Origin of the sequence: Pelotomaculum propionicicum (assembly GCF_004369225.1) — a bacterium.
Classification (GTDB): domain Bacteria; phylum Bacillota; class Desulfotomaculia; order Desulfotomaculales; family Pelotomaculaceae; genus Pelotomaculum_B; species Pelotomaculum_B propionicicum.
In genome coordinates this window covers 57,672-115,342 of the sequence record NZ_QFFZ01000006.1, presented here as the reverse complement: position 1 = coordinate 115,342, position 57,671 = coordinate 57,672, and the positions used below count along the sequence as shown (strand labels likewise).

Sequence of the window (57,671 nt, the reverse complement as noted above, 5' to 3'; positions counted from 1 at the left end):
TACTTTAGGGGGGTTCCTTAAATGTTAGTGTTTGGCATTCCTATCCTTCCGTTATTTGGCCCTTTCTTTCTTATTTTGACTATTTTCGGTATTAGAGTAGCCCTTGCGGCGCCTGGATTTCCCTTCATCTGGCTTAATTAAGAGGATTAACAACAACCCAAAAAATAACCGAAGGATAACGAAGATGTCCTCCAACAGCCACTAATGTTGTGCATTTCAGAGACTTGGTGATCATTGGAACTTAAACTGCTGGAAATATCTATATTATGAGCGGTGGTACGGCGAGATATTCGCTGTATTATTTTTGAAGGAAATCTCCTTTATACTAGTTCTTGCAATATCAGAAAAAGTAAAAATGTTTATTTAATAGAAGATACAGGTAGCAATAATAGTGTTTCTAAATAGTATATAAAGGTATGAAAATATGATAATTTCAGGTGGTAATGTATGGTATATAAAGGATTAATTGAAAATACCGGTGGTTCAACTGTATGTGTAGTTCCGGATCAAATTCAGAACGCCTTCATTGGCATACCATTCAGTATTGATATAGTAGCCTCCGATCCCGATGGCCTGATTACCGGGATTGAAGCTGTAGATTTACCGCTTTGGGCTGCAATTTGTGTAGTAACTGAACTTCCCGCTTCCGATGTCGTCGCTCGTATTACCGGAATTCCGGCTGCAGAGGATGAGGGGATTCAAGACATATCAATAGTGGCTACTAACGGTAGCGGAAACCGGGCAGCCAGCCTCCTTAAGATAAAAGTTGTCGATTATGGCTTTTCGGATGATCCGCCAGGTGTGGCATAAAAAAATATGTTGTGTTTTCCGGTTCCTTAAAAAGAAGGGGCAGTGAGATGAGTTACTGGAGAGATAAAAATGTCTTTGTCACCGGATGCACGGGACTCCTGGGCACCCACTTATGTGAGCTTTTATTAGATAAGGGGGCCAATGTAATAGGTCTGGTAAGGGACTATGTACCAAAATCAAGGCTTTTCACCGAACAGTTAAAACAAAGAATAATTGTAGTTAACGGCAATGTGGAGAATTATATGCTATTGGAAAGAGCAATTAGTGAATATGAAATAGACACCGTCTTTCACCTTGCTGCTCAGACCATAGTCAGTACTGCCACAAAAAACCCCCTGTCCACTTTTGATACAAACATCAGGGGCACCTGGAACCTGTTGGAGGCATGCCGCCGGAATCAAGGTGTGGAGCGTATTATTCTAGCCTCCAGTGATAAGGCTTATGGCGAACATAAACACCTTCCGTATAAAGAAGAAGCCCCGTTGCAAGGCAGGCACCCATATGACGTTTCGAAAAGCTGTGCCGATTTAATTGCACAAATGTACAGTTACACTTACGACCAACCGGTGTGCGTTACCCGTTGCGGCAACTTTTATGGCCCTGGGGACCTGAACTTCAACCGCCTGGTACCCGGTACAATCCGGTCGGCCTTGCAGGGTGAAAGTCCCGTTATTCGCAGTGACGGCACATATATCAGGGACTATTTTTATGTTAAGGATGGAGCGGAGGCGTATCTTTTCCTGGCCCAAAAAATGGACGAAATCCCGATACATGGGGAAGCCTTTAATTTCAGCAATGAGCTCCAGATAACCGTTATTGAACTGGTTAATAAGATTCTAAGTCTGATGGGTTGTTCGCATTTACATCCGGTCATTAAAAATACAGCGTCCAAGGAAATTCGTCACCAGTACCTCAGTACGGAAAAAGCGAAAAAGATACTCGGTTGGCAGCCGCAATACCCGCTGGAGCAGGCGCTAAAAGACACGATTGAATGGTACTGTGAGCAATTTCCCGGGGGTGAAGCGCGGTGAAGTTTTGTCTGCTAAGTATGGAGCCTCATCACCCGGACCATGGCAAATTATATACCGATGAGCAAAACCACACTAATATTTGGGCCGCCATCATGGGTGGAACGGTATATAACGGTCTGCTTTTCGACCGGGGGGATTACGGCCTTGACTATGAATACTTTAACGAGTTTGACCTGGTTATGGTGGCTCTCCGGCAAGAAACGATAGAAGTAGGCCTCAAAGTCAAGCAGAAGTCTAAAACTAAAGTAGTGGTTCTCCTCGATGCTGAAGTTGAGCACTTTACCACTCATATCACCCGTGACTTGCAGGCAAAAATGGTGGCGTTTCTAAATATGGCCGATGCGGTGGCGGTACTACACGAAGAAAGTCTTCCTTTCTTCCAGGCGCTGACCTTCAGGCCTGTGAGTCTTGTCGGCCTACCCTTCCCGCTTAAAAGAGTCCGCCGAATGTGTCCGCCTGTACAGAAAAGGGAAGAAATAGAACTGGGCAGCATTATTCAATCAAGTATGGTGCGTAACCGTGACGGATTGGTAAACCTGGCGGTGCTGTCTGAAGTTGGTATGACAGGTGTGGTGGACATACGTGATCCAGTTGAAACGGAATATATTCAATCTATAAGAAAACACTTACCGATTCAACAGATTAGATTCAGGTACAACAACCTGGGCTGGGATCACTACATTACCCAGGCCAATTATTCCCTTTTGGGCCTGCACCTGGATAACCGGTATTCCTGGGGCAGGTTCCCCATTGATTGCGCCGCGGTCAGGATGCCGTGCGTTGCGCCCCCCTCCTTATATACACAAAAAATCCTGTTTCCCCGACTATGCGTACCCTATTACGACATTGAGGGGGCGGTCGCACTTGTTAAAAAACTGGTGTCCGACGTCAATTTTTACGAGGAAGCCGTTTCCTACGCCCAATCGCAAATTGAACTTTTCAGCTATGAGCAGTGCAAAATGAGACTGCTTAACCTTATTAGCTAGTGAGGTGAGATTATGAAGTTCTGCCTGGTCAGTCAGACACCCCCCAATGACTTAGATTTAAAAGATGTCAACCGGATAACCCAGTGGGCTACGGTAATGGAAGGGGCTCATTACAACGGTCTGGCTTTCGACAGTGGTGAAAACGGTTTGTCCTACGAGTTCTTCAGCGAATTTGACCTGGTGATGGCAGCTGTACGTCTTGAAACAATTGAGATCGGCTTAAAAATAAAAAAGCAGTCAACGGCTCACGTTGTCGTTTTTGTAGATGGCGAGATGGAGCATTTCATCTCGTACCTCCCGGGAGATAAGCAAGTCAAATTTATTGAGCTTTTAAATACGGCAGATGCGGTAGGCGTCACGCACGAATATAGTATTCCAATAATAAAAGCTCTGACCACCAGGCCGGTGGGTCTGGTAGGTGTTCCTTTTCCACTGAAGAGAGTCCGGGAGGAACTCTGCCCCCCGGTTGAAAAAAAACAGGCAATCCACGTGGGGTGCGGTACGGGTAAAAGCTTTAATCGGAACGGCATTGTCAATCTGGCGGCCCTGTCTGAGATCGGTTTGCCGGGAGTAGTAGATGTGTGGGGTCCGGAGGATATAGAGTATGTCCGTCTAATGAAAAAATACATGCCTTTGCCCCCGATTTATTTCAGTCATACACCCCCCTGGGAAGACTATATAACCCAGCTCAATTATTCTATCATGGGCCTGCACCTGGACTTCCGGCAGATCTGGGGGAGGTTTGCGCTTGACTGCGCCGCGGTGAGAATGCCCTGCATTGCTCCAGACAACTTTTATACGCAAAAAAGACTTTTCCCGCGATTGTGTGTAAAAAGTTGTCAGGATATTGACGGAGCGGTCAAAATGGCCAAAGAGCTATTAAAGAATGATAGTTTTTACGAAGAAGTGATGGCTTATGCTGAATCCCAGCTGGACTATTTTGATAACGAGGCGGCGAAAAAAAGGCTGCTCGATTTATATGATAGAATCAGTTCTCACTAAAACAAATTATAGAAGGGGATAAATTATGGAGAAGAAGGAGTTGGGTCACTATTACTACGGCCAGATATCATGGCGCCATCGCCCGGATATAGCTCCAAACACTGCTGAATTTACATTGATAAATGCTTTCAGCCGGAACGCCTTTTCCGGCAGCGCTCAGGATGGGCTTCCAGGCAGGGGAGATATCATTCTCGATACAATAGGGGTTACCAGTCTCGCTTTTGGTGATGGTACCTCCACGGGTATGCTCAAGTATATCATTATAGATTTCAGCGAAAAGGATAACTGGATACTGGGTAGAGCCCTAGATCCGGCAACCGGAAAAAAGACAATTTTACATACTTATCCAGATCCGCTTAACACGGAAACTGAAGGTGCATGGAGAGCGGGAATAAAAAGTATCTATCGATTGGCCTTAAAAGAACACATCAATAACCCGGGCGGCAGTTATCAGCTGGAGACACTGGTGGACTTCACAACATCAAGTGGTTCTCCAGTCGCCGTAGCTCCTGTAATAGTTAATGCTCCTGAAAATTCAATATTTTCCTTTCCTGTGGCTGTCGCACACCCTGACGGCAGTTTACTGACTTTCCGGTTGGCCAATGATGTGGAGGCCAGTGGTACAAACGGAGGGTTTACCCAGCCCGGCCCCCCCTTTGTTTCCAGCCCTTTAAACGTAAACTCCGATACCTTTATGATTACCTGGGATACCACAGATACGGTGCCGGGACAACTCTGGTCCTACCAGGTAGTGGCAGAAAGCGAAAAGTCAAAATCGTGTGTCGATGCCTTAGTCCGGATTATTAAAAAAAGCGGCGAGCCACCCGTATGTGCGGGGCCTGATAAAATCCAGAACGTCTTAATAGGAATGCCCTTTAGCATTGATATCGTAGCCTCCGATCCGGATAGCCTGATTACCGGGATTGAGGCTGTGAATCTCCCTTTGTGGGCTAAATTGAACATAATCACCGAGCTGCCCGCAAGCGATGTCGTTGTGTGTATTACCGGTACGCCAAAGGCAAAAGACGTGGGGTTTCATGTTATTTCGATTGTTGTTACTGACAAAGACGGAAATCAGGCCGCAAGTTGCCTTAAGATAAAAGTGGCAGATTATGGCCTCACGGATGAGCCGCCAGGGGTAGCATAAATAAATGAGTATGTTGATTTGGCTGGCAACTGCATTAACTATTGGAGAGGCGCTCATAGAAAGATTAAATAGTATTGATTCACCGGAGGTGAATTACAGTGAAATTTTGTCTGCTGAGTGCAGAACCCTATCATCCAGACCATGGAAAAATATACACCATCCAGCAAAACAACACCAATATTTGGGCCGCCATCATGGGCGGGACGGTATATAACGGGCCGCTTTTCGACCGGGGGGATTACGGCCTGGATTACGATTATTTTGACGAGTTTGACCTGGTTATGCTGGCCCTCAGGCAAGAAACCATAGAGGTGGGCATTAAAGTCAAACAAAGATCAAAAACAAAGGTGATCGTTTTCCTTGATGCTGAAGTTGATTACTTTACTACCTATACCCCTCTTTCTCTGAAGGCTAAGATGGTGGAGCTGTTAAATATGGCCGATGCCGTGGCAGTACTGCACGATGAAAGCGTTCCTTTTTTCAAAGCGCTAACCACCAGGCCAGTAGGTCTGGTCGGTCTGCCCTTCCCGCTGAAAAGAGTCCGCCAGATGTGTCCGCCTGTCCAGAAACAGGAAGAAATCGAACTGGGCAGCAGCATAAGTTCGTTTCTTATTCACAACCGTAACGCTTTGATCAATCTGGCGGCACTGTCTGAAATTGGGATGCCGGGTGTTGTTAATATATGGGAGCCAATAGAAATGGAATATGTCCGGTCTATAAGAGAATACCTGCCAATTCAGCAGATAAAATTTAGATACAATAACTTGGGCTGGGACCACTATATAACTCAGGCCAATTATTCCCTTTTGGGCCTGCACCTGGATAACCGGTATTCCTGGGGCAGGTTTCCCATTGACTGTGCCGCCGTCAGGATGCCGTGCGTGGCGCCCCCCTCATTATATACACAAAAAATCCTGTTTCCCCGCCTGTGCGTACCCCACCGGGATATAGAGGGAGCGGTCGCGCTGGTGAAAAAATTGGTATCCGATGCTGATTTTTATGAGGAAGTAATATCCTACGCCGAATCGCAAATTGAACTTTTCAGCTATGAGCAGTGCAAAATGAGACTGTTTAACCTTATTAGCTAGCGAGGTGAGATCATGAAGTTTTGCCTGGTCAGTCAGACCCCCCCCAGTGATTTAAAGATAAAAGATGTCAACAGGATCACCCAATGGGCTGCAGTAATGGAGGGAGACCATTACAACGGTATGTCTTTTGAGCATGGCCATAACAGTTTTTCCTATGATTTTTTCAGCGAATATGACCTGGTGATGGTGGCTGTGCGCCATGAAACAATAGAGGTGGGCCTGAAAATAAAAAGGCAATCGTCGGCGCGGGTTGTCGTTTTCTTGGATGGTGAAATTGAATATTTCACCTCTTACATCATGGGAGATAAGCAGGTAAAATTTATTGAGCTTTTAAATACAGCAGATGCGGTAGGCGTCACGCACGAATACGACATTCCCATTATAAAGGCTATGACGACCAGGCCGGTGGGGATGGTCGGTGTCCCTTTTCCACTGAAGAGGGTTAGAGAGGAACTTTGTCCTCAGGTTGAAAAAAAACAGGTAATTCAACTGGGATCCATGTTGCGAAACGGTTTTATCAACCTGGCGGCGCTTTCGGAAATAGGCTTGCCAGGGTCCATAGATATGTATAGCCGTAAAGATGAAGAATACATCCGTCTGATGAGAAAGTATATGCCGATACCGCAAATCTATTTCAACTTCACACCACGTTGGGAAGACTATATAACTCAGTTAAATTACTCCTTCATGGGACTACACCTGGACTTCCGGCAGATCTGGGGGAGATTTGCCCTTGACTGCGCAGCGGTAAAAATACCCTGCATTGCTCCAGACAACTTTTATACGCAAAAAAGACTATTCCCGCGACTGTGCGTAAAAAATTATCAAGATATTGACGGAGCGGTCAAACTAGCCGGTGAGCTTTTAAAGAAAACCAGTTTTTACGAAGAAGTGATGGCTTATGCGGAATCCCAGCTGTACTTTTTTGATAACAAGGCTGCGAAAAAAAGGCTCCTAGATTTATTTAATAAAATTTGATCTTATTAAAAATTTTAATAAAGATGGAGGGCGTGCCATGCAAATAGATCAGATCATCCCTTCCATGCGGCACGGCGATGATATCAGCAATGCCGTTTTGGTTTTGCAAAAAATTATCAAAGATCTTGGTTGTGAGTCAGACATTTTTACACAAACAGGGCAGCAGGAAACAGGAACAAAGGACTTATCTTCTCTGGACGGCGAAAGAGATAACATCATATACCATATGTTTATAGGGTCACGGGCAGCCAAAACCCTGGCCGGTATCAAAGCAAAAAGAAAAGTACTTTTTTACCACGGGATTATGCCGCCGGAGTATTTCGAAAACCACCCGTCTCAGATCTACATGCTGGGAGGACGTGAGGAATTAAAAAAACTGAAAAATCAGTTTGAATTTGCTTTCACCACCACCAAGTACCTTGAAGGGGAATTATATAAAGAGGGCTATGGAGAGACTTGTGTGTTACCCCTGCCGGTAGACCTGGAGGAGTATGACCAGGAGCCTGATTTGCAGTTAATGAAAGCCTATGATGACGACTATACAAATATACTTTTTGTCGGCCAGATTACCCCAAATAAAAAACTGGAAGACACTATTTCGGTATTTAATTATTACCATAAAAGACTTAATCCGAAGTCCCGCCTGTTCCTGGTAGGAAGCTTCTCGTCTCATGCCGGGTACTGTCAGAAGCTGTTGGCTTTGATTAAAGAGCTTGAGATAAAGAATGTGTTTCTGACCGGCCGTACCTCCTTTAAAAAGCTCTTAGCCTACTACAGGCTGTCAAGGGTTTTCTTATGCATGAGTGAATATGAGGGGTTTTCTACTCCGTTAATTGAAGCTATGTACCTTAAAGTACCGATTGTCGCTTTTAACCGGGCATCTGTGCCGGAAATTCTTGGAGAGTCCGGCTGTCTGATAAATGATAAAGATGTACGGGAAACAGCCCGACTGTTAGACCGGATAGTTAACGACCATACTAAGCGAAAAGAAATGATCAGACTCCAGTCAAAACGAGTAACCGCTTTTCTGCCTGAAAAGGTTTTCCCCTTGTATCGCAAGGTATTTATGCTAGCTTTCAGTTAAGGCTTTAACTCAGAACAGAAAGGGGCAACCATCGGTGAAACCTAAAGTCGTTATTTTATGTGGCGGAAAAGGAACCCGTCTTAGGGAAGAGACGGAGAATAAACCCAAACCTCTGTTATCTATAGGTAAACACCCAATTCTATGGCATATTATGAAACATTATTCATTCTATGGTTTTAATGATTTTATTCTATGTCTTGGTTATAAAGGACACCTTATCAAAGAGTATTTTATAAATTATAAAAATCGCGGGGATATTCAACTAAACTTAAAAAATGGTTTTCATACCATACTGGAAGACGGAGATCCGGTAGAGAACTGGAATATCATTTTTGCCGACACGGGTATGGAGACCAATACCGGTGGGCGTATTAAAAAGATTGAGAAATATATTAATGAGGAATATTTCTTTTTGACATACGGAGATGGAGTTTCAGATGTCAACCTAAAGAAGCTGGAAGAATATTTCAAGCTAAAGCAAAAGATTGGTGTTATAACAGGAATCAGGCCGCGTTCTAAATACGGGAAAATAACTATCGACCCCGATTGTATGGTGACCGGGTTTCAAGAAAAGCCTTTACTGAATGATTATATCAACGGTGGCTTTTGTGTATTTCATAGAAAAATATTGAATTATATGGATGATAATTGTGTTCTTGAGCAAGAAGTTTTTGAACATTTGGTTAATGAAAAAGAACTGGCCATGTATAAACATGAAGGCTTCTGGAAATGCATGGATACTTATAAAGATTATAAAGAACTGAATGAAATCTGGAAAAACTGTGATTTTTCGTGGAAATATATTAGTCAACAGGAATATTCTAATGATAAAAACAATCAAATTGACTAATATTTTGTATTGTTATCATTAGGAGGATCAAGATGACATATAAAGCGGGGGATATTTTAATAATTGAGGGTGGATTTGTTCTTGTGGCCTCGTCTAGTGCAGGGGGATATTATGTTTGGCCAATGGTAAAGTCAGATGGCCCAGATAATAGAATGTCTTATGTTCTGGAGGCAGAAGATCTCTTTGTTGAAAAAAGCGTAAATATTCCTTTGGGTATAGATTTAAATTGCCGGCTTAAAATCATAGAGGAGGATATCAAGGGCAAGGCGGGAGAAATTAACCTGCCGTGTCTTGAGAAGCTCTGGAGAAGCGATATTTCCAGTCGGGCTGAGCAGTTTTATAACTTGTTTCACACACCGCCGCCCTTTGAGCCGGGCAAAACATGGGTATCCTGTGCCGGCAAAGTTTACGATGAGAAAGAAATAATAAGTTTAATAAACGCGTCACTCGATTTTTGGCTTACTACTGGCAGATACGCTTCATTCTTTGAAGAAAAATTGGCGAACTTTCTCGGTGCGCGCTACTGTCTGCTAACCAATTCCGGTTCCTCGGCTAATCTTTTAGCGATTTCCAGCCTTACTTCAGCGAAGCTGGGTGAGCGGCGGCTCAGGCCAGGCGACGAAGTGATAACTGTTGCGGCCGGGTTCCCGACCACAGTCGCCCCCATTCTGCAAAACCGTCTGACACCTGTCTTTGTGGATGTTGACCCGGAGACGTACAATGTAGCTGTTGAACAGTTGGAGTCGGCAGTAAGCACTAAAACCAGGGCCATCATCCTGGCCCATACCCTGGGTAATCCATTCAACCTTGATGCAATAACAAAGATAGTAAAGAGATATGGCCTCTGGCTTATTGAGGACAACTGCGATGCTCTTGGCTCGACTTACAGAGGAAGATATACCGGTACCTTCGGGGATCTGGCCACCCTCAGCTTCTATCCAGCGCATCACATTACCATGGGTGAGGGAGGGGCAGTGCTGACCAGCGACCCGCTGTTAAAGAGAATTACCGAGTCTTTCAGGGACTGGGGCAGAGACTGCTGGTGTCCGCCAGGCAAGGACAATACCTGCCGGCGGAGGTTTGCCTGGCGGCTGGGGGAACTTCCCAGCGGTTACGATCATAAATATACCTACTCTCACTTAGGGTACAACTTGAAAATAACTGATATGCAGGCGGCGGTTGGGGTAGCGCAACTGAATAAATTAGCTGATTTTGCCTGCATGCGCAGAAAAAACTTTCAACAACTCTATGCCGGGCTGCAAAAGCATAAAGATGTTTTTATCCTGCCTAAATCCACTGAAAATGCCGACCCGTGCTGGTTCGGCTTTCCGCTGACTGTCCGTGACGGCGCCCCCTTTACGCGGCAGCAGCTAATACAACACCTGGAAGATCACCGCATTCGCACCAGGTTGCTCTTCGCGGGCAATATTCTGAAACAGCCTGCTTTCCAGGATGTTCATTACAGGGTAGCGGGGGAACTAAAAAACACCGACCTGATTATGGAGCGGACATTTTGGATAGGTCTTTATCCAGGGTTGGGCCAAAAAGAGATTGATTATGTGTTGGATGCATTTGACTGGTTTATGCGAATGAAATTGGCTCGTTGTTCAAATAACAATCGGTAAAAAAAATATTGACAAATAGAGAAACCGGCCGGCTGGTACGGATTTTCACTGCTGGACAGGGATTGTACGTATAAGTGATAAATATGGAAAGAAGGTGGAGCAATGGGGGTTACCATAGGAGAGCATTCGGTAGCAACGCCATTTCATTTTATGATCTTCAGCCCTGACGATGTTATACAGGTGGGTAAGTATTGCGGTTTGTCAATTGGTGCAAAAATATTGGGTGGTGGTGAACATTTCTTAAACAATGTAGCCGCTTTTCCAGTATTCTCAATTCAGAACTTTATAGAAAACGCCAAGGGTATATTTACAAACGGGCCGGCTGCTATTGAAAATTTATTAGCTGGATTGATGGAAAACTACAAGACTGAAGTATATACAAAAGGATCAACCATTATTGGCAACGATGTTTTGATTATGTACAATGCTTTAATATTATCAGGTGTGAGAATTGGAGATGGAGCCATTGTCGGAGCTGGAGCGGTAGTCACTAAAGATGTACCTCCTTATGCCATTGTAGCGGGAAATCCAGCTAGGATTATAAAGTACAGGTTTTCGGAAGAACAAATAAAAGCCTTACTCAGAATCCGATGGTGGGACTGGAGTGATGAAGAGATTAAAGAATTCAAAGAGTATTTCTCCGGGGATATTGAAACCTTTATTTTAAAAGCCTTCGAAAAGATGGAAGAAGAGGGTAGGCTTTAAGCGAAGGATGCAGTAAAACATGAATACTAGGAATGAAAAAACAAAAGTGAAGAAGAATCCTGATATATTGCCAGCAGCCGTTTCGGACTGGATCAATTATGCCGCTCGCCACGGTACTTCAAACTGTCAAATTCATGCCGTTCTGGAATTTCAGGGACATCTGGACGCTGCCAAGCTGGCTGAAGCGGTAAGAATGTCTGTTGATATTGAGCCAATTCTTGGCTGCCGTTTTGTTGAAGAGCAGATTCGCCCCTATTGGCAGCGCCTTGTGGATATAGACGATATCAAGTTGTGTTCGCTGGAAGAAACCCGGGATAACGAAAAAACACTGCGCAGGTTTATGTCGCAATCTTTTGACGAGAAACACGACACACAGGTTCTGGTAAAAATAATTCGCTCCGGTGAAAATGACACCATATGCGTTAAAATGGATCACGCTTGTTGCGACGGAGGCGGGATTAAAGAATACTTAAAACTATTATCCGCAATCTACACCAATCTTGCTAATGGCGTTAGGTTTGAAGCGAAACCAAGTAGTCCTGGGAAGAGGGACCAAAGTTGTCTTTTCAGGGATATGGGAATATTCAACCTCAAAAGGGCCTGGAACCCACAACTGGCTGAACAGAAGCCGACATGGGCCTTTCCATATCTTTTGTGTCAACCTGCTGAACCTCAGTTTTCTATTCGCAAGCTCTTCAGCCGGCATGTACACGCTATTTCCACTTACGCGAAAAAAAAGTGCGCCACAATTAATGATATACTCCTGACCGCATTTTTCAGGGCACTGTTTGAAATGGTAAAGCCTTATCCAGGTGTACCCATGGAATTACTTTTAACAGTTGATTTACGCAGGTACCTGCCGGGAGGCAAGCCAGACGCAATGTGTAATTTATCTGGAGTTGCCAGCGTGCGCACTGCCAGAGTTTATATGGAATCCTTTGAAGCTACCTTATTAAGAGTAGTGTCGCAGATGAAAACCGTTAAAAATAACCATCCCGGCATTTACAGCGCTATCTTCTTTGAGTTTTTAGCCGGTTTGAGCTACCGGGAAGTTCTCCAAATCATTGAGGTTGGCAGACTGCAGTCTATTATTAGCGGAAAATGTTCCCCCGCACTATCCAACGTTGGGTTAATCAGCCGGTCTCCACTTCAATTCGGTGATATAGCAGTAAGGGATGCTTACCTGTTTTCACCAGCTTTTTATGCTCCGGGGTTCATGCTGGTAACCGGAACATACAATAATATTTTGACTTTGACGGTTAGTTATTATGAGCCTAATATTAACAGGGTGGATGTTGAGCAACTGCTTTCCCTTGTATCTGCCGAACTTATCGCCTGCTGCGATACCTAAGGAAAAAGTTAAGACAGTTTAAATAAATAACCTTATGTTATATCAAAAATCCATCAAAGAAGGAGTGAAACAATGGCAATTATTATTGTTGGGAAACACAGTGTGGCGTTGCCTCCCAATCCTTTTCATACTGCTTTCCTACCTGACGAAATAGTATTGGTTGGGAAGTTCACTGGTATATCAGCAGATGTTAAGATATTTGCCGGTTTAGAACATTATGCAAAAAATGTAGCCGGTTACCCACTTAAGATTTTATATTTTCATAGATTTCAAGAGATCAATAAGGAAATATATTCAAAAGGTCCAACCATTATTGGTAACGATGTATTAATCATGTATAATGCAGTAGTATTATCAGGTGTAACAATCGGAGACGGCGCCTTTATAGGGGCCGGCGCGGTAGTTACAAAAGATGTGCCACCCTACGCCATAGTTGGGGGCAATCCTGCCAGAATCATCAAATACAGGTTTTCGGAGGATCAAATTAAAGCCTTGCTTAGAATCAGGTGGTGGGACTGGAGTGATGAGGAAATAAGGGAATTTGAAGAATATTTTTATGATATTAACACCTTTATTTTAAAGGGACTTGAAAAAATGGAAATAGAGGGAAGGTTATAAAGCCCTGCTCAATACATAGCAGGGCCTCTTTTTGTCCCAAGAGTAAAGCTGTTGAATTTTCCCAAAAATAACGCGATGGCATACCCCAACATCTCACCAAGAGATGCACCGATACCGATTTAAATTCCTGCTACATTGGTGGTTTTGTCCTGATACCACAAATCAGGGTTGGTAACATTATGTAATAAGTATCCATATAATACTTGAAGAGAATATCTTTAAGAATGACACATCTATTTCCGAGATCCTTGTGACAAATGATTAAGATGTGAGTTTTAATAATTTTAAAAGGAGTAGTAAGATGGTTTGCAACGGGTTAGAAGCTGTTGTGACGTTAGGGGCAGGTCCAGCAGGGTTAAGTTTTTCCAGTCATTATGACCACAAGACGGATATCTACGAAAAAGAAGCGTCATGGGGTGGTCGCTGCCGTTCCCATATGATTGACGGCTTTATCTTCGATGAAGGGCCGCATTCATCTTTTACCAAAGACGCCTATGTAAAAAAACTTTTAGCCGAAAGTATAGGAGGCCGGTTCAATGAAATCTACCCCAAGATTTTAAATAGGTACAGTCCTTGCTGGCTCCGTCATCCGCTCCAGACCAATTTAAAGGGTCTGCCGGTGGACCTTGTGGTTGAATGTATCCTGGACTTTGTAAAGGTGGAGCGGGCAGGGTCAGGCTCTCCGAAAAACTACGGGCAGTGGCTGATTGACGGGTTCGGGGAGAAGTTTGCCAGGACTTTTCCTTATGCCTATACCAGGAAATATTGGACGGTGGAGCCTGAACAAATGACTACGGAATGGATAGAACAGCGGATTTACCGACCAAACCTGGGGGAGGTGCTCAAGGGGGCGCTATCCGAAGAGCTCTGCAATATGCACTATATATCAAGCGTCCGCTATCCAGAAGCTGGAGGCTTTCAATCTTTTTTAAGTAGCTTGCAGGAAGGAGCCAAAGTAAATTACGGTTTTGAAATGGCTGAAATTGATGTGAAAAAGAAGAGAATAACCTTTAAAAATGGCTTTAAACGCTACTACCACGCGCTGGTGTCTTCTATACCGCTTCCTAAACTGGTGTGCTGCATTAGGGATTGTCCAACGGAAATCGAGGAAGCAGCTTCCCAACTGGACTGTACGTCAGTTATCCTGGTCAACCTGGGTGTTAAGAGGGAGAACCTAGCCAACTGCCACTGGTTTTATATTTATAATGAAAATATTCTTCCCTGCAGAGTGCATTTTCCCAGTGAGTATTCCGTTAACAATGCACCGCCCGGATTTACCAGCATACAGGCCGAAGTTTATTATTCCCGTTACAGGTCTTTGGGCATGTCACAGGAAAATGTCCTTGAAAAAACAATCGAAGACTTGATAACTATCGGAGTTATAGATAAAGACGACAAGATTACCTTAGTTGACAGTAAGGACATAAAGCACGCCCAGGTGCTCTACCACAGGCGGCACGCCGAAAGCAGGCGCACCGTGTTGGACTATCTGGAAAACCTTAATATATACTGTATTGGACGGTACGGAGAATGGGCTTATCTTTGGAGCGACCAGTCCATCTTAAGTGGAAAGCGTTTAGCGGAAAGACTGGCAAAGAACAGCCCGAAGTGATTTAAGTTGAGCGAAAAAAGAGGATATGTAAGGATGAGAGTTTTAATTACAGGCGCCACCGGTTTTGTCGGTTCTTGTCTAACACGCCGGTTAGTTGAAATAAATAAGGCGGCAAGGGGACATACCTTCTTCGAAGGAATGTCACCTATTGACATCCATATCTTTACCCGCAGCACATCGAATAAGTGGCGTATAGCAGACCTATTGGGACGAGTGACAGAACATGAAGTGGATTTGCGGGATGCCTTGATTGTGGAAAGGGCAGTGGCTCAGATTGGTCCGACAATAATATGTCATCTTGCGACTTACGGGGGATTTGCCTCTCAGAAAGATACATCCGTCATTATCGAATCCAACCTTTTGGGTACTGTCAATCTATTAAGGGCCTGTGAAAAAATTGGATTCGATTGTTTTATCAATACAGGTAGTTCCTCAGAATATGGGGTGAAATCAGAGCCAATGAGTGAGAGAGACACTCTTGAGCCGGTGGGAGATTATGGCGTTTCAAAAGCTGCGACTACTCTCTTTTGTCAATCCATGGCCCTTGAAAGAGGTTTGCCGATTATTACACTGCGACTTTTTTCCCCGTACGGTCCCTGGGATGACCCTCACAGGCTCATACCCTATGTAATAAAATCATTTCTCAGAGGGCAGTCTCCGGAACTTTCGACACCAAAATCAGTCCGGGATTTTATTAATATCGACGATGTGATGAATGCTTTCTTAAAAGTAATAAGTACTCCCACATCCGGAGGGAAGATCTACAATATTGGTTCTGGAGTACAGTATTCTATCGGCGAAGTGGTATCGATGATCAATGATATTATTGGAAATATTTCAGAGCCAGGGTGGGGTAAAGTAAATAGTCAAAAGCCCGAGCCGGCATCATGGGTAGCTAATATTAATAAAGCGAAAACAGAACTGGGGTGGTTTCCTACCACATCTCTTTGGACAGGGCTTAACAAAACGGTGCAATGGATCAAAGAAAATCTGGATCTATATCCATGACAAGGAGTCGTTTTTTATTATGAAGCTTTCTGATTATATTATTGATTTCCTGGTTACGGAAGGTGTGTGTCATGTCTTTGAGCTAATTGGCGGTGCAATAACGCATCTTCTTGATTCTATTTATAACAGGAATGATATGCATTGTGTATCGGTACATCATGAACAGTCGGCGGCTTTTGCCGCTGAGGCTTACGCCCGTATAAACGGGAACATTGGGGTAGCGATGGCCACAAGTGGTCCCGGCGCGCTAAATCTGTTAACTGGAATTGGAAGTTGTTATTTTGACTCAGTCCCATGTTTGTTTGTCACCGGCCAGGTGAACACGTACGAGTACAAATATGAGAAGGCCGTACGTCAACTGGGGTTTCAAGAGACCGATATTGTAAGCGTTGTAAAACCTCTTACCAAATATGCTGCGTTAGTAACTGATGCAGAGACAATTAAATACCACCTGGAAAAAGCAGTATATCTCGCGAGGAATGGCAGACCGGGCCCGGTGCTCCTTGATATTCCCATGAATATTCAGCGCGCGCAGATTGATCCTGGAAAGCTAATAGGGTATTGGGACAGCGATGAGTATATAAGAACACAAGAAACTGATTCATATAACACCAGGGACATGGAAGAAGTAATAAGTCTCATGGAGAGAGCAAAAAGACCTGTGATACTTGCAGGTGGGGGGGTAAGGACAGCTAAGGCAACTGATGAGTTTAGTTTGCTGATAGAAAAGACCGGAATACCCGTGGTAACATCGTTAATGGGACTAGACGTAGTATCACACGACAATCCTGCCTTTTTTGGAATGATTGGGGCGTATGGAAACCGTTACAGCAATCTCTCCCTGGCCAATTGCGACTTTTTGCTGATATTGGGCTCCAGGCTGGATACCCGGCAGACAGGTACAAGACCGGAAACGTTTGCCCGTGCCGCGAAAAAGGTCCATGTGGACATAGACCCGGTGGAGCTGAATGAAAAGGTAAAGGTGGATATCGCCTTAAAGGGTGATGTAAGGGAATTTCTGTCCAAAATCAACTTAATGCTTGATGGGTATATAAAGCCTGATTTATCAACCTGGTACGAAATCATTAAGGGGTACAGGGGAAAATACCCTTCTCAAAATCGATCGACCAAGGCTGAAAAAATAAACCCAAATCGCTTTACGGAACTTCTCTCTTTATATTGCGCAGAAGGAGATATCATCTGCCTCGATGTAGGGCAGCACCAGATGTGGGCCGCGCAGTCCTTCCATATCAAAAAAAATCAAAGGATGATTATTTCAGGCGGTATGGGCGCCATGGGGTTCGCGCTCCCGGCGGCGTTGGGTGCGGCCAAGGCGTCCCCGGGCAGGAAGGTTATCGTCATAAACGGAGATGGCGGTATACAAGTTAACATACAGGAACTTGATACCATCGTGCACCATAACCTCCCCGTTAAGATATTTGCAATGAACAACAGGTGTCTGGGTATGGTAAGGCAGTTTCAGGATATGTTTTTCGGCGGCCGGAGGCAGTCCACTGTTAAAGGCTATAGTTGCCCCGATCTCGGGAAGGTAGCTACGGCTTACGGGATTCCATCCTATATTATTTCCTCCTTGGCAAGCGCACCGGATGTTATTGAAACGGCTCTGAAAACAGAGGGGCCCGCCTTTGTCGACGTAAGGTTAGAACAGACTACTTGTGTCGATCCTAAACTTGTTGTAAACAGACCCATTGAGGATATGTCACCTCTTCTGGAAAAGACCGAATTGGAGAAGATCATGCTCATCGATTTGGTGGAGGAGATGGAAGTGCCGGGCTAATTGATAAAACTTTGAATTGAAAAAGTAATAGGGTCTTTCCCTTTTATATCCGGTTATGCAGGTTATGGTATCAACTGGATGCATGGTGCCAAATATCTTTAATTATTTCCGGTTCATAGGCTTTATTAAATTACAATAAATGTATTACTCACGGGAACTAATAAAATGGCATAAAATGAGAATAACGGAACATGAAATATATTGGCCTTTGGGCAGGAGGGAAATAAATGATTCCATATCTTGTAAGCATTCTCTTACCTGTTTACAACCAAAAACATACTCTTCAGGAGGCTGTTGATAGCGTTCTTAAGCAGAGATACCCCTTTATTGAACTGATTGTTATTAATGATGGCTCTACCGATGAACCCCAAGAAATCATAAACACATATGATGATACCAGAATAAAATATTACTCCCGGGAGCATAAAGGTTTGCCGCGGACTCTAAACTACGGATTAAGCATAGCTCGCGGGGAATATATTACATGGACCTCAGCAGACAATATTATGCTGCCTGACATGATTTCTGATCTTTTAGCGATCCTGCAGATATATCCCACGTATGTCGCCGCCTTTGCCGGTTATTACCATATCGACGCCAACGGTAAAATTATTGGTCCGAATCTCAAGGCACCTTTTGTTAATGACCCTCGCCTGTTCATTGACAATATTATGCGTGATTTCCTTGTGGCTCATCATTGTAATTTTGGCGCCGCTTTTCTTTACAGGGCTCAGGTCTGCCGCCGTGTTGGCGGCTTCGATCCGGAATGCGAGGGAATTGAAGATGTAGATTACTCTCTTCGTATTGCCAGCCTTGGTCCCGTATTTTGGCTACCCAAACTGCTTTATAAGTACCGTCTGCATGAAGATTCTATGACCGGACGGGAAAAGAACAGAGAAATATCTTACCAGCAGGGACGGGACCGATTCTGGCAAAAAGTTAGGAAGAATGATTATGGTTTAAAAAAAGAGGTGGTTAGTGGTGGCTATTTACCAGATTGAACTAACCAATCATTGTAATTCTACTTGCTCATGGTGCGGGAACAGCAATATGAAACGCACACGCGGTTTCATGAACTGGGAAACCTTTAAACACACAGTATATTACCTCAAATGGGAGCCTCCACCCGGAGGGGTTGTTGGTCTGCACCATTTCGGTGAAAGCCTTCTGCATCCCCAACTGCCGGATTTCCTCGAATATTTAAAACACAATAACATCAATTGGCGGCTAAGTACCAATGGTCGCTTACTAAAACAATCAGAAATCAGGAAAATGCTTTTAAAATACACAGGACTGCTGGTTATAAGTATAGAAAATGGAGCCGACCTGGAAGATGTTAACACACTTATTTTGGAAAAAGAGCAACAGGCCTCGCAGTTACAAATTCTTGTGCAAACTTTCGGCGATACAGATCTCCATCGCCTTGTCCCCGGCAAATATGAAATATTCCGTGTAGATAGGCATTCGTGGGCTAAAAGTGGACATGGCGATTATACTAGATGTTGCTTCCTGCTTGAAGATTGGGTGTGTGTGCTTTGGGACGGCACTATCGTTTCCTGCTGTATGGACATGGAGGGAGAGGCTAAGTTGGGACACATAACCGGTCTGCGAAATCGTAATTATCCCTGGCGCTCTTGCCGCACCTGCGAAGTAGTTTTGAAGTGCAGATAACATGAGTCTAACGTTAAAGACATGTGATCTTATCATGGACAGGGCGGCTGAAGAAGGTAAACTCATTAGATATCATCAACAACCTAAACCACCTTTTCCCGCCAGGGGGAGAAGGTGGCTGATTTTTGATAACAACCCATGGGTTGTTATCTCTTATAGTTGTCCTTTATCCCTCTTTGTTTGGTTAAGATAATACTCATTAAGAAAGCCCGGATGTATCCCAGGCGGTATATTAAAGAAAGATAATTTTTTATGCGGATACACTAGCACATTTAAACGATCTGACCTATGACCCAGTGATACTGTAAATAACATTATGGCTAAAATGTGGATGAGGACTACCTTTTAAGTGGTCGTTCCTCTAACACAGGGGACAGAAAAGCTCGTGGTTGTATACACCATAACTGTTAGCATCAGGGTCTTATGCTAATTCGTTACTGCCATCTTGATAACCAATTTTAAGTTTTATGCAACGCTAGTGATGCGGATAAAGAAATAATCTAACAAGGTCACTATATTTTTTAATTTAATAAGGTATTTATAACTTATTACTGTTAATTTTTTTGATGTATCTGATATCATGTTAAATGTGAAACATTTTAATGTGATTTATGTTTAACAAGTGTGTTTCTTCATTTGCAATTATCAGCTCAATAAATTCACTACTTACACTAACAACTAATCCTACTTTACTTGGGCCAGTGTCCGCATCAATTACAATTATATTTCCTATCATCTTGTCTAATTGCTGCTCAAAAGTTGGGGCTGCTATAGCATTTAAAGTGGACTGAACATGCAAATCTTTTCTATCCTTTGAATAGTAAGTCTGATTGCGATTTGATAAAGCTAACCACTTTATATGGCTAATATTAATAGCTATTGTTTTATAGACAGTGGAGTTAAAAAGAAGATAGTCGCTCAATATATTAGTAATGTAACCATACACCGGATGATTTCCTGTTACATAAAGTTCAAGTAAAATGTCTTTTGCTTTTTCAATAATTTTTCTAAAAGAAAGCAAACCTGTATCACTACTAATAGGTTTGTTTTTAAAATTCCATTCATTTTCTGGATTCTCTTGAGAACTAAGCCCAAGATGCTTGAGATGGGTTAAAGGAATATAATAATAATAGTACTTTCTGTTGTCAAAAATAACTATTATATCTGGGCCATAGTCAACCAGTACCCCCTCGTGATGCCGTCCTCCTACGACTTCGATGTTTATAACTTTACCAACATACTGTTGAATTTTGGACAAAAAATATCCCTCCCTTTTTAGGATATTAATAATACCCATGAATAAAGACTAATTAAACTTGTAAGTAAGCCAACTGGTATAATTAATATTGTAACGCTAATATACTGACTCCATGTAACAGGAATCTTATTCTTTTTAAGAATATACATCCATATTAAAGTTGCAAGAGTACCTGTCGGCAATATAAGTGAACCTATATCACTTCCAATAATGTTAGCTAGATAACAAACTTGCAAATATAATTGTTCAAGACCCATTTGAGTAATAGTAATGGTTCCAAGCATAACAGATGGAAGGTTGTTAAATAAATTTGACATAATTGTCAATAGTGTTCCCATAATTAATATGGCGTTATATAGGTTAGCGTTAACGGGTGTTTTTATAGATTCAATAATCAAGGAAGTTATATTGGTGTTATGAAGGCCGTAGACTACAATATAAATGCTATATGCAAATATTAATATATGCCATGGTGTTTTTTGAATTACATCAAGAATCCCTTTGCCTTGACTAATCCATCTTATCATAATTAATATCAATGCACCTAAAACGGCAACCGGCTCAATAGGAAAACCAAAATGTGACAATACAAAAAAACACCCTCTCACTATTATAATAATAGTTATATAAACTTTAAACATATTCCAATTAATTGATTCTAATTCATTTACTCCGTTAGACAGTGGATGTTTTGATTTGCTAGTGTTATCGTACAGAAACATATAGGTCCTGGAAAAAGACGTGATACGTTTTGGAATATATTGTCTAAAGTGGATAAATAGTAGTATACTTGTAATGAAAAGCCCCATCATGGATGGAACAAACATTAATTTTGCGTAGGTAACAAGGTCTAAGTTAACAATTTTGAGAGCAATTAAATTCGCTAAATTACTTACACCTATCGGTGCACTGGCAGCAGTTGCAATTAAGGCACCACTGCATAAATATGGGAATTGTTGATGTGGCTTTAATTTTAGAATTCTAACGATTTCTATGATAATTGGTGTAGTTATTAATATACTGCCATCATTATTAAAAAACATAGTCATTAAAAAACATAATAGAATAACATTCCAGTAGAGAAGTATCCCTGATCCTTTAGATCTTCCTACTAAGTTAAAAGCAGTCCAACGGAAAAAACCAACACTTTCCAACACTATTGACATTACTATAGTTGAAATTATAGTAATTGATGCTCCCATAACAGTGCCTTCAATATTGATAATATCTGTTAGATTAACTATTCCTAAAGAATAGATAAACAGTGCTCCAATAGTTGTAGGAATATACTCGTTTAGTCCTCTCGGTCGCCATAATAAGAACAATACTGTAGCAAGAAAAATCGTCAACGCAATCGTTGATTCGGTAGTAAGCATTCGATTTGACCTCTCTGTTGTAATGTTTCAGGTATTTCAATATGAGAATTTATTTCATTTTCGTAACTAGATATTGTCGCTGGTTTAATGAAGCTATGCAAAACTATACCAGCTATTAAAATAACTGTTAAAATGATTGACAATATTAAAATTGTAAGAACCCCCTTTCCAATCCCTTTGCTGATATAATATACATTTAAATACCAGTGGTTACATTTTATAACAATAGCATATAATGCTATTGTAGGAAAATTATGTTATTTCAATTAAATGGAAAAGATTGTGACATCATACCATGATGCAAAATATAATATAGCAGTTCCAGATAAGCTAAATAATAGCTCTATCGGTAATAATAAGGAGGTTATAAAATGGTAAACTCTAGGCTATTTGAGCAATGTCAAGTAGTTGGTGAGGGAAGAACACAGTTGCTTTGTGAAACTTTTTTGAATGTTAAGCCGCCTATGTCAAAGATAATCGGTGAATCATATGATGTTCAGATTGCTGACTATACTGTATTCAACGACAGGGTGCTAGTTAAAGGAATCGTAGAAAAAACATTTTATTACAAGCATCCCCACATTGGCAAATCAGAGGAAGATTCCCAAAAAGAGGCAACTGACAAGTCTAACGTCCAAATTGTTAACAAGCAAAATTCCAAAGAAGAAAAGAAGAAAGATTGCGAATCAACTGAGAAGCAAAAGAAAACAAATAAATTTAAGTGCCTGGATGGATGGTGCAAACATATTGAGTCTTACAACGGGATTGTACACTTTTACCAGCAAAAGTTGGAATTTGCAGGCACCGTAGAAATTCCAGGCATAATGCCAGGAGATTCTTGCCAAGTTGATTTGGCAGAGGTAAAAGATTATGATGCTTTTGTAGCTACAGAAACAGAGAATAATGGCTTGATTAATGCAGGCAGACAAATGTTTGTAATAGATATTGCTCTTATAGCAACAAGAAGTGAAAAAAAATCTTCTACTGTAAAAAAGGAAGATATTACCAAGATTATATTGGTTGATAATTTCGAAGAAAAACCAATAAAATGTGAATAAGTCTACTTATTAAATGCTGAATAAACACTCAGCAATATCTAATAAATTGGAATACAAGCACAGCGACTCTTATAAATATATTAAATCGCTGTGCTTTTTACTAATGACTTAGAGCTATCTGCACTGGTTATAGATCAATAGTTTTAGGTACCGGGTACCCGGTACCATTTTTGTTTCCACAGGATATGGAATTATTATATCATTGTGGTAACCATTCCCATCTCTTCTTAATAGAATACTATATATATTAAAGAGACATGGACTGATAATAACTAAGGAGGTTGATAACTTGTCCCATAACTCTTCAAAAATACAACAGGTATGCGGTAGTAATTCAATATCTACTCCAGCATTTATTTATGATGAAAATGAAATTCAGAGAAAACTGAGTAATATACGAAAAATCCAAAACTGTAACATTTTATATCCATTAAAACCATGTGCGTTTATTGATATATTGCGTTTAATGGCACCATTAATTAGTGGTTTTTCCGTAAGTTCTCTTTTCGAAGCGATGCTTGCAAATGAGGTGATAAAAAATCATAACGTAATTCATATAACTACACCTGGTTTGTGTCCTGATGAAATAGAAAATGTTTCTGAACTTTGTGACTACATCAGTTTCAATTCTATATCACAGTGGAAGTTATATCATAACAGACTAAGGTCTGGCATCAAACAGGGGTTAAGAATAAACCCGCAGTTATCTTTCGTTGAGGATGACAGGTATAACCCTTGCCGAATTCACTCAAAACTTGGGGTTCCTCTTACTGAAATGGTACATGAGCTTAATGATATTAATTTCATTAAAAAAATAAGTGGTTTTCTTTTTCATAATAATTGCGAATCGACTGACTTTAATGATCTATTAGAAACAGTAAATCATATTGATAAATATTTGCCTAAAGCTTTAAAAAAAATTAGCTGGATTAATTTTGGTGGAGGGTATTTATTTGACGAATCCGAAAATATAGGAGCTTTAGCTGAAACTATCTCATGTTTAAAAAGTAAATATGAGTTGGATATTTATTTTGAACCTGGCAGGGGAATTATCGGAGACGCAGGGTATATAGTATCATCTGTTATTGATTTATTTAAAAGTGATCATCGCAATATAGCCATACTTGACACTACGGTGAATCACATGCCGGAAGTTTTTGAATACCAGTACAAAACTGACATTATTGGAGATGCATGCAACGGGAAATACAAGTATATATTGGCAGGGGCTTCATGCTTGGCCGGGGATATATTTGGCGAATATAGATTCGATCAACCATTAATAATTGGAGCAAGGATTATTTTTAAAGGCGTGGGTGCTTATACATTGGTTAAAGCAAGTATGTTTAATGGTATTAATCTGCCTTCTATATATGCATATACATTAACAAACAAATTAGTGCTTAGACGGAGATTTACTTATGATGACTTTTTATCAAGGTATGAGGTGAAGAATAATGTTATTGAATGAAAGAAATTTTGTAATTCCACTGATTAATAACCATAGTAATTTGTTAAAATATTTATCTGAGATGGTCTTAAAAGAACTGGATTCGGAAGAAATCCCTGTCCGGTTTGTAATTACTAACATTGACAACCAAGGCTACCACTGTGAATTGGGAGTACTTAACAGTGAAAAAAAATTGGTATCTCCTCCTAAGAACTCAATTTTTGATTACAATATTAGAAGTTATGAGAATACCGATCAATTTAACACCGTGTTACTCATACCTACAGGAATTGGGGCTGAGATAGGTGGTCATTCCGGTGATGGAGGCGCAGTAGCCAGGCTTTTAGCTGCTTCTTCCGATAGTTTGATAACGCATCCTAATGTAGTTAATGCTTCAGATATTAATGAAATGCCGGAAAATGCCCTATACGTCGAAGGCAGTGTAATAACTCGCTTATTGATGGGAACTGCCAGCATCCAAAAAGTTTATTCTAATCGTGTGATGCTGGTAATAGATGAACACGAAGAGAGTTATTTTCATGAGGCAGCAGTAAATTCCGCATCAGCCGCAAGAGCAGCTTTAGGGCTTAATTGCCCGCTTGTTGTAAGAATGGGCAAAAAAATTCTGATGCAATCATTATATTCAAGTTCAGGAAGAGCGGTTGGTCAAATTAAGTATCTTGAATACCTCTGTGAAATATTGGAGAAGTATCGCTCTCAATATGATGCTGTTGCCATATCTACGATTATAGATGTGCCTCCCGATTTTTGTAATGATTATTTTCTGGACGACATTAATATAGTTAACCCTTGGGGCGGGGTTGAGGCGATGCTCACTCATGCTATCTCCATGCTATTTGATATCCCTTCAGCTCACTCACCTATGATGACTTCCATGGAATATGAACTTGATCTCGGAGTAGTCGATCCTAGAAAATCAGCAGAACTCATTTCCATCACTAACCTTCACTGTGTTTTGAAAGGATTACATAGAAGCCCGAGAATTATTAATTCTTTAATATACGGACATTCCGGGATACTGACCGCAGCAGATATATCTTGCCTGGTTATACCATACGGGTGCGTTGGCCTGCCAACCCTTGCCGCCCTGGAACAAGGCATACCTGTTATTGCTGTAAAAGAAAACAAAAACTTGATGCAAAATAAGCTGGAGGAACTGCCTTTTACATCTGGTAAACTTTTTATAGTGGAGAACTATCTTGAGGTTGTTGGACTGATGAACGCCTTAAAAGCAGGCGTGGCTCCAGAGTCGGTGAGGCGTCCACTTGCCTATACCACCGTTAAAGCCCAAGGTGATCTAAAGACCGACTAATACGTATTGTAATTATAGATATTGACTTTAATCCGTTTTTGATCCGTGTGATAAAAAATTAAGTTGTCAAAATAATGACACTGAAAAATACCCTGTTGTGAAATGGACCAGGAAGGGAAGTAGTAGTTCTATGAATTAATAAATTATTGAAGTGGTTATGGTTTAACGCTGGTTACGCCTTTGAGATAATTGAGTAATTCTGTGGACCCTCTATAAAAACCATGAATAATTTCATCTCCTCTAACTACTGCGGCCATAAAACGATGATTTCCATCATATATCCAGGGAATTAATGAACCATCAGATATTATATGGCTTTTAATGCCAATAGGAAGTATTTTCTCCGGATGATTTACAAAATATATAATTCTTCCAATGTGCCACACCTTTGTTTTTAAGTCCTTTAATCGTTCTATTGTACGATCTGGGAAGCGCTCGTATACTTCAACTACCCCTTTTTGTATACCAAGTTTAACGTCATCTAATGATACTTCTATACCATACCAGTTAAAGGGGAATTTAGAATATTCAAGTATTCTTTCTACTTTAAGTATTTCAGGCATTTCTTATCCTCCTTGTCTTTAAAGCAGCAGAGCGCTAACCCTTTACTCATTGGACAAAAGAATGGGAAAACAGTTTTTTCAAATTTATTCTAAGTCTGATAAGTGCTCCCTCAAGTAGCTGTTCCGCTCAGCAATAAAACGAATAATAAATTCTGGTTCTGAATCAAAAATAACCATGTCTTTCTGTTTATAGGGATCAAGTAATATGTAAGGACGAAGCATCTTATAAAGAGATGTGATAATAGGTTTGAGAAAATCTACAGTAAAAAGAGATTCGAGAACTTTCTCCAGCAATCCCCGGTAAAAATTTCTAAATTGCGGCACATCGAGTATACGGGCCGTTAGTGTGTTATATCCCTGGATTGGGACATCACTATTCTCCATAATATTTCCGTGACAATTGCGCCCCCAGGTTCCATCATAGTCCCATGGGATAATTTCAAACAAACCGGTAGCGGAATTTCTATACAAAGCATAATTCTGGATAAAACCGTCGTAGTTTTGCGTGCAGACCACACCTGCCAGCCATCGCAAATATTTTTCTATATGTACATGCTTAACAATCTCTTTCGCGAATTCTGAGCGTGGGACTGTATTAATCTTATAAATTAATTGAAAAAGATATTGATCATCTTGTGCATCACCAAACTTCCTCATATATCCAGACAAAAGAGACTCTTTTACATCATCATTATCGGGTGAGAGTAAGGAATAATTGGCATCGTCATTATGTGCGTAAAAAATAGCCCCAGCCGGCAGCCCCCTCTTCTTTAAAAAAAGGTCATCCACTGACTCCAACTGCAGGTAAACACCCATAATAGCCCCGTTTATTCTTAACAAGACATATTTTGATTCCGGGCTTAATATGCCTAGACTTACGAAGAAGTCAAGGGCTAGTTTATTACGAAGTAAAGAAGGATCCAGATATTCCGCATTTAAATGAATTTCCCTTGCACCCATAAAAAAACTAGGTTTTGAAAATATTACATGGTAGGATTTTTTTACTAATTCGCGGGTAAGGGCCCCTCGATAGGCAATTTGAATGTTATATGAAGATTTGCTTACTCTTAGCTTTGCGGGTACATGCTCATTATTCCATATATCACTTCGAAGTTGCCGGAGGTCACGTGGATTAATATATAAGGAATATTCTGGGAGGTCATTTTTACTGGCACTCATAACAGGGTACCCTCTTTCTAAGAACTATCAATTATATGTTATAGAGGTACTAAATGGGATGTTACCTATAAGTGAATACTTCTTGATATTTTTTTCTAATTACCTAAATGTACCTGTGCTACCTGCATTATCCGTTGCCGCATTTTAGGAATAAAATATTTTTCATATATTAGCACGGCTCCTAAAATAATCCATATTATGAATTGAACCTTGAAATTTTTATATTTAAAGGAGTGGTGGTAATGCGCGATATGAATAGGGAAGAGCTGAGAGAATTGCTCCAAAAAGTAAGTCCGGAATTAAAAGAAATGTTTATGAAGAGTAACCCTCAGAACAAAAGTTGTGACAGTAGAGACCCTGGTTCCAAGGGTTCTAAGGGTTCTAGGGATTCCAAAGGCTCCAGGGGCTCCAGAGGTTCCAAGGGCTCCAGAGGTTCCAAGGGCTCCAGAGGTTCCAAAGGCTCCAGAGGTTCCAAGGGCTCCAAGGGCTCTAGAGGTTATAGGGATCACAGGGGTTCTAATGTTTCTCCGGGTCATAAGGGTTCCAAAAGATCTAAGGGTTCCAAAGGAAGTAAAAGAAACAAATAAAGAGTTAGTTTCACAAATGTTATTAACCCCTCTACTATTGACAGGCAGAGGGGTTCTTTACTGCACTAAAACTTAATACTTGGGATGTTAAATGGTCGCTGGAGAGTTTAAAAGAAAGGGAAAAGGAATATATCGTCAAAAACTACTTGGGCGTCACCTTTCGGAACACCGGCGATGCTAACAGTTACCGTGACACCGAAAGGAGCCCCGAAGGGGAGGGGGCTGCTGTATCCCTCATAATATGCCCATTCATTTTCTTCCTCCTCTGGATTAGAAGCCGCCGGGATAGAAATGGTTAGGACGGGGATACCAAAATTAGTTACGGTGGCGGTTATGTCCGTTGAAAATCCCGCGTCTCTTCTCAAAAAAAATGAGAGCCTTAATGAAGATCCCGGTAAAATAGGGAAGAAGACGATCTGGCTGATTGATGCGCCGGTTGTGTCTGAATCCAACTCTACCGATTTAGTTCCGGTGTGGGCGGCGTCAGGCGGCGCGGTTAAAACGTTTACAATACCCGTAGATGTCCAGGGTGCGAGCAATCCCGTTTCAAACCCCGGATTTACTAAAAGTTGTGGCATTGAAATCATCCTTTCTTGTTTTCATGAATAAATTTTTAACCGAAAAGGTTTCCCACCTGTAAAATGGCTTTTATCCCAACCCCCCTACTTCCCAAGAAGGAAAGCCTAAATATGGTATTAATTGCCACTATTACTATATAGTAACATTACTTAATTTAGTGCATGTCCGGAAAATTATTTTTAAGTTTTACCGCTGCTGGTAAAGGAACACAGGACGAAGCCGTTTACCCCTTAACATAGATCTGCCTCCATAATTCGGGCGGCAATAAATCCTTTAATAGAACCTGGCGGTAATTTTTTTTGCCCGAAAAAGCGTTGGGCTTTGGTCTTGGCTGGCACCCTTCGTGAAAAGCGGTAGTAACTCCCTTTTCCGCATCCTGGGTTAACCACTTGCTTACCAGGTCATGTTTCGCCATTCTAACGATACAATTTCTTACCTTGTCCGCCCGCCTGGTACATGGGCAGCCGGTGTAAAGCCGGCACACCAGAGGCCTGGCAGGGTGGATGGAGCACAGCCGGCTCTCCCGGTCCTGAAAAACACACAGTCCATCCTCTCCCTTGCGCAGCGTGAAGTCCACCCACCGCCAACCAGGCTGGATATAACCTCCCCTTTCCAGAAATTGCTGCAGGGTTTCCTGGTTGACTCTCAGGTGTTCCCGCAGGTTCAATATATCTATCCGGGTAAGCGAGACCGTATCAACGCAGCAAGCGCCGCAACCCGCGCAAACCGGCAAGGCGTTTTTTCTGTAGCAGCTAAACAATGACTGTTCAATGGCACGGTTTAGTGCATTCAGGTAATCCTGTACGGTAGCCTGGTTATCCGTAATTACTAGGTCATAGCCATGCTTTTCCCCAAACTGATATCGTACCACCCTTACCGTTTCTGATTGTGTCAAACAGATAACCTCCTCTAATACTATATAATGCCTAATATGGTAATTAAGTGCATGACTATTCAATTTAATTTTGGACGAATTATAAAAAAAGCCCTTCTTAGGTTCGAAGAAGGGTTTAGCTTACTTGAACATCCCGGTCTTTTCAATTCACGTTTTGCCATGGATCTCGCTTCTAGCAGATTTTCGATAGAGTGGGAGCCTTAATCTTCTTTCTTTATCACGGTACTTGCCTCTGGTGTTATGTTAAAAGGGGCACCTTGAAAAAGCAGGTTTACAAAGGGTGAGCCAGGGTACAACAAGCTTAATAACGGTATCGGCAGGTTTGCAAGGAGCGAACCAGGAAACGCTGGATATTCCTGGTGTGCCGGGGAAGCCGGAGCTGGCGGCAACAAGTTAAAAGGCAAGTCTGAAAAGAACGTATTCACAGGAGGTGTTCCTGGAGCTACCGGATTCAAGAAAGATGATTCTAGAAATGCCTGATTGGCAGATGGCGCTACCGGAAATAGTGGGTTGGGGGGGGATGCCCCAGGAAATGGCAAGTTCGGGAAAGGTAATCCCGGAAGCACTGGATTTACAAAAGGCGGGACGGGAATAAGGGGGTTTTGATTCTGCGCAGCGGATACCGGAATTGGTGACGGAGGCGCAAACGGAAAACCCGGGAGTGCCGAAATTCCCTGCGGTAACGGAGATACTGGAGATGTAAACGGTATATTGGGAAACATCGGAATTCCAGGCTGCACTGGGAAAGCTGCCGTAGACGGCGGTGCAGGCATTACTTCAGATAACAACTCCAGGTCGTCAATAAGTAAGCCGCTGGTCCCATCTGCAGGCGGTTCCAGGCGCACGACCACTTGTGCCGCAATAGTGCCAGGAGGCACCACAGCGAATCCGTTATAACGTTTCCACACGTTTTCGTTAATGTCACGGCCCCTGCCTTTAATGACTATACCAGGTGAAATGACTGTGCCGATAAAGTTGATAAAATTAACTTCAACTCTAAAATTTGATGCATTTACTACATTTTTGCTGAGATATTTTCTGGCATAAAATGAAAATACCACCTGAGATCCAGGGGAAATGAAAAAAACCACTTGCGACATCTCGGCAATATCTGTTGTAGTTGCCAGCAGCAGCGCAGACTTCTCACCACTACAAGCAAAATCACTATTTGTTGTGATTGATCCTTGGATGATGTAGCCGTTAAGATCATTTTCAAATCCATTATTTTGCAGAAGCTGATTGGCCATAAGATCACCTCTTTTTTTTCTTCCATTTTCTAGCCTATTCAATTAGGTATTATTGGTTACAAATATAGATGGTTAACATACTCAAAGCATTACTTGGAAAAAGTAACCTTTTATTTGGAAAAGAATATTTTGTAATAAGCATAATTGGTAAAAGATATATTATGACAGATGAAAAACTAAAGAAATAATTAAGGGTTGACTCAGTACAACCTAAAGTCTTATTTTTCCTTGCGAAGTCATGAACTAATTAGGTAACAGCCCTGGCATAAAATAAATCAAATCAAACAAAATATAAGTTACTTGCGGCTAAAGAAGGGGGAGGGACTTTGATTTATTTTGACAGTGCAGCCACAACCTGGCCAAAACCCGCTGTTGTATGGCAGGCCATGGAAAGTTGCATCAGAAACGCCGGGGCCAACCCAGGCAGGTCAGGACACCAGATGGCTTTAATGGCGGGCAGGCTGGTTGATGAGGCGCGGGAACTGCTTGCCACTCTTTTCAACATAACCAACCCGGACCGGATTGTATTTACTGTAAATGCCACTGAGGCTCTAAACCTGGCGATCAAGGGACTGCTCAAGCCAGGTGATCATGTTGTCACCAGTTCTATGGAGCATAATTCAGTGACTCGTCCCTTGTATGTCCTGCAGGGTAAGGGAATTGAGGTAAGCAAGGTTTCCTGCGCCAGGGACGGCACTATTAAAATAGAGGACATTGAAAAAGCAATCAGGCCTAATACCAAGGCCATAGTGATTACACACGCCTCAAATGTAACCGGGACATTAATGCCGATAGCGGAAATAGGGCAGCTCGCCAGGAAAAAGGGCCTTCGCTTTGTTGTTGACGCCGCCCAAACAGCAGGGGTATTTAATATTAATGTGCCTTTTATGAAAATAGACCTGCTTGCTTTTCCTGGGCACAAAGGTCTTTATGGCCCCACAGGCACAGGAGGCCTGTACATAGCGGAAGGCTTGGAACTAACCCCGTTAAAAGAAGGTGGCACCGGCAGCATGTCCGATGTCCCGGGCCAGCCGGACATAATGCCTGAGCGTTATGAAAGCGGTACGTTAAATGCTGTTGGGATAGCTGGCCTGGCGGCAGGGCTGAAGTTTATTAGGAGTGAAGGTGCGGAGAAGATAAGACAGCATGAAATGGAGTTAACTCAACGTTTTCTTAAAGGCGCTGAAAAAATAAAGGGGCTGAGTATTTACGGTCCTGAGCAGATTTATGCACGGGCGCCGGTGGTTTCATTCAGCCTGGCAGGAAAAGCAACCGGCAAGGTTGGCACAGTCCTGGATAAACAATACAACATAGCCTGCCGCGCGGGGCTTCATTGCGCGCCGGACGCTCACCGGACACTGGGCACATTTGATCAGAAACTGGTACGGTTTAGTTTTTCTTATTTTAATAAAACAGAAGAAGTAGATTACGCTTTGCGTTCTTTAAATGAAATATCGGCTGTACCACCGGAAAAGTTCAACAAAAGCGAAAAAAACGGGTCCTGTGGTTGTTAATTTATTAGATTTCCTTTATAGCCATGACCAATGGCGCGCAGGGCCAGGCCAAGCGCCGCCGTGGTCTTGCCTTTGCCGCTGCCGGGGTACACGTGCACTAAACCTTCTTTTACGCCATGATCATTTTTTATAGAACTTCGCCCGTTTAGGGCGATAAGTGTCTTTACAAACAGACGTTCCCATGGTATAATATTCCTGTGCTCTTTGATAATCAGTATGGGTTTGCAGCAGGTCAAATGGGCTGCTGCGTAAAACTGATTCCCAAAAGAGACTGGTGCTTTCAAGTAAGCACGTATCTACGTAGCCGCATGGTGAAGTAGTAGATGCCCATGGACCGGGCCAGGGCCAAGGCCCTGTAGCTCACGAGAGAGCGTAAGACCTTGCTTTGGCAGGGCAGCTTTCGTTGAAATGAGAAACCTTCGTGGAGAAGCCTTCGGGCTTGTCCCGGAGGAGGTTCACTTGTTTTCTCCTGTTATATCCCATTTGGAACAACGTGAGCCCCAGCGGCCGATAACTTTTTCTCCCTCAAAAATCTCTACCACTTCACAGACATTGGAACAGCCGTCGCATTCAAAACTACCGGTCCGGTAAGGCAGATTGGTGATCTGGAAGCCTTTAAAGCTGGTTTCACCTTTTCTGGACACTTCTTCACAGGCTATCTGAGCAGCACCAATGGCGCCCATGACATTAAAATATTTTGGTATTATTATAGGAAATCCCAATGCTTTTTCAAAAGCTGCTTTAATGCCGACGTTAGCCGCTACACCTCCCTGAAAGGCGATCGGAGGAAGTATTTCTTTACCTTTTCCCACATTGTTAAGGTAATTCCTCACCAGAGCCTCACAGAGACCGTTAATGATGTCCGGGATCTGGTGTCCCATTTGCTGTTTATGGATCATGTCCGACTCCGCAAATACCGTGCAGCGTCCCGCAATCCTCACCTGGGAAGTTGACTTGAGCGCCAATTCGCCGAACTGGGATATGGGTATATTCAGACGTGATGCCTGCTGGTCGAGAAAAGAACCTGTGCCGGCGGCGCATACGGTATTCATGGCGAAGTCCGTGACAATCCCGTGCCGCATGATAATGATCTTGGAGTCCTGGCCGCCTATTTCAAAAACTGTCTGGACGTCGGGAATCACCATTGAGGCAGCCACGGCATGGGCTGTTATTTCATTCTTGATCACATCAGCTCCAACCATTATCCCTGCCAGATAACGCCCGCTGCCCGTGCTCCCCACGCCTGCTATTTTCACATCTGGCGGAATCGACTCCGCAGTCTGTTTCAAACCTTCCTGGATAACCTCAATAGGCCTTCCTTTGGTGCGAAGGTAAAGGCCGGTTATGACTTCTCCGGCCTCGTTGAGGACCACAATATTGATACTAACCGAGCCAACGTCAATTCCTAAATAAGCCTTCATGTCCAAACCTTCCTGTCATTAACCTGTTAATAATCCATTTCCCTGCCGGAAATGTTTCTTTCTCCTCATTAAATCAACAAAAGCTTCCAGACGAGTTGTCATACCGGCCTTACCGGTTTGTTCATCAAGAAAAAAAGTAAGGACCGGTATATCGTAATCCCTGCTTACCTTAGGTAAAATAGTACGCGCGACAATTTCAGGAATACAGGTAAACGGAGCCAACTGGATCATACCATCAAAGCCACGCTTGGCACAGAGAATAGTGTTGCCTATAGAATCACGGCCGTGGCCTCCCACCAGTTCCGGCAGGTAAGGTTCTGCCGCGGCTTTAACAGTCATTCCCTCAGTTGTCTCGGTCCAGGTATTGTCCCTGGTCCAACCGGTTAAAAACATTGATCTCTCTACCTCGACGCCTAGGTTGCCAAGAGTTTCTTCAATTTCCAGGTTGCTTGCCGGTTCCAGAAGGACATATATCTCACCGACAATGCCAACCCTTAAGACTTCCGCCTCAGGGTTTTGCGGCACATTGCGCAGCGCTTCCAGAGCCGCTGTTTCCGCGTCGATTATCTGTTCGTTGGTATAGGCCTGATCTATCCACTCCAGGCCCTTGCGATAGACCCGGGTGGTTGTGCCGGTAATAAGCTCCCTCGGCCTAATTACATGGCTAAGTTTTTCTGCATTATCCAGTGCCTGCAGTTTGCGCCAGGCTTTCTTAATCAGCGCGATAATTCCTCTTATTGAATGTCGCGCCCGGTTTAAGATGTAAACATTTTTGATGAAATTAAAAGGGTAAAAGCGTGGCGGCTCAAAAACAACCATTTTTATATTATGACCCAGGTCTGCCAGTATTTTATGGTGGAGCATGGCGTATTCACCAGCCCTGCAGGGACCTATGCCGCCTGAGGTGACGATAGTGTCGGCGCCCATTTCAATAGCCTCAAGATAAGTTCCTGTTAATATTTTCAGGGGAAAACAGGCGAACTCCGGTGAGTAACGCACTCCCAGGTCAAGGGTGCGTTTACTGGGCCTGGGCGGGACTACCACTTCGTTGCCCAGATCTTCCAGAAGCATTTTGAATGTCCGCCAGGACTCGCCCATCCTTGGAAATGTCAGCTTTTGCATAACCGGGCCTCCTTCCTGCGCCTGACCATGTCCACAAAGGCTTCCAGGCGGGTAGCCATACCAGCCTCCCCTGTGTGTTCATCAATCATCAGGGTCATAAAAGGAATTTCACGGTGTTTTTTTGATTCCAATTCTATTAGTTTATTAACCAGGGAGTCAGGGCCACAGCCAAAAGCTGTTAAATGGAGGACCCCGTCAACCCGGCCATGCCTGAACACAAAATGTGCAGCCTTCAGGGCAATGTCGCTGAATGTCCAGAACAAACGCTTGGGCAGGTGACAATTATTCTGTAAAGTGAGCAAAAAAGGATTTATGTTGTCTGCGGTCAGGACACTAACACCCAGCTTCCTCAATTTCCCCAGCAAATTAACGCTGATAAAGCTGTCATATATGGCATAGGGATAGCCTACTACTGCAAACCTGAGATTAGTTTTGGGCGGGGCGGCAATCTTACTTTGCCCAGGTTTGTCCAGCAGTGATAATGCTTCTGCGGGGGTGAGACCTTTTCTCAGCAGTGACATATAGCGGATTAAAACTAACCTTGCTTTACAGTAGGCCAGAAGTGTGGAATTTTTACTTGCTCCGAAACGGGCGCCCAGTTCCTGGTAGGCTTTAATAAGAGAGAAGCGCCCCTGACGGGTATCCATGCGCACGTCTATCACCGGCGGGATGTTGCTTAAAGAGTGGCGGATCATATCAGGCAGGCCGAGGAATTTCGGGCAATATATCGTTTTTCCGTTAAGACAAACAACTCTTGGAATGTAAAGGTAGTCAACCTGGTCCTTTATCTCCATGACATGTCCAAAAAAAAGCTTTATAGGCACACAAGCGTCGGCGAGCGCCTCCCGTACACCTTTGTCCAGAATGTTTTTGGTGGTCCTGCCGGAAGTAACCACCTGAACGCCGATTTCATTAAAGAAGGCCCGCCACAACGGGTAGTATGTATAATACAGCAAAGCGCTGGGGATGCCGACTTTAACCGCCAAACCGGTGCCCCCTCTCAAGGAATGAATATAGTTTACTATACAGGCAAAAGCTCAAGGTTATGCAGGCTTACTGTTTTATGGATAAAATTCTATGCCTGTACTGGAAATTCCTCTAAAAAAACAGAACAAAAAAGACCCTTGTGGAAAGGGTCGTTAGGATTATACTGTGGTTACTGGATCGGGATACGGTATGAGTTTTTGAGACCTTTCTCTGATTTGGGCATCCGTATTTCCAGCAGGCCATTTTGATAAACAGCTTTTGTTTCTTCGGGTTTTACCTCAGCGGGGAGCGGCAGGGTGCGGCTGAAGGAGCCAAAATACCGCTCGGAATGGAAATAGTTTTCTTCGTCGATGTCATGGGACCTTTTTAAAACACCGCGCAGGCTGAGGGAATCCTGCGTTACAGATACTTCGATGTCGTCCTTGGAAGCAACCCCGGGAATTTCGGCTGTGGCTACAACCTCTGCATCGGTTTGAAAAAGATCTACTCGCGGGCCAAACGATTCAGACCCACTAACAATGCTTTTCCTGAAAGTTTGATCAAAGAACCTGTTCATCTGGTTTCTGAGACTGCTGATTTCTCCCAGAGGATCCCAACGCATGATGCTCATCATAATCACCTCGAATATACTTTTTTATGAAATATTACCCTAATTCAATTATTTATACCTGTCAGGAGGTAAAAAATTAAAGGTTTACAGATAACAACTATTAGACGGAAAACATATGAGGATTTGTTTCTAAGGCAGGACAATATTTTTACAGAGAGAATACATTATTTTGTTAATAATTACTGATAATTAACTTTGCACGGGTGGCAAGATATTATTTAGGGAGTGATGCGAACTGTCCGGAGAAAAAGAAAAAATGCTGTCCACAAAAAGAGTGTATGAGGGCAGAATTATCAACCTGAGGGTTGATACGGTTGCCTTGCAGGACGGCCATACCAGCACCCGTGAGGTGGTGGAATACGCTGGCGCTGTGGCTATTGTCGCCGTTAATGAAAAAGATGAATTGCTCCTGGTCAGGCAGTTTAGATATGCTGTCGGCCAAACCTTGCTGGAACTGCCGGCCGGCAAAGTAGAACCGGGAGAAGATTATGCCGCTTCAGCAGGGCGGGAATTACTGGAGGAAACCGGGTATGAAGCAAAAAAAATAGAACCGTTAATCACCTTTTATACAACACCAGGCTTTACCAATGAAAAAATTGAAGTATTTACAGCTTCGGACTTAACACTAAAAAATCAGAACCTTGATGATGATGAGTTTATTGATGTGGAGCCGGTGAGTTTTGAAAAGGTTCTGGATATGATTGCAAAGGGTGAGATCTGTGACGCCAAGTCAACAGCCGGCATACTGGCATATTACTATTTGAAAAGGCAGGCAGGTTTATAAAGTATAAACCAAAAATTATTTCACCCTGGTGTTCTTCAGAGACCAGGGTGATTTTTGTTAGCTATTGCCTTTTTTTACCGGCCGGGTTGAAATTTTTCAAAAATTATTCTCGTTCCAGATAGCCTGGCGGCCTGGCAGTGTTCAGCGTTTGCACCGGTGCGGTCGGGCTGATGCCTTGCATCTGCAATGCTCAAGGAAATTGGTTCCAGCCTGCGGGCAACAATCTTAGCTGTGCGGTCACCATGCGCACCGGCATGGACAGTGCCGCGGCAGCTTCCCATAATCAATATACTGCCGCCTGATACTATTTCAGCACCGGGATGGACGTCGCCCAGCACAACAATATGCTTCGGGTAGACGATGCGCTGGCCTGAACGCAGCGACCGTTTGACCATCAGGGCGGCTTCCCCGTTATTGGTCTGAGGCGCTATACGGGGAGACCTGCTTGGAGATTTTGTCGGCTCTTTGATATGGGCTGTATGACTATCTTTATTCAGCACCAGGCCAAATTGGCGGCAGATATCTTCCAGCTCATTTTTTTGATTGTCCGGGATGCCCTGACTGCCCTGGAAAATAGAGAATTTAGCGCCTTTAAAAAAGCCTCTGGAAGACTCCATTTTATTAAGTAAGGTCTTTCTAATATCTTCAAAGTTATGGTTTGGGTCCAGTACTATTACCAACCCGTTCTTTGTCCCTTTGATACTAATCATTTCATTACCCACAAAAAGCACCTCTTTTAACACATATTTCATGCAATTGTAAAATTATTCGATCAGATTTGACTTTTTCCTTCTTGAAACCAAAATTATCAGCAAAAGAAAACTCCCCGGCGCATAAAAAAACCACTATTGCGGAACTATCATTATAAGTAAAAAGCGTTCCTGCACTAGAAGCCACAGGCAACATATTATGGTAATAGCACTAGGAATTATCAGCAGGAGGTAAAATAATGCCTGAATGGAGAAAGGATCCTATAGTTGACAGGTGGGTAATTATCGCCACCGAGAGAGGCAAACGTCCCATGGATTATAAGGAAATTATTGAAGAAAAAAAATCTCAGGACTGCCCGCTGTGTGAGGGAAGTGAAATGAAAACTCCTCCTGAAATTATAGCTTACCGGGAGCCCGGTACTGCCAGAGACACACCGGGGTGGTGGGTAAGAGTAGTTCCCAACAAGTTCCCCGCGCTCCAGATCGAAGGTGAAGCAGTCCAGCAGCACCGTGGTGTATATGATTACATGAATGGTGTGGGCGCGCACGAGGTGATTGTCGAGTCTAACAGTCATATCAGCGGCATGAATATGCAAAGCGACAAGCAAGTTGAGGAGATAATCTGGATTTGGCGGGACCGTTCCCTTGATTTAAGAAAGGATACCAGGCTAAAATACATCCAAATTTTTAAAAATTACGGTTCTGCCGGAGGCGCTTCCCTGGAGCATACCCATTCACAATTAATTGCCACCCCTCTTGTTCCAGCTGATATAAAACAGGAAATTAAAGGCATGAAGGATTACGCCAACCGTTATGGTTCCTGTGTTATGTGTGACATGCTCAGGCAGGAGAGAGCTGAACAGGACAGACTGGTTATTGAGGGGAATCATTTCATGAGTTTCAGCCCTTTTGCCTCGCGGTTTCCCTTTGAAACCTGGATAGTCCCTAAAGAGCACCAGTACGACTTCGCACAAATCAGGGAGGCGCAGGTGAAGGATTTGGCCTCGGTCATGAAGAGAACTTTGAGTAAGCTCTCTCATATGATTAAAAATGTGCCTTATAATATGGTGCTGCATTCCAGTCCTGTAAATATGCAAAATGAGACACATTTCCACTGGCACCTGGAAATAATGCCGCGCTTGACCTTAATGGCTGGTTTTGAACTTGGCACAGGGTATTTCATCAACCCCACACCGCCTGAAATTGCCGCCCAGGCCCTTAGAGAAACTGAGGAAGTGTATCCAATCAGGGATGAGTATATGAAAGAGGTGCGACATTATGTTTGATCGGCCACTAAAAATATTAGTAGTTTCTTCAGAAGTCGTTCCATTCGCTAAAACAGGCGGATTGGCTGACGTTGCCGGTTCACTGCCAAAAGCGCTGGCAGTGGTTGGCAATGATAATATGGGCAATGATGTCAGAATTGCCATGCCTCGCTACCAGCAAATTGAGGCCGGGGTTTACAGAATGGACTTTCCCGTTCCATTTAAAAACCGCAATGAAACCGCCATAATCAGAGAAGCCTCCATAGAGTCTCAATACCAGGGTGAGCGCAAAACTATACCCGTGTATTTAGTAGATAACCACCATTATTTTTACCGTGACCGGATGTATATGTACGAGGATGAGGCGGAGCGTTTTACTTTCTTCTGCCGGGCGGTACTGGAGATGCTGCCGAAGTTGGACTGGCAGCCCGATGTAATCCACTGCAATGACTGGCAGAGCGGTCCTATACCATTGTTCCTGAAGACACACTACAGGCAGGATCAGTTTTATAACCGCATAGCTACGGTTTTCACCATTCATAATCTCCAATATCAAGGTAATTACCCCAAAGATGTCCTGCGTGTCCTCGGCCTCGGTGAAGAGTTTTTCCACCCGGAAAGACTTGAATTTTACGGTATGATCAGCTTCATAAAAGCTGGTATTGTTTATTCGGATGTGATTAACACAGTCAGCAGGACATATGCCTCTGAAATACAGCGCCCTGAGCTTGGCGAAAGAATGGACGGGTTGCTTAGAAAGCGCTCCAAGGACCTTTACGGGATTGTCAACGGGATCAACTACCATGAGTTTAACCCTAAAACCGACCCGCGTATTCACCGCAACTTTGACAGTGCCAGTACCGGCAATAAGAAAGAAAACAAATACGCTTTGCAAAAGGAAATGAACCTGCCTGTTAAAGATGTGCCTTTAATCGGCCTGATCTCACGTCTTGTTGATCAGAAGGGGCTCGATTTAATCTCAGAAATCATTGATGAAATGATGTCTGAAGACCTGCAGTTTGTTGTCCTGGGAAGCGGTGACAAGTATTACGAAAACATGTTTGAAAGAATAAGGAGCCGCTACCCTGATAAGATGGGGTTATACCTGGGCTTCAACGCAATTTTGGCCCAGCGGATATATGCCGGGTCGGATATGTTTCTGATGCCTTCACGTTTTGAACCCTGCGGCCTGGGCCAGTTGATCAGCCTCAGGTATGGAACTATTCCGATAGTAAGGTTGACCGGCGGCCTTGCTGATACTGTCAGTGACTACAACCAGGATACAGGCTCGGGCAACGGCTTCGGATTCTCAGATTACTCGGGCAGGGAACTGCTCAGTACCATTAAAAGGTCCGTTGAATTATACAGGGAAAAGCCTGCTCAGTGGGAAAGCCTGATCAGGAGAGCCATGGAGCAGGATTTTTCCTGGGCGCGCTCTGGTGTGGAATATCTGCAGTTGTACCAGCAGGCCATGAGCACGCACCTGTCCCTGCAAAGGATTGCCTAAATCTCAAAACCACTTGCCAAAGCCCGTGATTACGGGCTTTCTTTTATTTTTTCGCCGTTAAATAAGAACATTCTTAATTACAATGTCATTTTATAAAAAATCCTTTTAGCGCTGTTATGCAGGACTTTTAATTTGCCGGCAGAATATTCAATCCAGTTGAAGCGGTATAATTCATGAAATAGCAGGTGTAACTCATGGAAGTAATAAGAGTGGCCGCCGCAGTAATTGAAAGAAATGCTGAGATACTCATTGCTCAAAGGCCGGAAGGCGCGCATATGGGCTTGAAGTGGGAGTTCCCCGGAGGCAAGATAGAGCCTGAGGAAGACGTTGCCGGGTGTTTAAAAAGGGAGATCAAAGAAGAACTCGATTTGAACATAGAGGTGGGGCAGAAAATAACGGTAGTTGAACATCACTACCATGACAAAACTGTTATTTTGCACTGCCACTGGTGCCGCTATCTGAACGGTGACGCGAAAGCCCTGGCCTGCCAAAATTTTAAGTGGGTAAGATTAGATGAGTTGAAACAATATGATTTTGCTGACGCGGACCGGCCGGTGGTAAGGCTTTTAACGGAAGATCATTAAAAAGGCACTAGGTCGCCTGTCGGTGTGAAAAGCAATTCCTCGGGTGGTCCCAGCCTTTCTATTGAAGATGAACCGGCAATTTCCCTATATAAATTCTCCGAAACCAGCATTTCTGACAGGTGCAGGGTATTATGGATGCGGATGATTCTTGCCTCCGCAGGCTTTATAGCGCCAAGGCTTTTTAAAGCCGCCGCCAAGGCCTCCCGGTCGCTGGCAAGTGTCATCGGCACCATGGCCCGCTGGACAAAAGTGCTGGTAAGTGCGTTAAGATAGATGGAGTTTCGGTTCAGCTTGCCGGCCAGGCGCTCTGTGGTGAAATCGGCCAATCCGATGCCATAAGCGTTCCCGTGCGCCTCAGAAGCGCTGTCAAGGACAACTATTCTCTTGATCTTGGGACGGTCAGGCTCGGGGACGCCCTGGATTCTAAGACGTCCGATTACATTGGTATCCATGCCGGTACCGCTGAAATTTTTGCCGATCTGGTCAACAACCAGTATGTCAATGTTTTCTACCGGCAATCCTGGTAAAAAGCCGCGGGCTTCACACAGGAGGTCTCGCTCTGCGGCAAAAAAGTCCTCCGGCTCTACCGCCGCTAATTTCCTGGTCTGCTCGTACGCGTCTTCCAGGACAGCGATGCCCAGTACCACAGGGCAGGCGTCCATTACCAACTTCCCGCCCTCCGCCACTGCTCTAGAAAGCAGGTGCGGCTCACAGCGGTGCAGGGATGCCGCCCCGGCCGGGCCGCCCATGCCGACAGCCAGCATTTTAATCAGGCCGCTCTCATGATCCCCATGAAAAGAGGTATGCGGCTTGATCCTGTTTACCACAATAATAGCCTGGCAGTCAAGAGCTGCACGGTTTAAATAGACTTCTCCATAAAAAGCCCTGCCGATTTCCGTACAGTCGACCGAGCAGAGCAGTTCCGCGCCAATTGTTTCTTCGGTTATACCCAGAGAAGCTAGTAAGGACCTTTGTCCAGCGGGACTTCCGCCGCCATGGCTGCCCATGGCCGCAATAAGTACGGGCGTCGCGCCGAGCAGTCTAATATAAGCTGCAATTTCTCTGAGAATCAGGTCAATATTGCTGATCCCCCTGCTTCCCGCGGTGATGCCAACCCGCATGCCAGGGTTTAATTTATTTGATAGTTTTGATTCAAGCAGTAATTTATTGATTTCTTCTTTTAAGTTGGCTAAACTAAGGCTGGGAAATACTTGCCTTATTTTAATCATCCGCGGAAAATCCATTAGCTATTTGACCCGCCCGTCTTCATCTTTATTCTCGGAACCAAAAGACACACCCTGAACATTGACGTTCACCTGTAAAACCTTTAAACCGGTCATGCTTTCAACGGCACTTCTTACACTTTTTTGGACCTGATGTGCGACTTCCTGGATATGAGCGCCGTAATCCACGATAATAAATATGTCGATGGTTGCTTCTTTCTCGCCAACTTCAGCTTTTACCCCTTTGGACAGGTTTTTTCGCCCGAGTTTTTCGGCCAGGCCGCCGGCCAGTCCGCCGCTCATGCCGGCTACCCCGGCCACTTCAGAAGCTGCCAGGCCGGCTATGATTGTTACAACGTCCTCAGATATTTTTATGGCGCCCTGTTCTCCGGCATTGATAACCAAATCACTATCTTTTATTTCCATGACAACGCCTCCCAGATATTACTAATTAATTATAACACTCACAGGCAAGGGCTGTCCACAAAAGGATGGTAAAGAATAAAAGTCGAGAAAGGGAAAAGGCATAACTGGGTAGAATATCCTGGTAAGAAAATTTAAGAGTAGATAGGAGGTATATTCGTGTCTATTTATCGCACAATGCTGTTTGCTCCTGCCAATGACTTGCGCAAAGTCGGCAAAGCCCTGCTCCTTAACGCTGACGGGACAGTACTGGACCTGGAAGACGCGGTGGCTCTCAGCGAGAAAGCAAATGCCCGGAATGCTCTAAAGGAAGCCCTGGCACTGCCGCGTAAAGGTGATGTTTTTATCAGGGTCAACAGCGCACAAACAGATTTTATTCTGACTGATTTGCTGGCTGCGGTAACGGAAGGGGTGAAGGGGCTGGTCCTGGCCAAGTCCGAGTCGGCAGAGGAAATACGCCAGGTTGACTGGCTTATGGAAAAGATAGAGAAAGAGCGCGGCATACCCGCCGGCAGCATGGAATTGATTCCCTTTATTGAAAGCGCCAATGCGATAGTCAACGCTTATGCCATTGCCTCGGCCTGCCCCAGGGTCAGCAGGATGTTTTTCGGTGGGGTTGACTATGTCCTTGATATTGGCACCACTTTCTCCAAAGGCGGCGAAGAAATATTCCACGCCAGGTCTCAGCTGGTCGTGGCTTCACGGGCAGCAGGCATTGAGCCGCCAATTGACACGGTTTATCCTGATTTTAAGAATATCGAGGGACTGGTAGCGGATGCGAAGACGGTCCGGCAGATGGGATTCCAGGGCAAACTGGCCATCCACCCGGGACAAATTGAGCCTTTGAACGAGGTTTTCACACCGACTGCTGAAGAAATGGCCTGGGCGAAAAAGATTGTAGATGTATTTGACGAGCAGGAAGCCAGGGGGCAGGCGGTTTTTCAGGTTGACGGTAAAATGATCGAGTATCCGATTGCCAACCGTGCCAGGCGGATCATAGCCCTGGCGGAGCAGATTGCCCAAAAGAACGGCTAGGCCGGGATCCATGGTTTCAGTACTCTAAAAATGAATTTACAATAAAGATTTTGACATGATATTAGTAGTTGTTTCACTTTATCTGACAGCAACAGGAGGAAAGCTTCAAATATTCAATTACCCCGGAGGACACATCTATGCTGAAAAGCAAGGTCTTATTACCAAGTGACGGTTCTGATAACTCGTTAAAGGCTGCAGGCTACGCGGCCAGGCTGATGAAAACAAATGCGGATATGAAGCTGTCAGTACTGGTAGTGGTTCCTGAAAGCAGCGGCTTTGAGAAAATAGACCAGGCCATGGAAGATAAAGGTAGTGAGATCATGAAAAAAACAGCTGCTGTTTTCTCGGATGACGGCCTTAAAGTAGAGAAGTACATTGAAAAAGGCGACCCCGCCACAGTCATCATCCAGTATGCCGAGCGGGGCGGTTACGATCATATAATTATGGGCAGCAGGGGCGTTAGTGAATTACGGGGCGCTTCCATCGGGAGCGTCAGTCATAAAGTGATCCACCTGGCCAACTGCCGGGTGACGCTGGTAAAATAATATTAATCGGCAATTTTCCTGATATAGAGGACGACAAAAGGCAGGATCGCAAAAAACTCCTCCTTGCCAAATTCAATCAGCCAGATCATGTGATTTTTAAGCTTCAGCCAGGAAGGAGAAGGTCTTAAAAGTTCGTCCCTTAAAGCTATCAGGTTGATCCTCGCTTCTTTCTTTAGGGCGGGGTCTTTTATTTTTGCTATGATTTCATAGATGGCGTGGTCTAAAGGAGAAGCCTCGTGTGATTTCGATATTTCCTCGGAATAAACATCTATGTCTGCAGTTATGCCAAATTCGTTCGTTTCAACGGAAGATTCGGTTGTTTTCCCTTGGATTCGATTATTTAAATCTTTAATCAGGTTTTCCAGGTATTCCTTTTTACAGCTTAATATCTCTAAAAAGTCTTCTCTTCTCCGGTTTTCGGAGTAAGTGTCAAAAACTGAAAAACAGCCTTCCCGACCGGCCTGCTCAAAGCCATGCCGCTGCCTGGACTCATTCCCGTAAATCCGGTCAATGATTTTGGCCGTAAAGTTTTCCCAGAAAGAATATTCCAGCCCGTACGGGACTTTAGTGCTTATATTATCGATATCTTTTAACTGCATTTCAATCAGTTGTACAGCTGCTGCCAGATCTTCCATTTGCGGCAAAATACTCGCCTCCCCTAAAAATAATAGAGCAAAAGCGGCTTCTCACAGGGCTAATTGATTATTAAGCATTATAACATGTTTATCTTAAAGGTGAAAGGGGTTAAAAACAGGAGGTTTTCCCGGTTAAAGCAGGAAAACCTCCTTCGTAAACAGCTTTTTTTTAGAACAGCTTTTCACATCTCTGCTGAGCTTCCTTGAGCAGGGAGCCTGTTTTGTCACATAGATCCTTAAGCCTTTTCTTTTCCTGATGACCCTCAGCCGGCAGCTTATCCAGCTCTATACCCATGTCCATCATGCAGTTCTGGGCGTTTCTGATACAATTTTGAAGTTCAGCCTTGATTCCGGTATCAACCAACTGCAATCACCTCCAATTTATCGTTAAGAAAAGTATTCTGTTTCATGTGCATATTTATACCTGCTGTTGCCTCAACATTTTTAATTATATCTTTTTAGCCTCAAGAATAACCGGGCCTTTGACTTTTAAACTTAGCTTGTCACCCTTATTGATGTCACCGGCAACTTTTAGATTGGCCTGACCTGAATAAATGCCCACACCTGTACGCAAAGAAAGTGTGTAATGCGTGGGAAGTTTTTTAAGGTCGATACACGTTCCTGTAATTTCAATTACGGGAGTCGTGGCGGAAAATCTTAGAAAACGGTAACCAGCCAAAGTGGCAATAACCAGCAGAATTAAGTATCCGGATATTTTAAGGTTTTCATTGCCTAAAAAAGATCCGGTTACAGAAATGATCATTCCGGCAAGAACTGCTATACCAGCTAATTTTCCCATTAACAGCACCTCCGAGCCTTATCATTACTTATTTCTACAGTTAATAAATATTTCCTATTTTATATATCTTAATATTTATTTTCAATTTGCCAGCCGGCTTTACAGTCGGATAATTTGCAGCTATTATTGATACCGCCACGGGATGTTTGCGCGGAAAGTCAATTACCGTTATAATTGTTATAAATCTCTAATAGGGCAGGTCTTTTCTTGAAATCGTATCTAATAAAAACTTTCGGCTGTCAGATGAATGAGCATGACTCAGAAGTGCTGGCGGGAATACTTGAGACTTTAGGGTATACTCCAACCGGTGAAATGGAAAGGGCCGGCATCATTCTTTTAAACACGTGCTGTGTACGGGAAACCGCCGAGAATAAAGTATTTTCGCTGCTGGGAAGACTTCGCCGTCAAAAAATGGGAAACCCTGAGCTGATTATCGGAGTTTGTGGCTGTATGCCCCAGCAGGAACACATGGCCGCCAGGATCCGGCAGCTGTTCCCTTACGTTGATCTGGTTTTTGGCACTCACAACGTCCACCAGCTGCCTGAGCTGATTACCCGTGTTGAGGAAAGCAGGGAGGCAGTTACGGAGGTCTGGCCGGGCTCGCCTGTAATCAAGGAAGACCTGCCGGTAAGAAGGAAAGAAGGAGTCCGGGCCTGGTTAACCATTATGTACGGGTGTAATAACTTTTGCACCTATTGTATCGTCCCGTATGTCAGGGGAAGGGAGCGGAGCCGTAAACCGGAGGACATAGTGGCTGAGGCCGCCAGTCTTGCCGGACAGGGCTATAAAGAAATAATACTGCTCGGCCAGAATGTTAACTCTTACGGCAAGGATTCAGGCAGCGGTTTTGATTTCGCTGATCTGCTGAAAAAGCTGGAAGATGAAAGCGGCATTGAGCGAATAAGGTATATGACCTCTCACCCCAGGGATTTTAATGAAAAACTTATTAAAGTAATAGCTGCTTCCGCCAAGGTGTGTGAACATTTCCACCTGCCTGTCCAGGCCGGCAGCAATAAAATACTGAAAAAGATGGGCAGGGGCTATACCAGGGAGGCATATTTGAATCTAATTGCCGAAATCAAAGCCTTGGTCCCCCTGGCAACTGTAACTACAGATATTATGGTGGGTTTTCCAGGCGAAAGCCAGGAAGACTTTAATGATACAATGGACCTTGTGCGGCAGGCCCGCTTTGACAGCGCCTATACCTTTATCTATAACACCAGGCCCGGTACTCCGGCAGCAGGGATGGAGGGCCAGGTTTCCGAAGAGGAAAAAAAGGAGCGGATCCAGAATCTAATCAGGCTTCAAAACAGAATCAGCCTTGAAAGGAGTATTGAAGAGATAGGAAGGATACAGGAAGTACTGGTTGAAGGTGAAAGTAAAAAGGGCAAAGGACTTCAGTTTGGCAGAAACAGAGGCAACAAAATGGTCCTTTTCCCATCTGCCGAAGATCTTACCGGCAAGACCATCAAGGTGAGAATTACAGCTGCACAAATAGCCCATCTGGCTGGTGAGATAGTGTAAAACTAATAGAAATAATAAAGATAAAACAAATAGACAGGATTAACAGGATTTGATAAGATTAACAGGATTTAAAGAAAACTTTGCAAAAGTCTTACAAGGCAACCTTAAAAGATATATATGAGTAATAAAATAAAAATCATTTATTTAATAATAAAATCCTGTTAATCCTGTTTAATCTTGTAAATCCTGTCCAATGTTTTAGTTCTTATTTTTTGCGTTTAAGGAATACTCATTAATAAAAAATATGGAGGTTGGGAAATGTCAATATTGGATAAAGCAAGAGAACTCGGAGCCGAACTTGCTGTCTCGAAAGAACTAATCAACTTTAGAGAAGCAGAGGAAATGATGTTGAAGGATCCTCACGCATACGATGTTGTTAAAGCCTTCAATGAAAAACAGCAGTCTTTTCAGGTGATCCTGTCTCAGGGTATAGCGTTGACGGACGGGCAGAAAAAAGAACTTGAGGATCTTGAGTCAAAAATGCTTGATAATCCTTATGTTTATAATTTTATCAAAGCACAGCAGGAATTTTTTAAATTGCTGGAAACTGTCAACAATATTCTTGACGAAGCTATTGGCATGAACCAGCAAGGGTGCGAGTGTGACGATGACAGCTGCGGCTGCGGCGGCGGAAGCTGCAGCTGTTAAAAATCAGATCCTTCGATTATTGCTAAACTTAAAGCCCAAGAACACCCTGAGGTTAGCCAGGGTTTTCTTGCTTTTGGTTTATGATCCCATATGCTATAATGTTCACCAGGAGGGATACCGGTGAGTTTTACACCAATGATCAGGCAGTATCTTGAGATAAAGGGACAATATCCGGATGCCATCCTTTTTTTTCGCCTGGGAGATTTCTATGAAATGTTTTTCGACGACGCCTCCGTCGCTGCGAGGGAACTTGAGATAACTCTTACCGGAAGGGATGGAGGAAGTTCGGAGCGAGTGCCCATGTGCGGCGTGCCATATCATGCCGTAGACGGTTATATAGCGAAGCTGATCGGAAAGGGCTACCGGGTGGCTATCTGCGACCAGGTTGAGGACCCTGCGGAGGCTAAGGGCATAGTAAGGCGGGAAGTTACCAGGGTCATTACGCCCGGCACCATTATGGAAGGGCAGCTGCTGGAGGAAAAGAAAAATAACTTTCTGGCATGTGTGGCTCAGGATGAAAATGGGTACGGCCTGGCGGTAACAGATATAACCACCGGGAGTTTCATGGTTTGTTCCTTCTCCGGCGCCAGGGCTTATCACGATGTTATGGAAGAGATCGCCAGGATCATGCCCGCAGAGGTGATCGTGCCCTTTACAGAGGAAGAAGAAAACGGCCAGGGAATTTTCCACTGGACAGGTCCGCTTGCCGATGAGTTGAGACTGATGGGGCCTGTTGTCAGCGGTTACTCAAATAAAGCATTTTCCCGGGCGCAAGCTGTGCGCGCTCTGGAAGCGCAGTTTGGCGAAAATTCTTTTTTGAATTTGGAAACAGTCAGCCCCGGCCTTGCCGTTACCGCTGCCGGCGCACTGGTCAGTTTTTTAAAGGACACTCAAAAAAGGGACCTTGCACATCTTAATGAAATTCAATTTTACCAGCCGGGAAAATATATGCTGCTAGACCTAACAGCCAGGCGCAACCTGGAATTAACCCGCTCTATGTCAGACAACACAAAAAAGTTCACCCTGCTTTCCGTACTTGATTATACTGTTACTTCAATGGGCGGCAGGCTGCTCAGAAACTGGATCGAGCAGCCGTTGTTAATAAAAGAAGATGTTATAGAACGCCTGGACGCGGTTGAAGAGCTGGTTGGCAGTACCTTATCCCGCCAGGATTATAAAAACGTGCTGAAAAACATATATGACCTGGAGCGGTTAGCAGGCAAGATTTCTTTTGGCACGGTTAATCCCCGTGATTTAATCGCCCTGCGTAAATCTCTTGCCCAGCTCAGCCCTTTGAAGAAGCTTTTAAGCCAGTCAACAGCCGCTATCTTAAAAAGAATCAGTGATGATATAGATCCGATGGAGGATATTAAGGAACTTCTAGATAATGCCATCGCTGATGAACCGCCCCTTTCCACGAGGGACGGAGGTATAATAAAAAAGGGATATAATTCAGAAGTTGACAGCCTGCGCTCAGTGAAACTGGAAGCCAGGTCAATGCTGGCGGGTTTGGAAGAGAGGGAGCGCAGCCGCACCGGCATTAAGTCTCTCAAAGTCGGTTATAACAGAGTTTTTGGCTATTACCTGGAAGTGACCAAGTCATATCTAAGTATGGTGCCGGATGATTACAGGCGCAGGCAGACCCTGGCCAACGCCGAAAGGTACATAACTCCCGAGCTGAAAGAGTACGAGGACAACATTTTAGGCGCGGAAGAGCGCCTGCTGCGGTTGGAAAACAGGTTGTTCAATCAAATCAGAGACCAGCTGCTGGCGCAAATCCGGCGCATTCAGAGTACAGCTCAGGCCGTAGCCGGGGCAGACACGCTCTATTCCCTGGCGGAGGCCTCGGCGGCCGGCCGGTACGTCAGGCCTGAAATAAACAATAATGGACGCTTGCTGATCAGGGACGGGCGCCATCCTGTTCTGGAAAAAGCGCTTGGCCCCGGGCTTTTTGTGCCCAATGATACAGAGATGGATAATGAGCAAAACCGCCTGGCGTTGATAACCGGACCAAATATGGCGGGCAAGAGCACGTATATGCGGCAGGTTGCCTTAATTGTTTTAATGGCGCAGCTGGGCTGCTTCGTGCCCGCCTCAGAAGCTAAAATAGATTTGGTTGACCGCATATTCACCAGGATCGGGGCGTCTGACGACATTGCCGGAGGACAAAGCACATTCATGGTGGAAATGAACGAGTGCCGCTCAATAGTTGCCTCAGCCACCGCCAGAAGCTTGATCATTTTAGACGAGGTGGGACGCGGGACCAGCACCTATGACGGCATAAGCATAGCCAGAGCCCTGGCTGAATACATACACTTGAGAATTGGCGCGAAAACGCTTTTTTCCACCCATTATCTTGAACTAACCGATCTCGACAGTATACCGGGGATTGTAAATCTGAACGTCGCTGTTAAAGAGCAGGGTGAAAATATTATTTTTTTAAGGAAGGTGATTAACGGGCGGGCGGACCGCAGCTACGGCATTCATGTGGCCAAGCTGGCCGGCCTGCCATTGGAAATTATCAGCCGTGCCACGGAAATATTAAAGGGTTTGGAAACTGCGCGGCAATCAAATGAGCTGGCCGCCGCTGCCCTTGAGGAAAAATCTTTTTCGCACGACAGTATTGAAAACCCGGTTATAGAAGAGATTCGCCAGCTTGATATTCTAGGCATGACACCACTGGAAGCAATCAGCAAACTTTATGAACTGCAAAAAAAGATAGATAAAAAAATATTTAACAATCTGATGGCCTAAGGGGGCTGCTCTATGTATGTGGGTGTAGACGTGGGGGGCACGTATACAGACGCTGTTCTTCTGAAAAACAACAGGGTTCGTGCCATGGCTAAAATTCCAACCAGGGAGAACCTGTTAAGTTCCCTCCTGGAATCGATCGATACGATCTTGAAAGATGCTGACAAAAAGGAAATAAAAAGAATTGTTTTTAGTACCACTATCATTACCAACATGATTGCCGGGCATAAATATGACCAGGTTGAATTGCTGCTCATCCCTGGCCCCGGCCTCACGCACGATTACTATAAAATAAAACCATATGTACATATAATATCCGGAGCTGTTGATTACCGCGGCAGGGTGACTGCGCGTTTAGACAAACAGGAAATCGACGCGGCGCTTTCAAAAATCGCCGCCGGCGGCTGTAATAAAGTCGGCGTGATTGGCAAGTTTTCTCCCCGCAACACTTCCCAGGAAAAACGGGTGGAGGCTATCATTAAAGAAAAATATCCGGATTGGCAGGTGGAACTTGGGTCGCGCGTAGGAGGAAAGCTAAATTTCCCCAGGCGTGCTGAGACAACATATCTGACCTGTGCCACCCGCCAGCCGTACCGTGCGTTCCTGGACTCCGTCCAGCAAGCTCTGGCTGAACGGGAAATAAATGCAGACGTTTTTATCCTGAAAGCGGATGGAGGGACGCTGCCCTTAAAAGGTTCCGAGGAATTGCCTGTTGAAACTATTTTCTCAGGCCCCGCGGCCAGCACACTGGGGGTCCAGGCCTTGACACCGCCTGGTGAAACATCGGTGGTAGTTGATATTGGAGGGACCACTACCGACCTGGCCTTAATATTAAGCGGCAAACCGCTTCTTTCTGCAAAGGGCGCCAGGGTCAGGGATCAGTTGACCCAGGTTCGCGCTCTGGCTGTTAAATCAGTGCCGGTCGGTGGGGACAGTGTCCTGGAGTTGGATGGCAATAAGATCATAATTCGCTCTGAAAGACAGGGCCAGGCCTATTGCCTGGGAGGTCCGGTCCCGACCCCGACAGACGCCCTGCGCGTCCTCGGTCTGACCTCGCTGGGTGACCAGGACAGAGCTGCCGAAGCTATGGGCATTTTGGGCAAAGCACTGGGGCGGGAGATCAAAGACATTGCTGCCAGAGTGATAGACCAGGTTGTTGAAAATATTTCGGCCGAAATAGAGAAGATGTTTTGGGAATGGGAGCAAGAGCCTGCTTACAGGGTGTGGGAGGTTCTGCACAAGCACAAAGAGAAGCCGCGACTTGTAGTTGGCGTTGGCGGTGGGGCTGCCGGTTTTGTAAACAAGGTGGCTGACAGGCTTGGCTGTTCCCCCTATATCCCGCAGTACGCCGCGGTAGCCAACGCAATCGGGGCGGCGGTTGCCAGGCCGACGATGCAGGTAAGCCTGAGGGCTGATACTGAGCAGGGCTATTATATTATCCAGGAAGAAGGACAGCAGGAAAAAATAAAGGACAGAAATTTCAACGAACGGATGGCGCTGGATTTGGCCAAGGAAAGCTTGATCAAAAGAGCAGCCAAATACGGGCTGGAAGTGGATCCGGATGAAATAGAGGTTGCCAGCCAGGAGGTCTTCAACATGATCAGGGATTGGCATACCAGCGGCAGGTTGTTTGATGTGACGGTGCAAACCCCCCGGGGTATTACAGGCAGAGTCGGGGACGGGGGTGATATTGATGTCTAAGTTATTGCCAAAAAAGACCGGGTTGATTTTCTTTCCTGCTTTTGACTGGGCCATATCGCCAACCCACCCGGAAAGGGAAGAGCGTCTTCTCTATACCAGGGACCAGATTTTTGAAGAAGGGATTATGGATTTGCCTCAGATTGAGGAATACTCTCCGTCTCTGGCCTTAATTCACGACTTGGCCAGGACTCATTTCTGTGTGCCCAGAGTCGAAGACCAAATCACGGAGGCGCACCTGATTGCGGCAGGTGCGGCAATCCTGCTGGCAGACAAAATAGTACAAGGGGAGATTAAGAACGGCTTTGCCCTGGTAAGGCCGCCGGGGCACCACGCCATGCGGGTAGTGCACGGCAACCGCGGTTTCTGCAATATTAACAATGAAGCAATAATGGTTGAATACCTGCGCGCACGGCATAAAATTAAACGAATTGCGATTATAGACACAGATGTCCACCACGGCGACGGCACCCAGGATATTTTCTGGCACGACCCGGACGTCTTGTTTATATCTTTTCACCAGGACGGGCGGACTTTGTATCCCGGGACAGGCTTTACGTACGAGTTGGGGGGTCCCAGGGCTTACGCCCGCACCATTAATATCCCGCTGCCGCCGGGCACTACCGATGACAGCCTGCTTTATGTGGTGGACAATCTGATCCTGCCGGTGTTAGCAGATTTTAAACCCGATTTCATAGTTAACTCTGCGGGACAGGATAACCATTACACCGATCCGCTGGGCAGCATGCGCATTACCGCCCAGGGATACGCTAAACTGACTGAAAAGCTGCGCCCGGACCTCGCTGTTCTTGAGGGCGGGTATGCTATCGAGACCGCGCTGCCTTATGTTAATATGTCAATTATCTTGGCCTTGGCCGGCCTGGATTACTCAGGTGTGAAGGAGCCTGACTACTTGCCCGGGCGCTTCAAAGAAACTCCCGAACACAAGGATCAGGTGCGCCGGATAGTGCAAGAGCTCAGGCAGCGCTGGGAGACGCGGGATAATGCGCCAATTGAAAAAAGGGATGTTAACGGCAACTACTACCAGAGGAAAAAGCACATATTCTACGACACGGATTATATTGAAGAAAACCAGCTGGAGAAGCTGAGACTTTGCGATTGTTGCCCGGGGTATTTAATTATTGACACTAAGGCAAATCTGGGCTTCAACAGGCCGGCAACTGCTCTGTGTATCTCCGTGCCGGCTGCCGCTTGCCCCAAATGCCGGGCTGAAGCGGGGGATGTATTCCAGCAGTCGAAAAAAACATCTCAGTATCGCAATGTTTACCTCCAGGATAAACACTCCGATACTTTTTATGGCTATGATTGTGAAAAATCCAGGGAATGGCTGACAGAGGGCCGTTGAGGTAAGGTATTGGCGAAGATAATTTTACTGGATGAAATGACCATTAACCAGATTGCCGCCGGAGAGGTTGTTGAGCGACCTGTTTCAGTGGTTAAGGAACTGGTTGAAAATTCACTGGATGCGGGCGCGGGCAGGATCATTACAGATCTTGAGGAGGGCGGCCTGTCGTCTGTAACAGTGGCGGATGATGGCTGCGGCATGAACGAGGAGGACCTGCTGCTTGCCTTTGAGCGGCACGCCACCAGTAAGATCAGCGTTGTGTCCGACCTGAGCCGGATTGGCACACTGGGCTTCAGAGGTGAAGCCATCCCGAGCATTGCCGCGGTATCAAGGATGTCCTTCACGACCAGAGTGGCTCAAGCCATAAACGGCGCCAGAGCAGAGGCAGCTGGCGGGTCTCTGCTCACTGTAGTTCCGGTGGGGTGCCCGCCTGGCTCAACAGTAGTTGTAAAAGATCTGTTCTTTAACACTCCGGTTAGAAAAAAAACCATGAAAAGCCCTTCTATGGAAGGCTCGCTTTGTGGTGAAATAATTACAAGACTGGCTCTGACCAGGCCGGAAGTAAGTTTTGAGCTTAGAAACAATGGCAGGAGAGTATTTTATTCAAACGGTTCGGGTAGATTGTTAGATGCTTTAATATCAGTTTACGGAGCGGAGCAAGCCAGGGAGATGATCCTGGTGGATGCCGCAGCAGGCGGAATGGTATTAAAAGGCTTTACCTCCAAACCTGCGTTAAGCCGCAGCAGCCGCAGCCATATAACCACTATCATCAACGGGCGGTATGTGCAGTGTGCGGCGATAAGAGGAGCTGTTGAAGAAGCCTACCGGACCATACTGCCGCGTGGAAGAAGTCCTGTGGCTGTATTGGAAATGACCCTCGCGCCTGAACTGATCGATGTGAATGTCCACCCGGCTAAACTGGAGGTGCGTCTTTTAGAAGAAAAGGAAGCAGCCGAACTGGTTATCCGGACGCTTAAAGAAGCGCTCCGTGTCAGGACTGCCATTCCTTCATTAAAGATTAGCCAGACCCTGTCAGGCAGCCGCAAAGATAAAAGAAATTTCATGACGGCGCCAGTGTTAAAAACGGATGATGAAAATAAACAGCAAGAATTTAATTTAGTAAAAAAAGAGGAAACAGACCTGTCCTTAGATGAGGAAACGATCTCTCGGGCTAGCGGGTTTGAGCCTTTTGCAGCCGGCTTTGACGGCATTGCGGAAGCTGAAGAAAAAATTGACTATGCCGGCAGGCAAAATAAGATGCCTGTTTTAAATGTACTTGCCTGGCTTAAGCCAACTTATATCCTGGCCGGGGGGGAAGACGGGCTTTACCTGATTGACCAGCATGCCGCTCATGAGAGAATTCTCTATGAGGAATGTCTCGCACGTAAAATAGAAAATCCGGTCCAATGCCTGCTGCTGCCGGTTACACTGGAATTGGATTACAGGGAAATGGCGATTTTAAGTGAGAGGATAATTTGGTTTAATGAGGCAGGTTTTTTAATAGAACATTTTGGCGGCAATACCTTTCTTTTGCGAGGCGTACCGCCGCATTTTCCGGAAGGTCAGGCCAGGGAGTTCCTCTTAGATATGCTGGATTATTTCAGGGAAAGAGGTCCGGGTGCTGCACGGGCGGAATTCTTCAACCATCTTGCCTCAGCTATTGCCTGCAGGAATGCGGTAAAGGCCGGCGAAAGACTATCGCAGTCATCAATGGAAGCGCTGCTGGACAGGCTGGCCGGGACAGAGAATCCCTTCACTTGCCCGCACGGCAGGCCAACCATGATCTGCTTGTCATTCGAGGACTTGGAGAAAAGGTTTAAGCGTTCTTAAACAAAAATATTGACTACTTTAAGCAGATTTTGATTAACCGGGCACGAGGAGTAAAAATCTTGGGAGAGACCTTTCCCCGCAAGACTGTATCCTGTTTAAGCTTTATAGTCACTACTTCACATCGCCCGACATGCGTCCAAACAGAAGCGGCAAAACAGCTTGCGTCAGAGTTTAAAGTGTCTTTTGCTGAAAGATCTGATTTGTCAGTTAAGGATATAACCGAAAAATTCGGCGTCGATGGTTTACTGGTTGTGTCAGCCCAGAGGACATCCTTTATTTGCGGAGGCCAGGAGTTCTTTTTCCACCCGGGCTTGGCCAGGCTGCGTATAAAGGAGCTAAAAAATGGGAAGGCTGACCAAATGATTAAGGCTATGTCCCTTATGCCCGGGGAGTCTGTATTGGACTGCACACTAGGACCCGGGGCTGACGCCATAGTGGCCAGCTATGTCAGCGGTCCCAATGGCAGGGTTACAGGACTGGAAGCTTCACCTATAATTTCTGTACTGGTGGGGTCAGGTCTTTCGACATATCCTGAAGAAGAAGATATCACTGCGGCTATGCGCCGGATTAATGTGATTAACACTGATTACAGGACATATTTAAGCAGTTTGGAGCCGTGCAGCTATGACATTATATATTTTGACCCGATGTTTCGCGCTCCGCGTCATAAATCACCCGCGATGAACTCGGTCCGCCTCCTTGCCGACCCTGCGCCGGTGGAAAAGGAAACAATTAATTTGGCACTGCGCGCGGCGGCAAAGAGAGTGGTTTTGAAAGAAAGACGCGGCAGCGCTGAATTTGAACGTCTGGGGTTTAAGCATGTTGTTGGAGGCAATTACGCGCCCGTAGCCTATGGAGTCATGGAAAGGCAAGGGGTGTTGGATTGAAAGGGACGATGCAGGAGAATTTACCGCTGGTGGTTATTACCGGACCTACCGCCACAGGGAAAAGTGATATAGGTGTAAAAGCAGCCGCTATTGTAGGAGGGGAAATTATTTCCGCTGACTCCATGCTGGTCTACCGGGGTATGGACATCGGCACGGCCAAACCCTCCGCTGAGCAGATGGGCGGTATTACCCATCATCTTATTGATATTGTTGAACCTGACGAGGAGTATAATGTCTCTTTATTTCAGCAGCAGGCCAGGAGCATCATAAAGGATATTATAAGCAGGAATAAAATCCCTTTTATGGTAGGCGGCACAGGGCTTTATATAAGATCTGTAATAGATGATTATGATTTCAGTGACACTGGAGGGGACGAATCTTACAGGAAAGCCCTGCAAAATGTGGTGGTTGAGCGCGGACCTGAGTCTCTCTACAAACAGCTGTCCGAAATCGACCCGCTGACGGCCAAAAAACTGCATCCAAGAGATGTGAGACGAATAATCAGGGCACTAGAAGTACACAAACATACTGGCAGGCCAATCTCAAGTTATCATACACTTGACCGGCCGGGTCAACCTCTCTATAACTTGCTGATGTTTGGCCTGACTATGGAAAGGGAGGCATTGTACAAAAGAATAGAACAGAGGGTTGATCTTATGCTGGCTGCCGGCCTGGTGGAAGAGGTGGCAAGGTTGTTAAGAATGGGTTTTTCAACTGAACTAAGTTCCATGCGCGGCCTTGGTTATAAAGAAATCGCAGCATACCTGACCGGAGCGATGAGCCTTGATCAGGCGGTTGATGTTTTAAAAAGAAACACCAGAAGATTTGCTAAAAGACAATTGACCTGGTTTCGGAGGGATAACAGAATAAGGTGGCTTTCTGTTGACCAGCCCGGCAGTCAGGAATTTATCGTG

Annotated in this window: 55 protein-coding genes (1 of these 55 only partly in view); 37 read left to right on the top strand and 18 right to left on the bottom strand. The window is 44.5% G+C overall.

Annotation, left to right across the window (positions count from 1 at the left end; translation table 11 throughout):
- Positions 1–447: 447 nt before the first annotated feature.
- The 18 genes from Pmgp_RS04610 to Pmgp_RS04525 all read left to right on the top strand — a co-directional run bounded on the left by Pmgp_RS04610 (position 448) and on the right by Pmgp_RS04525 (position 19,364).
- Positions 448–810 carry a hypothetical protein gene (locus Pmgp_RS04610; protein WP_134212798.1) on the top strand — a complete coding sequence of 121 codons (363 nt, stop codon included), beginning with the start codon at positions 448–450 and terminating at the stop codon, positions 808–810.
- 47 nt (positions 811–857) lie between these two features.
- Positions 858–1,841, top strand: a complete 984-nt coding sequence (locus Pmgp_RS04605) for a GDP-mannose 4,6-dehydratase (RefSeq protein ID WP_134212797.1) — start codon at positions 858–860, stop codon at positions 1,839–1,841.
- Entirely contained in the window at positions 1,838–2,827 is a 990-nt protein-coding gene (locus Pmgp_RS04600; RefSeq protein ID WP_134212796.1) for a hypothetical protein, read from the top strand. Before Pmgp_RS04605 ends, Pmgp_RS04600 begins: the two co-directional genes overlap by 4 nt.
- A gap of 12 nt (positions 2,828–2,839) precedes the next feature.
- The gene (locus Pmgp_RS04595; protein ID WP_134212795.1) at positions 2,840–3,829 is read left to right on the top strand and encodes a hypothetical protein; all 990 of its coding nucleotides are present in this window, start codon (positions 2,840–2,842) and stop codon (positions 3,827–3,829) included.
- Positions 3,830–3,854: 25 nt separating this feature from the next.
- On the top strand, positions 3,855–4,976 hold the full coding sequence (locus Pmgp_RS04590) for a hypothetical protein (protein ID WP_134212794.1): 1,122 nt from the start codon (positions 3,855–3,857) through the stop codon (positions 4,974–4,976).
- Positions 4,977–5,074: 98 nt separating this feature from the next.
- Positions 5,075–6,064: a hypothetical protein gene (locus Pmgp_RS04585; protein WP_134212793.1), complete on the top strand. Its 990-nt coding sequence runs from the start codon at positions 5,075–5,077 to the stop codon at positions 6,062–6,064.
- 12 nt (positions 6,065–6,076) lie between these two features.
- Positions 6,077–7,042 (top strand): hypothetical protein, encoded by a 966-nt coding sequence (locus tag Pmgp_RS04580; protein WP_134212792.1) that lies wholly within the window; start codon positions 6,077–6,079, stop codon positions 7,040–7,042.
- Positions 7,043–7,079: 37 nt separating this feature from the next.
- Positions 7,080–8,126: a glycosyltransferase gene (locus tag Pmgp_RS04575; RefSeq protein ID WP_134212791.1), complete on the top strand. Its 1,047-nt coding sequence runs from the start codon at positions 7,080–7,082 to the stop codon at positions 8,124–8,126.
- Between the two features lie 34 nt (positions 8,127–8,160).
- Positions 8,161–8,976 (top strand): sugar phosphate nucleotidyltransferase, encoded by an 816-nt coding sequence (locus Pmgp_RS04570; RefSeq protein ID WP_134212790.1) that lies wholly within the window; start codon positions 8,161–8,163, stop codon positions 8,974–8,976.
- Between the two features lie 152 nt (positions 8,977–9,128).
- Complete coding sequence (gene rfbH / locus Pmgp_RS04565) at positions 9,129–10,601, top strand: lipopolysaccharide biosynthesis protein RfbH (protein ID WP_243119728.1); 1,473 nt, start codon at positions 9,129–9,131, stop codon at positions 10,599–10,601.
- A 102-nt stretch (positions 10,602–10,703) separates the two neighbouring features.
- A complete protein-coding gene (locus tag Pmgp_RS20525) occupies positions 10,704–11,306 on the top strand; it encodes a DapH/DapD/GlmU-related protein (RefSeq protein ID WP_134212788.1) in 603 nt (200 codons plus the stop codon).
- A gap of 19 nt (positions 11,307–11,325) precedes the next feature.
- Positions 11,326–12,657, top strand: coding sequence for a condensation domain-containing protein (locus Pmgp_RS04555; protein WP_134212787.1), 1,332 nt, complete (start codon positions 11,326–11,328; stop codon positions 12,655–12,657).
- A 72-nt stretch (positions 12,658–12,729) separates the two neighbouring features.
- Positions 12,730–13,275 carry a CatB-related O-acetyltransferase gene (locus Pmgp_RS20520; RefSeq protein WP_134212786.1) on the top strand — a complete coding sequence of 182 codons (546 nt, stop codon included), beginning with the start codon at positions 12,730–12,732 and terminating at the stop codon, positions 13,273–13,275.
- 301 nt (positions 13,276–13,576) lie between these two features.
- Positions 13,577–14,887 (top strand): protoporphyrinogen/coproporphyrinogen oxidase, encoded by a 1,311-nt coding sequence (locus Pmgp_RS04545; protein WP_134212785.1) that lies wholly within the window; start codon positions 13,577–13,579, stop codon positions 14,885–14,887.
- Positions 14,888–14,920: 33 nt separating this feature from the next.
- Complete coding sequence (locus tag Pmgp_RS04540) at positions 14,921–15,895, top strand: NAD-dependent epimerase/dehydratase family protein (RefSeq protein ID WP_134212784.1); 975 nt, start codon at positions 14,921–14,923, stop codon at positions 15,893–15,895.
- Positions 15,896–15,914: 19 nt separating this feature from the next.
- Complete coding sequence (locus Pmgp_RS04535) at positions 15,915–17,693, top strand: thiamine pyrophosphate-binding protein (RefSeq protein WP_134212783.1); 1,779 nt, start codon at positions 15,915–15,917, stop codon at positions 17,691–17,693.
- Positions 17,694–17,920: 227 nt separating this feature from the next.
- Positions 17,921–18,694 (top strand): glycosyltransferase, encoded by a 774-nt coding sequence (locus Pmgp_RS04530; RefSeq protein ID WP_134212782.1) that lies wholly within the window; start codon positions 17,921–17,923, stop codon positions 18,692–18,694.
- A 49-nt stretch (positions 18,695–18,743) separates the two neighbouring features.
- Positions 18,744–19,364 (top strand): SPASM domain-containing protein, encoded by a 621-nt coding sequence (locus tag Pmgp_RS04525; protein WP_243119727.1) that lies wholly within the window; start codon positions 18,744–18,746, stop codon positions 19,362–19,364.
- A gap of 583 nt (positions 19,365–19,947) precedes the next feature.
- Here Pmgp_RS04525 and Pmgp_RS04520 read toward each other — a convergent pair.
- Positions 19,948–20,622: a hypothetical protein gene (locus Pmgp_RS04520; RefSeq protein WP_134212780.1), complete on the bottom strand. Its 675-nt coding sequence runs from the start codon at positions 20,620–20,622 to the stop codon at positions 19,948–19,950.
- 17 nt (positions 20,623–20,639) lie between these two features.
- Positions 20,640–21,998, bottom strand: a complete 1,359-nt coding sequence (locus tag Pmgp_RS04515) for an arsenic transporter (RefSeq protein ID WP_134212779.1) — start codon at positions 21,996–21,998, stop codon at positions 20,640–20,642.
- A gap of 371 nt (positions 21,999–22,369) precedes the next feature.
- Here Pmgp_RS04515 and Pmgp_RS04510 point away from each other — a divergent pair, with 371 nt between their 5' ends.
- From Pmgp_RS04510 to Pmgp_RS04500, 3 genes are all read left to right on the top strand, one after another.
- Positions 22,370–23,056, top strand: coding sequence for an SPOCS domain-containing protein (locus Pmgp_RS04510; protein WP_134212778.1), 687 nt, complete (start codon positions 22,370–22,372; stop codon positions 23,054–23,056).
- 289 nt (positions 23,057–23,345) lie between these two features.
- A complete protein-coding gene (locus Pmgp_RS04505) occupies positions 23,346–24,527 on the top strand; it encodes a type III PLP-dependent enzyme domain-containing protein (RefSeq protein WP_134212777.1) in 1,182 nt (393 codons plus the stop codon).
- Positions 24,514–25,839, top strand: a complete 1,326-nt coding sequence (locus Pmgp_RS04500) for a DUF3326 domain-containing protein (protein WP_134212776.1) — start codon at positions 24,514–24,516, stop codon at positions 25,837–25,839. The genes Pmgp_RS04505 and Pmgp_RS04500 overlap by 14 nt, the downstream gene beginning before the upstream one ends.
- 155 nt (positions 25,840–25,994) lie before the next feature.
- Here Pmgp_RS04500 and Pmgp_RS04495 read toward each other — a convergent pair whose 3' ends face one another.
- On the bottom strand, positions 25,995–26,402 hold the full coding sequence (locus Pmgp_RS04495; protein WP_134212775.1) for a hypothetical protein: 408 nt from the start codon (positions 26,400–26,402) through the stop codon (positions 25,995–25,997).
- 84 nt (positions 26,403–26,486) lie between these two features.
- On the bottom strand, positions 26,487–27,581 hold the full coding sequence (locus Pmgp_RS04490; protein WP_134212774.1) for a CotH kinase family protein: 1,095 nt from the start codon (positions 27,579–27,581) through the stop codon (positions 26,487–26,489).
- Positions 27,582–27,923: 342 nt separating this feature from the next.
- Here Pmgp_RS04490 and Pmgp_RS20515 point away from each other — a divergent pair, with 342 nt between their 5' ends.
- Positions 27,924–28,244 carry a hypothetical protein gene (locus Pmgp_RS20515; protein ID WP_282432873.1) on the top strand — a complete coding sequence of 107 codons (321 nt, stop codon included), beginning with the start codon at positions 27,924–27,926 and terminating at the stop codon, positions 28,242–28,244.
- A gap of 31 nt (positions 28,245–28,275) precedes the next feature.
- Here Pmgp_RS20515 and Pmgp_RS04480 read toward each other — a convergent pair whose 3' ends face one another.
- From Pmgp_RS04480 to Pmgp_RS04470, 3 genes are all read right to left on the bottom strand, one after another.
- Complete coding sequence (locus tag Pmgp_RS04480) at positions 28,276–28,746, bottom strand: hypothetical protein (RefSeq protein WP_134212772.1); 471 nt, start codon at positions 28,744–28,746, stop codon at positions 28,276–28,278.
- 224 nt (positions 28,747–28,970) lie between these two features.
- Positions 28,971–29,642, bottom strand: a complete 672-nt coding sequence (locus Pmgp_RS04475; protein ID WP_192902783.1) for a YkgJ family cysteine cluster protein — start codon at positions 29,640–29,642, stop codon at positions 28,971–28,973.
- Between the two features lie 200 nt (positions 29,643–29,842).
- Positions 29,843–30,889 (bottom strand): hypothetical protein, encoded by a 1,047-nt coding sequence (locus Pmgp_RS04470; protein ID WP_134212770.1) that lies wholly within the window; start codon positions 30,887–30,889, stop codon positions 29,843–29,845.
- Positions 30,890–31,215: 326 nt separating this feature from the next.
- On the opposite strand from Pmgp_RS04470, the gene Pmgp_RS04465 reads away from it, so the two are divergent.
- Positions 31,216–32,403 carry an aminotransferase class V-fold PLP-dependent enzyme gene (locus Pmgp_RS04465; RefSeq protein WP_134212769.1) on the top strand — a complete coding sequence of 396 codons (1,188 nt, stop codon included), beginning with the start codon at positions 31,216–31,218 and terminating at the stop codon, positions 32,401–32,403.
- Here Pmgp_RS04465 and Pmgp_RS20805 read toward each other — a convergent pair.
- From Pmgp_RS20805 to Pmgp_RS04440, 5 genes are all read right to left on the bottom strand, one after another.
- Complete coding sequence (locus tag Pmgp_RS20805) at positions 32,400–32,639, bottom strand: cob(I)yrinic acid a,c-diamide adenosyltransferase (protein ID WP_427910010.1); 240 nt, start codon at positions 32,637–32,639, stop codon at positions 32,400–32,402. The two genes, Pmgp_RS04465 and Pmgp_RS20805, sit on opposite strands and share 4 nt — an antisense overlap.
- Positions 32,640–32,858: 219 nt before the next feature.
- Positions 32,859–33,824: an acyl-CoA dehydratase activase gene (locus Pmgp_RS04455; protein WP_134212768.1), complete on the bottom strand. Its 966-nt coding sequence runs from the start codon at positions 33,822–33,824 to the stop codon at positions 32,859–32,861.
- An 18-nt stretch (positions 33,825–33,842) separates the two neighbouring features.
- A complete protein-coding gene (locus Pmgp_RS04450; RefSeq protein WP_134212767.1) occupies positions 33,843–34,946 on the bottom strand; it encodes an acyl-CoA dehydratase activase-related protein in 1,104 nt (367 codons plus the stop codon).
- Positions 34,934–35,932 carry an acyl-CoA dehydratase activase-related protein gene (locus Pmgp_RS04445; protein ID WP_134212766.1) on the bottom strand — a complete coding sequence of 333 codons (999 nt, stop codon included), beginning with the start codon at positions 35,930–35,932 and terminating at the stop codon, positions 34,934–34,936. Before Pmgp_RS04445 ends, Pmgp_RS04450 begins: the two co-directional genes overlap by 13 nt.
- A 170-nt stretch (positions 35,933–36,102) precedes the next feature.
- Positions 36,103–36,546 carry an Hsp20/alpha crystallin family protein gene (locus Pmgp_RS04440; protein WP_243119726.1) on the bottom strand — a complete coding sequence of 148 codons (444 nt, stop codon included), beginning with the start codon at positions 36,544–36,546 and terminating at the stop codon, positions 36,103–36,105.
- A gap of 253 nt (positions 36,547–36,799) precedes the next feature.
- On the opposite strand from Pmgp_RS04440, the gene Pmgp_RS04435 reads away from it, so the two are divergent.
- Positions 36,800–37,327 (top strand): NUDIX hydrolase, encoded by a 528-nt coding sequence (locus Pmgp_RS04435; protein ID WP_134212764.1) that lies wholly within the window; start codon positions 36,800–36,802, stop codon positions 37,325–37,327.
- Between the two features lie 74 nt (positions 37,328–37,401).
- Here Pmgp_RS04435 and minC read toward each other — a convergent pair whose 3' ends face one another.
- Complete coding sequence (minC, locus tag Pmgp_RS04430) at positions 37,402–38,049, bottom strand: septum site-determining protein MinC (RefSeq protein ID WP_192902782.1); 648 nt, start codon at positions 38,047–38,049, stop codon at positions 37,402–37,404.
- 227 nt (positions 38,050–38,276) lie between these two features.
- Between minC and galT the strand changes: the two genes are divergently transcribed.
- The 3 genes from galT to mutT all read left to right on the top strand — a co-directional run bounded on the left by galT (position 38,277) and on the right by mutT (position 41,393).
- On the top strand, positions 38,277–39,323 hold the full coding sequence (gene galT / locus Pmgp_RS04425) for a galactose-1-phosphate uridylyltransferase (protein ID WP_134212762.1): 1,047 nt from the start codon (positions 38,277–38,279) through the stop codon (positions 39,321–39,323).
- Positions 39,316–40,809, top strand: coding sequence for a glycogen synthase GlgA (glgA, locus tag Pmgp_RS04420; protein ID WP_134212761.1), 1,494 nt, complete (start codon positions 39,316–39,318; stop codon positions 40,807–40,809). The genes galT and glgA overlap by 8 nt, the downstream gene beginning before the upstream one ends.
- A 194-nt stretch (positions 40,810–41,003) precedes the next feature.
- Positions 41,004–41,393, top strand: a complete 390-nt coding sequence (mutT, locus tag Pmgp_RS04415; protein WP_134212760.1) for an 8-oxo-dGTP diphosphatase MutT — start codon at positions 41,004–41,006, stop codon at positions 41,391–41,393.
- Here the strand turns inward: mutT and Pmgp_RS04410 are convergent.
- Positions 41,390–42,637, bottom strand: a complete 1,248-nt coding sequence (locus tag Pmgp_RS04410) for a nickel pincer cofactor-dependent isomerase, group 22 (protein ID WP_134212759.1) — start codon at positions 42,635–42,637, stop codon at positions 41,390–41,392. The genes mutT and Pmgp_RS04410 overlap by 4 nt on opposite strands.
- 3 nt (positions 42,638–42,640) lie before the next feature.
- On the bottom strand, positions 42,641–43,042 hold the full coding sequence (locus tag Pmgp_RS04405) for an Asp23/Gls24 family envelope stress response protein (protein WP_134212758.1): 402 nt from the start codon (positions 43,040–43,042) through the stop codon (positions 42,641–42,643).
- Positions 43,043–43,198: 156 nt separating this feature from the next.
- On the opposite strand from Pmgp_RS04405, the gene Pmgp_RS04400 reads away from it, so the two are divergent.
- Together Pmgp_RS04400 and Pmgp_RS04395 are read left to right on the top strand one after the other, a co-directional pair.
- Complete coding sequence (locus Pmgp_RS04400; protein WP_134212757.1) at positions 43,199–44,074, top strand: HpcH/HpaI aldolase/citrate lyase family protein; 876 nt, start codon at positions 43,199–43,201, stop codon at positions 44,072–44,074.
- Positions 44,075–44,211: 137 nt separating this feature from the next.
- The gene (locus Pmgp_RS04395) at positions 44,212–44,619 is read left to right on the top strand and encodes a universal stress protein (protein ID WP_134212756.1); all 408 of its coding nucleotides are present in this window, start codon (positions 44,212–44,214) and stop codon (positions 44,617–44,619) included.
- A gap of 2 nt (positions 44,620–44,621) precedes the next feature.
- Here the strand turns inward: Pmgp_RS04395 and Pmgp_RS04390 are convergent, their stop codons facing one another.
- The 3 genes from Pmgp_RS04390 to Pmgp_RS04380 form a co-directional block, all read right to left on the bottom strand.
- Positions 44,622–45,263: a hypothetical protein gene (locus tag Pmgp_RS04390; RefSeq protein ID WP_134212755.1), complete on the bottom strand. Its 642-nt coding sequence runs from the start codon at positions 45,261–45,263 to the stop codon at positions 44,622–44,624.
- A 160-nt stretch (positions 45,264–45,423) separates the two neighbouring features.
- Positions 45,424–45,618 carry a hypothetical protein gene (locus Pmgp_RS04385; RefSeq protein ID WP_134212754.1) on the bottom strand — a complete coding sequence of 65 codons (195 nt, stop codon included), beginning with the start codon at positions 45,616–45,618 and terminating at the stop codon, positions 45,424–45,426.
- Positions 45,619–45,702: 84 nt separating this feature from the next.
- Positions 45,703–46,053 carry a hypothetical protein gene (locus Pmgp_RS04380; protein WP_134212753.1) on the bottom strand — a complete coding sequence of 117 codons (351 nt, stop codon included), beginning with the start codon at positions 46,051–46,053 and terminating at the stop codon, positions 45,703–45,705.
- A gap of 207 nt (positions 46,054–46,260) precedes the next feature.
- Between Pmgp_RS04380 and miaB the strand changes: the two genes are divergently transcribed.
- The 8 genes from miaB to miaA form a co-directional block, all read left to right on the top strand.
- The gene (gene miaB, locus Pmgp_RS04375; RefSeq protein WP_134212752.1) at positions 46,261–47,577 is read left to right on the top strand and encodes a tRNA (N6-isopentenyl adenosine(37)-C2)-methylthiotransferase MiaB; all 1,317 of its coding nucleotides are present in this window, start codon (positions 46,261–46,263) and stop codon (positions 47,575–47,577) included.
- Between the two features lie 258 nt (positions 47,578–47,835).
- The gene (locus Pmgp_RS04370) at positions 47,836–48,225 is read left to right on the top strand and encodes a YlbF/YmcA family competence regulator (RefSeq protein ID WP_134212751.1); all 390 of its coding nucleotides are present in this window, start codon (positions 47,836–47,838) and stop codon (positions 48,223–48,225) included.
- A gap of 135 nt (positions 48,226–48,360) precedes the next feature.
- Positions 48,361–50,979, top strand: coding sequence for a DNA mismatch repair protein MutS (gene mutS / locus Pmgp_RS04365; protein WP_134212829.1), 2,619 nt, complete (start codon positions 48,361–48,363; stop codon positions 50,977–50,979).
- A gap of 12 nt (positions 50,980–50,991) precedes the next feature.
- Entirely contained in the window at positions 50,992–52,677 is a 1,686-nt protein-coding gene (locus tag Pmgp_RS04360) for a hydantoinase/oxoprolinase family protein (RefSeq protein ID WP_134212750.1), read from the top strand.
- Entirely contained in the window at positions 52,670–54,040 is a 1,371-nt protein-coding gene (locus Pmgp_RS04355; RefSeq protein ID WP_243119725.1) for a histone deacetylase family protein, read from the top strand. Before Pmgp_RS04360 ends, Pmgp_RS04355 begins: the two co-directional genes overlap by 8 nt.
- 9 nt (positions 54,041–54,049) lie before the next feature.
- A complete protein-coding gene (gene mutL, locus Pmgp_RS04350) occupies positions 54,050–55,870 on the top strand; it encodes a DNA mismatch repair endonuclease MutL (RefSeq protein ID WP_134212749.1) in 1,821 nt (606 codons plus the stop codon).
- A gap of 59 nt (positions 55,871–55,929) precedes the next feature.
- Positions 55,930–56,757: a class I SAM-dependent methyltransferase gene (locus Pmgp_RS04345; protein WP_243119724.1), complete on the top strand. Its 828-nt coding sequence runs from the start codon at positions 55,930–55,932 to the stop codon at positions 56,755–56,757.
- Positions 56,754–57,671 carry the 5' portion of a tRNA (adenosine(37)-N6)-dimethylallyltransferase MiaA gene (gene miaA / locus Pmgp_RS04340; RefSeq protein WP_345789123.1) on the top strand. It continues 45 nt past the right edge of the window, so the window shows 918 of its 963 coding nt (coding positions 1–918); the start codon lies at positions 56,754–56,756; its stop codon lies off the right edge, out of view. Before Pmgp_RS04345 ends, miaA begins: the two co-directional genes overlap by 4 nt.

Bases quoted from the DNA above. Each gene is read 5' to 3' on its own strand.
- Pmgp_RS04575 (WP_134212791.1), top strand. From the start codon at position 7,080: ATGCAAATAGATCAGATCATCCCTTCCATGCGGCACGGCGATGATATC.
- Pmgp_RS04590 (WP_134212794.1), top strand. From the start codon at position 3,855: ATGGAGAAGAAGGAGTTGGGTCACTATTACTACGGCCAGATATCATGG.
- Pmgp_RS04555 (WP_134212787.1), top strand. From the start codon at position 11,326: ATGAATACTAGGAATGAAAAAACAAAAGTGAAGAAGAATCCTGATATA.
- Pmgp_RS04530 (WP_134212782.1), top strand. From the start codon at position 17,921: ATGATTCCATATCTTGTAAGCATTCTCTTACCTGTTTACAACCAAAAA.
- Pmgp_RS04360 (WP_134212750.1), top strand. From the start codon at position 50,992: ATGTATGTGGGTGTAGACGTGGGGGGCACGTATACAGACGCTGTTCTT.
- Pmgp_RS04370 (WP_134212751.1), top strand. From the start codon at position 47,836: ATGTCAATATTGGATAAAGCAAGAGAACTCGGAGCCGAACTTGCTGTC.
- rfbH (WP_243119728.1), top strand. From the start codon at position 9,129: ATGTCTTATGTTCTGGAGGCAGAAGATCTCTTTGTTGAAAAAAGCGTA.
- Pmgp_RS20520 (WP_134212786.1), top strand. From the start codon at position 12,730: ATGGCAATTATTATTGTTGGGAAACACAGTGTGGCGTTGCCTCCCAAT.
- Pmgp_RS04480 (WP_134212772.1), bottom strand. From the start codon at position 28,746: ATGCCACAACTTTTAGTAAATCCGGGGTTTGAAACGGGATTGCTCGCA.
- Pmgp_RS04380 (WP_134212753.1), bottom strand. From the start codon at position 46,053: ATGGGAAAATTAGCTGGTATAGCAGTTCTTGCCGGAATGATCATTTCT.
- Pmgp_RS04525 (WP_243119727.1), top strand. From the start codon at position 18,744: ATGAAACGCACACGCGGTTTCATGAACTGGGAAACCTTTAAACACACA.
- Pmgp_RS04410 (WP_134212759.1), bottom strand. From the start codon at position 42,637: ATGGATTTTCCGCGGATGATTAAAATAAGGCAAGTATTTCCCAGCCTT.
- Pmgp_RS04355 (WP_243119725.1), top strand. From the start codon at position 52,670: ATGTCTAAGTTATTGCCAAAAAAGACCGGGTTGATTTTCTTTCCTGCT.
- Pmgp_RS04535 (WP_134212783.1), top strand. From the start codon at position 15,915: ATGAAGCTTTCTGATTATATTATTGATTTCCTGGTTACGGAAGGTGTG.
- Pmgp_RS04450 (WP_134212767.1), bottom strand. From the start codon at position 34,946: ATGCAAAAGCTGACATTTCCAAGGATGGGCGAGTCCTGGCGGACATTC.
- Pmgp_RS04435 (WP_134212764.1), top strand. From the start codon at position 36,800: ATGCTGTCCACAAAAAGAGTGTATGAGGGCAGAATTATCAACCTGAGG.
- Pmgp_RS04440 (WP_243119726.1), bottom strand. From the start codon at position 36,546: ATGATGAGCATCATGCGTTGGGATCCTCTGGGAGAAATCAGCAGTCTC.
- mutS (WP_134212829.1), top strand. From the start codon at position 48,361: ATGATCAGGCAGTATCTTGAGATAAAGGGACAATATCCGGATGCCATC.
- glgA (WP_134212761.1), top strand. From the start codon at position 39,316: ATGTTTGATCGGCCACTAAAAATATTAGTAGTTTCTTCAGAAGTCGTT.
- galT (WP_134212762.1), top strand. From the start codon at position 38,277: ATGCCTGAATGGAGAAAGGATCCTATAGTTGACAGGTGGGTAATTATC.
- Pmgp_RS04605 (WP_134212797.1), top strand. From the start codon at position 858: ATGAGTTACTGGAGAGATAAAAATGTCTTTGTCACCGGATGCACGGGA.
- Pmgp_RS04495 (WP_134212775.1), bottom strand. From the start codon at position 26,402: ATGCCTGAAATACTTAAAGTAGAAAGAATACTTGAATATTCTAAATTC.
- Pmgp_RS04515 (WP_134212779.1), bottom strand. From the start codon at position 21,998: ATGCTTACTACCGAATCAACGATTGCGTTGACGATTTTTCTTGCTACA.
- Pmgp_RS04470 (WP_134212770.1), bottom strand. From the start codon at position 30,889: ATGGCCAATCAGCTTCTGCAAAATAATGGATTTGAAAATGATCTTAAC.
- Pmgp_RS04540 (WP_134212784.1), top strand. From the start codon at position 14,921: ATGAGAGTTTTAATTACAGGCGCCACCGGTTTTGTCGGTTCTTGTCTA.
- Pmgp_RS04395 (WP_134212756.1), top strand. From the start codon at position 44,212: ATGCTGAAAAGCAAGGTCTTATTACCAAGTGACGGTTCTGATAACTCG.
- Pmgp_RS20525 (WP_134212788.1), top strand. From the start codon at position 10,704: ATGGGGGTTACCATAGGAGAGCATTCGGTAGCAACGCCATTTCATTTT.
- Pmgp_RS04455 (WP_134212768.1), bottom strand. From the start codon at position 33,824: ATGAAGGCTTATTTAGGAATTGACGTTGGCTCGGTTAGTATCAATATT.
- Pmgp_RS04500 (WP_134212776.1), top strand. From the start codon at position 24,514: ATGTTATTGAATGAAAGAAATTTTGTAATTCCACTGATTAATAACCAT.
- Pmgp_RS04490 (WP_134212774.1), bottom strand. From the start codon at position 27,581: ATGAGTGCCAGTAAAAATGACCTCCCAGAATATTCCTTATATATTAAT.
- Pmgp_RS04595 (WP_134212795.1), top strand. From the start codon at position 2,840: ATGAAGTTCTGCCTGGTCAGTCAGACACCCCCCAATGACTTAGATTTA.
- Pmgp_RS04545 (WP_134212785.1), top strand. From the start codon at position 13,577: ATGGTTTGCAACGGGTTAGAAGCTGTTGTGACGTTAGGGGCAGGTCCA.
- Pmgp_RS04610 (WP_134212798.1), top strand. From the start codon at position 448: ATGGTATATAAAGGATTAATTGAAAATACCGGTGGTTCAACTGTATGT.
- Pmgp_RS04510 (WP_134212778.1), top strand. From the start codon at position 22,370: ATGGTAAACTCTAGGCTATTTGAGCAATGTCAAGTAGTTGGTGAGGGA.
- mutT (WP_134212760.1), top strand. From the start codon at position 41,004: ATGGAAGTAATAAGAGTGGCCGCCGCAGTAATTGAAAGAAATGCTGAG.
- Pmgp_RS04405 (WP_134212758.1), bottom strand. From the start codon at position 43,042: ATGGAAATAAAAGATAGTGATTTGGTTATCAATGCCGGAGAACAGGGC.
- Pmgp_RS04580 (WP_134212792.1), top strand. From the start codon at position 6,077: ATGAAGTTTTGCCTGGTCAGTCAGACCCCCCCCAGTGATTTAAAGATA.